This window comes from Pseudolysinimonas sp., assembly GCF_044239695.1.
Taxonomy (GTDB): domain Bacteria; phylum Actinomycetota; class Actinomycetes; order Actinomycetales; family Microbacteriaceae; genus Pseudolysinimonas_A.
In genome coordinates this window covers 1-50400 of the sequence record NZ_JBIIAW010000009.1, presented here as the reverse complement: position 1 = coordinate 50400, position 50400 = coordinate 1, and the positions used below count along the sequence as shown (strand labels likewise).

At 70.6% G+C, this 50400-nt stretch carries 54 protein-coding genes and 1 tRNA gene; 23 read left to right on the top strand and 32 right to left on the bottom strand.

Annotated elements, in window-relative coordinates; translation table 11 throughout:
• The coding region (locus tag ACILQS_RS02925; protein ID WP_395638601.1) for an NAD(P)H-hydrate epimerase at positions 1–602 on the top strand (602 nt) is incomplete at its 5' end.
• On the opposite strand, the gene ACILQS_RS02920 is transcribed toward ACILQS_RS02925, so the two are convergent.
• On the bottom strand, positions 589–1065 hold the full coding sequence (locus tag ACILQS_RS02920; protein WP_395638600.1) for a nitroreductase family deazaflavin-dependent oxidoreductase: 477 nt from the start codon (positions 1063–1065) through the stop codon (positions 589–591). The two genes, ACILQS_RS02925 and ACILQS_RS02920, sit on opposite strands and share 14 nt — an antisense overlap.
• Before the next feature lie 50 nt (positions 1066–1115).
• Here ACILQS_RS02920 and ACILQS_RS02915 point away from each other — a divergent pair, with 50 nt between their 5' ends.
• A complete protein-coding gene (locus tag ACILQS_RS02915; protein ID WP_395638599.1) occupies positions 1116–2132 on the top strand; it encodes an LLM class flavin-dependent oxidoreductase in 1017 nt (338 codons plus the stop codon).
• 10 nt (positions 2133–2142) lie between these two features.
• On the opposite strand, the gene ACILQS_RS02910 is transcribed toward ACILQS_RS02915, so the two are convergent.
• Together ACILQS_RS02910 and tmk are read right to left on the bottom strand one after the other, a co-directional pair.
• A complete protein-coding gene (locus ACILQS_RS02910; protein ID WP_395638598.1) occupies positions 2143–2709 on the bottom strand; it encodes a mismatch-specific DNA-glycosylase in 567 nt (188 codons plus the stop codon).
• A gap of 5 nt (positions 2710–2714) precedes the next feature.
• Positions 2715–3338, bottom strand: a complete 624-nt coding sequence (gene tmk, locus ACILQS_RS02905) for a dTMP kinase (RefSeq protein ID WP_395638597.1) — start codon at positions 3336–3338, stop codon at positions 2715–2717.
• A gap of 32 nt (positions 3339–3370) precedes the next feature.
• On the opposite strand from tmk, the gene ACILQS_RS02900 reads away from it, so the two are divergent.
• Positions 3371–4393 carry an ATP-dependent DNA ligase gene (locus ACILQS_RS02900; protein ID WP_395638596.1) on the top strand — a complete coding sequence of 341 codons (1023 nt, stop codon included), beginning with the start codon at positions 3371–3373 and terminating at the stop codon, positions 4391–4393.
• 40 nt (positions 4394–4433) lie between these two features.
• Here ACILQS_RS02900 and ligD read toward each other — a convergent pair whose 3' ends face one another.
• Complete coding sequence (gene ligD, locus ACILQS_RS02895; RefSeq protein ID WP_395638595.1) at positions 4434–5468, bottom strand: non-homologous end-joining DNA ligase; 1035 nt, start codon at positions 5466–5468, stop codon at positions 4434–4436.
• A gap of 112 nt (positions 5469–5580) precedes the next feature.
• On the opposite strand from ligD, the gene ACILQS_RS02890 reads away from it, so the two are divergent.
• The 4 genes from ACILQS_RS02890 to ACILQS_RS02875 are packed head-to-tail and all read left to right on the top strand — an operon-like array spanning position 5581 to position 7819.
• Positions 5581–5910, top strand: coding sequence for a PadR family transcriptional regulator (locus ACILQS_RS02890; protein WP_395638594.1), 330 nt, complete (start codon positions 5581–5583; stop codon positions 5908–5910).
• A 6-nt stretch (positions 5911–5916) separates the two neighbouring features.
• Complete coding sequence (locus tag ACILQS_RS02885) at positions 5917–6291, top strand: DUF1048 domain-containing protein (protein ID WP_395638593.1); 375 nt, start codon at positions 5917–5919, stop codon at positions 6289–6291.
• Entirely contained in the window at positions 6288–7049 is a 762-nt protein-coding gene (locus tag ACILQS_RS02880) for an ABC transporter ATP-binding protein (RefSeq protein WP_395638592.1), read from the top strand. The genes ACILQS_RS02885 and ACILQS_RS02880 overlap by 4 nt, the downstream gene beginning before the upstream one ends.
• A complete protein-coding gene (locus tag ACILQS_RS02875) occupies positions 7046–7819 on the top strand; it encodes an ABC transporter permease (protein ID WP_395638591.1) in 774 nt (257 codons plus the stop codon). Before ACILQS_RS02880 ends, ACILQS_RS02875 begins: the two co-directional genes overlap by 4 nt.
• A 6-nt stretch (positions 7820–7825) precedes the next feature.
• On the opposite strand, the gene ACILQS_RS02870 is transcribed toward ACILQS_RS02875, so the two are convergent.
• Entirely contained in the window at positions 7826–9562 is a 1737-nt protein-coding gene (locus ACILQS_RS02870) for an L-aspartate oxidase (RefSeq protein WP_395638590.1), read from the bottom strand.
• Between the two features lie 76 nt (positions 9563–9638).
• On the opposite strand from ACILQS_RS02870, the gene ACILQS_RS02865 reads away from it, so the two are divergent.
• The 6 genes from ACILQS_RS02865 to ACILQS_RS02840 all read left to right on the top strand — a co-directional run bounded on the left by ACILQS_RS02865 (position 9639) and on the right by ACILQS_RS02840 (position 15732).
• On the top strand, positions 9639–10568 hold the full coding sequence (locus ACILQS_RS02865; protein ID WP_395638589.1) for a LysR family transcriptional regulator: 930 nt from the start codon (positions 9639–9641) through the stop codon (positions 10566–10568).
• Positions 10569–10621: 53 nt separating this feature from the next.
• On the top strand, positions 10622–12412 hold the full coding sequence (locus tag ACILQS_RS02860; RefSeq protein WP_395638588.1) for a glycoside hydrolase family 15 protein: 1791 nt from the start codon (positions 10622–10624) through the stop codon (positions 12410–12412).
• Positions 12413–12485: 73 nt separating this feature from the next.
• Complete coding sequence (locus ACILQS_RS02855; protein WP_395638587.1) at positions 12486–13667, top strand: LLM class flavin-dependent oxidoreductase; 1182 nt, start codon at positions 12486–12488, stop codon at positions 13665–13667.
• Positions 13667–14113: a MarR family winged helix-turn-helix transcriptional regulator gene (locus ACILQS_RS02850; RefSeq protein WP_395638586.1), complete on the top strand. Its 447-nt coding sequence runs from the start codon at positions 13667–13669 to the stop codon at positions 14111–14113. Before ACILQS_RS02855 ends, ACILQS_RS02850 begins: the two co-directional genes overlap by 1 nt.
• Positions 14110–14784 carry a CE1759 family FMN reductase gene (locus ACILQS_RS02845; RefSeq protein WP_395638585.1) on the top strand — a complete coding sequence of 225 codons (675 nt, stop codon included), beginning with the start codon at positions 14110–14112 and terminating at the stop codon, positions 14782–14784. Before ACILQS_RS02850 ends, ACILQS_RS02845 begins: the two co-directional genes overlap by 4 nt.
• A gap of 21 nt (positions 14785–14805) precedes the next feature.
• A complete protein-coding gene (locus ACILQS_RS02840; protein ID WP_395638584.1) occupies positions 14806–15732 on the top strand; it encodes a 5'-3' exonuclease H3TH domain-containing protein in 927 nt (308 codons plus the stop codon).
• On the opposite strand, the gene ACILQS_RS02835 is transcribed toward ACILQS_RS02840, so the two are convergent.
• Genes ACILQS_RS02835 through rlmN form a run of 4 tightly spaced genes read right to left on the bottom strand, consistent with a single transcriptional unit; the run spans position 15733 to position 21082 of the window.
• Positions 15733–16866 carry an acetate/propionate family kinase gene (locus ACILQS_RS02835; RefSeq protein ID WP_395638583.1) on the bottom strand — a complete coding sequence of 378 codons (1134 nt, stop codon included), beginning with the start codon at positions 16864–16866 and terminating at the stop codon, positions 15733–15735.
• A complete protein-coding gene (pta, locus tag ACILQS_RS02830; protein WP_395638582.1) occupies positions 16863–18947 on the bottom strand; it encodes a phosphate acetyltransferase in 2085 nt (694 codons plus the stop codon). The genes ACILQS_RS02835 and pta overlap by 4 nt, the downstream gene beginning before the upstream one ends.
• 50 nt (positions 18948–18997) lie before the next feature.
• A complete protein-coding gene (locus ACILQS_RS02825; RefSeq protein ID WP_395638581.1) occupies positions 18998–19780 on the bottom strand; it encodes an SDR family oxidoreductase in 783 nt (260 codons plus the stop codon).
• 54 nt (positions 19781–19834) lie between these two features.
• Entirely contained in the window at positions 19835–21082 is a 1248-nt protein-coding gene (gene rlmN / locus ACILQS_RS02820) for a 23S rRNA (adenine(2503)-C(2))-methyltransferase RlmN (RefSeq protein WP_395638580.1), read from the bottom strand.
• An 84-nt stretch (positions 21083–21166) separates the two neighbouring features.
• On the opposite strand from rlmN, the gene ACILQS_RS02815 reads away from it, so the two are divergent.
• A complete protein-coding gene (locus tag ACILQS_RS02815; RefSeq protein ID WP_395638579.1) occupies positions 21167–22927 on the top strand; it encodes a sensor histidine kinase in 1761 nt (586 codons plus the stop codon).
• On the opposite strand, the gene ACILQS_RS02810 is transcribed toward ACILQS_RS02815, so the two are convergent.
• The 3 genes from ACILQS_RS02810 to ACILQS_RS02800 all read right to left on the bottom strand — a co-directional run bounded on the left by ACILQS_RS02810 (position 22914) and on the right by ACILQS_RS02800 (position 24170).
• Positions 22914–23297: an ACT domain-containing protein gene (locus tag ACILQS_RS02810; protein ID WP_395638578.1), complete on the bottom strand. Its 384-nt coding sequence runs from the start codon at positions 23295–23297 to the stop codon at positions 22914–22916. The genes ACILQS_RS02815 and ACILQS_RS02810 overlap by 14 nt on opposite strands.
• Positions 23298–23329: 32 nt before the next feature.
• The gene (locus ACILQS_RS02805) at positions 23330–23614 is read right to left on the bottom strand and encodes a YchJ family protein (protein WP_395638602.1); all 285 of its coding nucleotides are present in this window, start codon (positions 23612–23614) and stop codon (positions 23330–23332) included.
• A gap of 91 nt (positions 23615–23705) precedes the next feature.
• Positions 23706–24170 carry a DUF5997 family protein gene (locus ACILQS_RS02800; RefSeq protein ID WP_395638577.1) on the bottom strand — a complete coding sequence of 155 codons (465 nt, stop codon included), beginning with the start codon at positions 24168–24170 and terminating at the stop codon, positions 23706–23708.
• 65 nt (positions 24171–24235) lie between these two features.
• Here ACILQS_RS02800 and ACILQS_RS02795 point away from each other — a divergent pair, with 65 nt between their 5' ends.
• Both ACILQS_RS02795 and ACILQS_RS02790 read left to right on the top strand, forming a co-directional pair.
• Positions 24236–24778, top strand: coding sequence for a LysR substrate-binding domain-containing protein (locus ACILQS_RS02795; RefSeq protein ID WP_395638576.1), 543 nt, complete (start codon positions 24236–24238; stop codon positions 24776–24778).
• 35 nt (positions 24779–24813) lie between these two features.
• On the top strand, positions 24814–25023 hold the full coding sequence (locus ACILQS_RS02790) for a hypothetical protein (protein ID WP_395638575.1): 210 nt from the start codon (positions 24814–24816) through the stop codon (positions 25021–25023).
• Between the two features lie 2 nt (positions 25024–25025).
• Here ACILQS_RS02790 and ACILQS_RS02785 read toward each other — a convergent pair whose 3' ends face one another.
• Together ACILQS_RS02785 and heR are read right to left on the bottom strand one after the other, a co-directional pair.
• Positions 25026–25565, bottom strand: coding sequence for a YaeQ family protein (locus tag ACILQS_RS02785; RefSeq protein ID WP_395638574.1), 540 nt, complete (start codon positions 25563–25565; stop codon positions 25026–25028).
• Between the two features lie 40 nt (positions 25566–25605).
• Positions 25606–26409, bottom strand: a complete 804-nt coding sequence (gene heR, locus ACILQS_RS02780; RefSeq protein WP_395638573.1) for a heliorhodopsin HeR — start codon at positions 26407–26409, stop codon at positions 25606–25608.
• A gap of 221 nt (positions 26410–26630) precedes the next feature.
• Here heR and ACILQS_RS02775 point away from each other — a divergent pair, with 221 nt between their 5' ends.
• Together ACILQS_RS02775 and ACILQS_RS02770 are read left to right on the top strand one after the other, a co-directional pair.
• Positions 26631–26837: a helix-turn-helix domain-containing protein gene (locus ACILQS_RS02775; protein ID WP_395638572.1), complete on the top strand. Its 207-nt coding sequence runs from the start codon at positions 26631–26633 to the stop codon at positions 26835–26837.
• Positions 26838–26929: 92 nt separating this feature from the next.
• On the top strand, positions 26930–27817 hold the full coding sequence (locus ACILQS_RS02770) for an integrase core domain-containing protein (protein ID WP_395638571.1): 888 nt from the start codon (positions 26930–26932) through the stop codon (positions 27815–27817).
• 39 nt (positions 27818–27856) lie between these two features.
• Here ACILQS_RS02770 and ACILQS_RS02765 read toward each other — a convergent pair.
• A tRNA-Pro gene (locus tag ACILQS_RS02765) sits at positions 27857–27933 on the bottom strand.
• Positions 27934–28048: 115 nt separating this feature from the next.
• Between ACILQS_RS02765 and ACILQS_RS02760 the strand changes: the two genes are divergently transcribed.
• A complete protein-coding gene (locus tag ACILQS_RS02760) occupies positions 28049–29308 on the top strand; it encodes a DUF222 domain-containing protein (protein WP_395638570.1) in 1260 nt (419 codons plus the stop codon).
• Positions 29309–29311: 3 nt separating this feature from the next.
• On the opposite strand, the gene ACILQS_RS02755 is transcribed toward ACILQS_RS02760, so the two are convergent.
• Positions 29312–29794 (bottom strand): hypothetical protein, encoded by a 483-nt coding sequence (locus ACILQS_RS02755; RefSeq protein WP_395638569.1) that lies wholly within the window; start codon positions 29792–29794, stop codon positions 29312–29314.
• Between the two features lie 86 nt (positions 29795–29880).
• Between ACILQS_RS02755 and ACILQS_RS02750 the strand changes: the two genes are divergently transcribed.
• Positions 29881–32289: an ATP-binding cassette domain-containing protein gene (locus ACILQS_RS02750; protein WP_395638568.1), complete on the top strand. Its 2409-nt coding sequence runs from the start codon at positions 29881–29883 to the stop codon at positions 32287–32289.
• On the opposite strand, the gene ACILQS_RS02745 is transcribed toward ACILQS_RS02750, so the two are convergent.
• A complete protein-coding gene (locus ACILQS_RS02745) occupies positions 32286–32861 on the bottom strand; it encodes an MOSC domain-containing protein (RefSeq protein ID WP_395638567.1) in 576 nt (191 codons plus the stop codon). The genes ACILQS_RS02750 and ACILQS_RS02745 overlap by 4 nt on opposite strands.
• A gap of 23 nt (positions 32862–32884) precedes the next feature.
• Between ACILQS_RS02745 and ACILQS_RS02740 the strand changes: the two genes are divergently transcribed.
• Positions 32885–33991: a 5-methyltetrahydropteroyltriglutamate--homocysteine S-methyltransferase gene (locus ACILQS_RS02740; RefSeq protein WP_395638566.1), complete on the top strand. Its 1107-nt coding sequence runs from the start codon at positions 32885–32887 to the stop codon at positions 33989–33991.
• A gap of 449 nt (positions 33992–34440) precedes the next feature.
• On the opposite strand, the gene ACILQS_RS02735 is transcribed toward ACILQS_RS02740, so the two are convergent.
• A complete protein-coding gene (locus tag ACILQS_RS02735) occupies positions 34441–35235 on the bottom strand; it encodes an MBL fold metallo-hydrolase (protein ID WP_395638565.1) in 795 nt (264 codons plus the stop codon).
• A gap of 44 nt (positions 35236–35279) precedes the next feature.
• Between ACILQS_RS02735 and ACILQS_RS02730 the strand changes: the two genes are divergently transcribed.
• Positions 35280–35726: a winged helix-turn-helix transcriptional regulator gene (locus tag ACILQS_RS02730; protein ID WP_395638564.1), complete on the top strand. Its 447-nt coding sequence runs from the start codon at positions 35280–35282 to the stop codon at positions 35724–35726.
• A gap of 182 nt (positions 35727–35908) precedes the next feature.
• Here the strand turns inward: ACILQS_RS02730 and ACILQS_RS02725 are convergent, their stop codons facing one another.
• The 8 genes from ACILQS_RS02725 to ACILQS_RS02690 are packed head-to-tail and all read right to left on the bottom strand — an operon-like array spanning position 35909 to position 42891.
• Positions 35909–36442: a hypothetical protein gene (locus ACILQS_RS02725; protein WP_395638563.1), complete on the bottom strand. Its 534-nt coding sequence runs from the start codon at positions 36440–36442 to the stop codon at positions 35909–35911.
• A gap of 11 nt (positions 36443–36453) precedes the next feature.
• Positions 36454–37194 carry a class I SAM-dependent methyltransferase gene (locus tag ACILQS_RS02720; protein WP_395638562.1) on the bottom strand — a complete coding sequence of 247 codons (741 nt, stop codon included), beginning with the start codon at positions 37192–37194 and terminating at the stop codon, positions 36454–36456.
• A gap of 49 nt (positions 37195–37243) precedes the next feature.
• Positions 37244–38782, bottom strand: coding sequence for a ribosome biogenesis GTPase Der (gene der, locus ACILQS_RS02715; RefSeq protein ID WP_395638561.1), 1539 nt, complete (start codon positions 38780–38782; stop codon positions 37244–37246).
• On the bottom strand, positions 38779–39447 hold the full coding sequence (gene cmk, locus ACILQS_RS02710) for a (d)CMP kinase (protein ID WP_395638560.1): 669 nt from the start codon (positions 39445–39447) through the stop codon (positions 38779–38781). Before cmk ends, der begins: the two co-directional genes overlap by 4 nt.
• Complete coding sequence (locus tag ACILQS_RS02705) at positions 39444–40553, bottom strand: prephenate dehydrogenase (protein ID WP_395638559.1); 1110 nt, start codon at positions 40551–40553, stop codon at positions 39444–39446. The genes cmk and ACILQS_RS02705 overlap by 4 nt, the downstream gene beginning before the upstream one ends.
• A gap of 4 nt (positions 40554–40557) precedes the next feature.
• Positions 40558–41373, bottom strand: coding sequence for a pseudouridine synthase (locus ACILQS_RS02700; protein ID WP_395638558.1), 816 nt, complete (start codon positions 41371–41373; stop codon positions 40558–40560).
• Positions 41370–42044, bottom strand: coding sequence for an SMC-Scp complex subunit ScpB (gene scpB / locus ACILQS_RS02695; RefSeq protein WP_395638557.1), 675 nt, complete (start codon positions 42042–42044; stop codon positions 41370–41372). Before scpB ends, ACILQS_RS02700 begins: the two co-directional genes overlap by 4 nt.
• Entirely contained in the window at positions 42034–42891 is an 858-nt protein-coding gene (locus ACILQS_RS02690) for a segregation and condensation protein A (RefSeq protein WP_395638556.1), read from the bottom strand. The genes scpB and ACILQS_RS02690 overlap by 11 nt, the downstream gene beginning before the upstream one ends.
• Before the next feature lie 52 nt (positions 42892–42943).
• Here ACILQS_RS02690 and ACILQS_RS02685 point away from each other — a divergent pair, with 52 nt between their 5' ends.
• Complete coding sequence (locus ACILQS_RS02685) at positions 42944–43471, top strand: hypothetical protein (RefSeq protein ID WP_395638555.1); 528 nt, start codon at positions 42944–42946, stop codon at positions 43469–43471.
• A 15-nt stretch (positions 43472–43486) separates the two neighbouring features.
• On the opposite strand, the gene ACILQS_RS02680 is transcribed toward ACILQS_RS02685, so the two are convergent.
• The 6 genes from ACILQS_RS02680 to ACILQS_RS02655 all read right to left on the bottom strand — a co-directional run.
• On the bottom strand, positions 43487–44374 hold the full coding sequence (locus tag ACILQS_RS02680) for a ParA family protein (RefSeq protein ID WP_395638554.1): 888 nt from the start codon (positions 44372–44374) through the stop codon (positions 43487–43489).
• Positions 44375–44467: 93 nt separating this feature from the next.
• Entirely contained in the window at positions 44468–45406 is a 939-nt protein-coding gene (locus ACILQS_RS02675; protein WP_395638553.1) for a site-specific tyrosine recombinase XerD, read from the bottom strand.
• Positions 45393–45971, bottom strand: coding sequence for an NUDIX domain-containing protein (locus tag ACILQS_RS02670; protein WP_395638552.1), 579 nt, complete (start codon positions 45969–45971; stop codon positions 45393–45395). Before ACILQS_RS02670 ends, ACILQS_RS02675 begins: the two co-directional genes overlap by 14 nt.
• Before the next feature lie 2 nt (positions 45972–45973).
• Positions 45974–47737 (bottom strand): CTP synthase, encoded by a 1764-nt coding sequence (locus ACILQS_RS02665; RefSeq protein ID WP_395638551.1) that lies wholly within the window; start codon positions 47735–47737, stop codon positions 45974–45976.
• A 61-nt stretch (positions 47738–47798) separates the two neighbouring features.
• Positions 47799–49520: a DNA repair protein RecN gene (gene recN / locus ACILQS_RS02660; protein ID WP_395638550.1), complete on the bottom strand. Its 1722-nt coding sequence runs from the start codon at positions 49518–49520 to the stop codon at positions 47799–47801.
• On the bottom strand, positions 49517–50400 hold an 884-nt coding region (locus tag ACILQS_RS02655), incomplete at its 5' end, for an NAD kinase (RefSeq protein ID WP_395638549.1). The genes recN and ACILQS_RS02655, both read right to left, overlap by 4 nt.

Genomic DNA, 50400 nt, shown 5'->3' with positions numbered 1-50400 from the left:
TGCTCGACGCGGGCGAACCGCTCATGCGGCGAGCCGCCGCCGCGCTCGCCGCGGAACTCCGCGACCTCGCCCCGCGGCGCGCCCTCGCGCTCATCGGGTCGGGTGACAACGGCGGCGACGCGCTCTTCGCGCTCGCCGAACTCGCCGACGCCGGCATGCGCGTCGACCTCGTCGCGACGGGCTCGCGGTTCCACGCCGTCGCCGCGGCGACGGCTCTCGCCGCCGGAGCGACCTGGGCGGATGCGGCCGACGTGGCCTCCCTCGCCACCGACGCCGACGTCGTGCTCGACGGCATCCTCGGCACCGGGACCGGGGCCTCCCCCGCTCTCCGCGGCACCGCCCGCGACGCCGTCGCGGCCATCCTGCCGACCCTCGCCGGCCCGGGGCGTCCGCGGGTCGTCGCCGTCGACATCCCGAGCGGCATCTCCCCCGACGACGGCTCGGTGCCGGACGCGACCGTGCTGCCGGCCGACCTCTCCGTCACTTTCGGGGCGATCAAGGCCGGGCTGCTGCGCGACCCCGGGGCGCGCTACGCCGGGCGGGTGGTGCTCGTCGATCTGGGGCTCGGCCCCTTCCTGGGCGAGCCCGTCATCTCGGCGTGAGCCGGAAGACGCGGAGCGTTCGGCCCGCCGTCACCTCGTACTTGCGGTAGCCGGGCCAGTTGCGCTCGAGCTTCGGCCAGGTCGCCTCGCGCTCGACGTCGTCGAGCAGGGTCGCCCGCACGTCGACGCGCCGACCGTGCCGGGAGACCGCGACGTCGGGATGCGCGAGCAGGTTCGCCGTCCACGCCGGGTGGGCGTCCCGCGCGAAGTTGCTGCCGGTGACGAGCATCTCGGCGCCGTCCGGGCAGTACATCAGCACGATGTCGCGTTCGAGTCCCGACTTCGCCCCGATCGTGTGCAGCACGAGAGTCGGCACCCCGAGGCCGCTGAGCTGCACCCGTCCCCCGGTGAGGCGCTTCATGCCGCGTTCGAGCGGCGGCATGATCGTCGGCCCGACCCGGCGGAACAGGAGGGTGCGCGAGAACCAGGCGACCGGCGGGCGAAGGGGACGGGGAAGGGCCATAGCGACATCCTCCCGGGAATTCTGCGCCCCGCACACGCCTTGCATCTGATGTGAAGCGCATCGGGTTCCTCTCGTTCGGCCACTGGGCCCCCGGGCACGGCTCACTCGTGCCGACGGCGGCTGACGCGCTCCAGCAGACCCTCGACCTGGCGATCGCGGCGGAGGAGGTGGGTGCCGACGGCGCCTTCGTGCGCGTGCACCACTTCGCCCGGCAGCTCGCGTCGCCGTTCCCGCTGCTCGCCGCGATCGGTGCCCGCACCTCGACGATCGAGATCGGCACCGCCGTCATCGATATGCGCTACGAGAACCCGCTGTACATGGCCGAGGATGCCGCCGCCGCCGATCTGCTGAGCGGAGGCCGGTTGCAGCTCGGACTCAGCCGCGGCTCACCCGAGACCGCCCTGAACGGCTCGCAGTCGTTCGGCTACGTCCCCGACGAGGGTGAGACGGATGCCGACCTCGCCCGCCGCCACACCGAGGTGTTCCGCGCGGCGATCGCCGGAGCCGGGGTCGCGATGTCGAACCCGCAGATGACCGGCATGGAGCGACCGCTCGCGATCGAGCCGCGCTCCCCCGGCCTACCGGAGCGCATCTGGTGGGGTGCCGGCACGCGGGCCACCGCGGTCTGGGCGGCCGAGCAGGGCATGAACCTGATGTCGTCGACGCTGCTCACCGAGGAGACCGGTGCCTCGCTCGCCGATCTCCAGGCCGAGCAGATCCAGCTCTTCCGGGATGCCTGGGCGACGGCCGGACACGGCTTCGCGCCGCGCGTCTCGATCAGCCGCAGCATCCTGCCGATCATCGACGACGAGACCGAGCACTACTTCGGACTCCGCGCGCAGCGCGACGGCGAGGACCAGGTCGGGCACCTCGACGGCGGGCTCGCCCGCTTCGGCCGCTCGTACATCGGCGCGCCCGACAAGATCGCCGAGGAGCTCGCCGCGGATGCGGCCGTGCAAGCGGCGGACACGATCCTCGTGACGGTGCCCAACCAGCTAGGCGTCGCGTTCAACGCGCGCATCCTCGAGTCGATCGTGCGCGACATCAAGCCCGCGCTCGGCGACTGAGCCGTCTGCGTCACGCAAGCAGCCCGGCGGCGCGCGCCGGCTCGGCGTAGGCCGCCGCGAGGCTCGCCACGGTGTCGTGCGCGTTGAGCCCGCTCGGGTTCGGCACGACCCACAACCGGGCGCCCTCGAGCCCGCCGGGCTGCTCCCCCTGGGCGGCTTTCGGCCGGTCGAAGCCCTGACGGTACGCCGTGACTCCGACGATCGCGACCACCGGTGGACGCCACTGCCGCACCGTCTCCGCCAGCCGCACGGCCCCCGCGCGCAACTCGTCGCGGGAGAGTTCGTCGGCCCGGGCGGTCGCGCGGTTCACGAAGTTGGTGATGCCGATGCCGCGCGCGAGGAACTCGGCGCGGTCGGCATCCGTCATGCCCGTCGCGAAGTCGGGCAGCCGGTCGATGATCCCGGCGGCGAGGAGCGCCGGGTAGAACCGGTTGCCGGGATAGGCGAAATGGGTCTGCGTCGCGGCGGTCCAGAGTCCGGGGTTGATCCCGACGAAGAGCAGCCGCATCCCGTCGCCGACCAGATCGGGCACCGCGGCGTCGCGGAACGACTCGAGTTCGGCGCGAGTGAAACCCATGAGCCTCAGCGCAGCGGCGCGAGCGCGTCCCAGATCGCGTCGGCGACCTGCTCGCGCGAGGCATCCCCGGCGATCTCGACGAGCCGGCCGAGCGGCACGTCGCTCGCGAAGGCCTGAAGGTAGAGCGCGCGGGCCTTTTCCAGCGCGGCGGCCTGGTCGAACGGTCCGGTGTTGAACTCGCCGCGGGCCGCGAGCCGGGCGACGCACGCCTCGACGGAGGTGTCGACGAAGATCGTCGCGTCGGGCTCCATCGCGCGGGAGTTGAGGGTGCGCACCCACTCGAACGGCAGGCCCTGGGAGGTCTGGTAGGCGAGCGACGACGCGACATACCGGTCGCTGACGACCCAGGTGCCGGCCTCGAGCAACGCGCGGATCTCGACGGTGTGCTCGATGCGGTCCGCGGCGAACGTCAGCGCGACGGTCTCGGGCTCGAGGTGCGTCACGCCGTCCGTGAACGCGCGCGCGATCTTGCCGAGCACGCCGTCGGTCGGCTCCTTCGTGAGCTCGACCGGGATTCCGCGCTCGAGCAGTCGTGCGGCGAGGAGGGCGCCCTGCGTCGTGGTGCCGGCGCCGTCGAGGCCTTCGAGCACGATGAATCTGCCCGGTGTCGATTCACCGAGTCTGCTCACGTCCTCGATGCTACCGGCGGCAGAATCGGGACATGTCCGATCTGCCTGCGCCGATGCTCGCGAAGTCCGTCGAGAAGGTGCCCGAGGGCGACCTGCTCTACGAACCGAAGTGGGACGGCTTCCGCGGCCTCGTGTCGGTGACGACGGAGGGCGTGGAGATCGGCAGCCGAGGCGACAAGCCGCTCACCCGGTACTTTCCCGAACTCGTCGACGCCTTCTCCCGTCTGCTCCCGCCGTGCGTGCTCGACGGCGAGATCGTCGTCACCCTCGAGACCGACGGCGTGAGGCGCCTGCAGTGGGATGCCCTCACCCAGCGCATCCACCCCGCCGCCTCCCGGGTCGAGAAGCTCTCGGTCGAGACTCCGGCATCCTTCGTCGCGTTCGACGTGCTCGCGATCGGCGACCGCGACCCCTCGGAGCTCCCGCTCTCGCAGCGCCGCACGGAACTCGAGAAGCTCTTCGCCGGCGTCTCCGCTCCCCTGCACCTGACCCGCACGACCCGCGACGTCCACCTGGCGCGCCGCTGGCTCGACGAGTTCGAGGGAGCGGGCCTGGATGGCGTGGTCGCCAAGCCGCTCGGCGACCCGTACCAGCCGGGCAAGCGCGCGATGTTCAAGATCAAGCACAAGCGCACGGCGGATGTCGTCCTCCTCGGGTACCGCATCCACAGATCCGGCGCCGGGGTCGGGTCGCTGCTCGTCGGGCTTCACCATGACGGACACCTCCGCGCCGTCGGCGGGGTGTCGGCGTTCAGCAACGCCCGACGGCTCGAGCTCATCGACGAACTCGCTCCGCTCGTCGTCACGGGCGAGGACGGGGCCGCCGTCACCGGCGAGAAGGAGCGCAGCCGGTTCGCGTCGGCGAACAAGGACACCTCGTTCGTGCAGCTGCGGCCCGAACGCGTGCTCGAGGTGCGCTACGACCAGATGGAGGCCGGGCGCTTCCGGCACACCGTGCAGTTCGAGCGCTGGCGACCGGATCGCGACCCCGAGTCGTGCACCTACGACCAGCTCGAGGTGCCAAGGGTCTACGACCTCGACGACGTGCTGCAGTAGGTCTCGACACGCGGGCTGCGCCCCCTCCTCGATCACCGACTCAGAGCGGGTTGCCGTCGGCGTCCCAGTTCTCGGAGTTCTTCTTGCTCGGCTGCACGCGCGGCGGCTCGCCCGGCATCTTCGGGAAGTCGGGCGGGAACGGCATCTCGCCGAGACCGGCCTCGAGGTCGCGTCGCCACCACGCGAGGAGGGTGTCGATGCGTCCGGGCGCGGCGGCGAAGGTCGCCCAGGGATCACCCGTCGTGCGCAGCCGATCCGGCACGGTCAGCACCGTGAACGTCCGCGGGTCGACCGACGGCAGCTCCTCCCAGGTGATCGGCGTCGACACCGGGGCATGCGGGAGCGCGCGGGGGCTGTAGGCGGCTGCGATCGTGCGGTCGCGGTTGGCCTGGTTGAAGTCGACGAAGATCTTCTCGCCGCGCTCCTCCTTCCACCAGGACGTCGTGACCTTCTCGGGCATCCGGCGCTCGAGTTCGCGCGCGGCGGCGATGACGGCATGCCGCACGTCGAGGAACTCCCACTCCGGCACGATCGGGGAGTAGAGGTGGATGCCGCGGTTGCCCGAGGTCTTGATCCAGCCCTCGAGCCCGGCGTCGCGCAGGACGTTCCGCATCTCGAGCGCGGCGGGGACGGCATCCCGGAAGTCGGTGCCGGGCTGCGGGTCGAGGTCGATGCGCAACTGGTCGGGGTTGTCGGTGTTCGCGGTGCGGGACGGCCACGGGTGGAAGACGATCGTGTTCATCTGCACGGCCCAGACGACGCCGGCCGGTTCGTCGAGCACGACGAGCGGATGCGAGCGCGCGCTCGGGAAGACGACGGGCACCGAGCGCAGCCACTCGGGCGCACCCTTCGGCGGGTTCTTGGAGAAGAAGCTCTCACCGTCGACGCCCGCCGAGTAGCGCTCGAGGGCGACCGGGCGGTCGCCGTTGGCGGTGAGAAAGGCCTCGGCCACCGCGACGTGATAGTTCGCGAGGTCGAGTTTGGTGATGCCGACTTCAGGCCAGAGCACGCGGCTCGGGCTGGAGATCCGCACCTCGCGCTCGCCGACCTCGAGGATCGTCGCTTCGGCTGCCATTCCCCCATCCTGGGCGCCCGCGCATCGGAGTGGTATTCAGTGTTGCTCAGTACTGGTACTCAGTGTTACTTTATACCGGTACTCAGCATCACTCACTACCGAAAGGGGACTCGTGCCCAAGCAGATCACCGAGATGCTCAAGGGAACTCTCGAAGGCATGATCCTCGCGATCCTCGCCGGCCGCGCCGCCTACGGGTATGAGATCACCGCGTGGCTGCGGGACCGCGGATTCACCGACATCGCCGAGGGCACGGTCTACGCGCTCCTCGTGCGGATCGAACAGCGCGGGCTCGTCGACGTCGAGAAAGTGCCCTCCGAGAAGGGCCCCCCGCGCAAGGTCTACTCGCTCAACACCGAAGGTCGCCGGGCTCTCGACGAGTTCTGGGCGACCTGGGGCTTCCTCGCGGAACGCCTCGAAGAACTCCGTCACGAAGGGAACTGAAGACATATGGCCAAGAACATCCTCGAACTGATCATCGGATCGTTCGACGACAAGAAGCAATGGCGGGCGTACAAGGCACGCGTCAAGGCGCTCCCCGAGGAGTACCGCACCGCGGTCGACGCGATCGAGCGGTACCTCATGCACTCGGGCGACACCCCCGCCGAGTGGAGCCGCGCCGCGACGATGTTCGACGACCTGGCCGACCTGTTCGAGCGCGCCGCCGCCGACGGCACCCCGATCCGCGACATCGTCGGTGACGACCCGCTCGAGTTCGTCGAGGCGTTCGTCAGCACGTACTCCGACGGCGGCTGGATCGCCAAGGAACGCGAGCGCCTGCGCTCCTCGATCGCCCGCGCGTCCGGCGAGGAGCCCGCGTCGTGACCGCCGCCATCGAGGTCGTGGGCCTGACCAAGGCCTACGGCAAGCTCGAGGTGCTGAAGGGCGTCGACTTCCAGGTCGCCCCGGGCAGCATCTTCGCCCTGCTCGGGTCCAACGGCGCCGGCAAGACGACGGTGATCCGGATCCTCGCGACCCTGCTGCGCAGCGACGCGGGGACGGCGCGGATCGCCGGCCTCGACGTGCGGACGCAGGGGCAGGATGTCCGCGCCGCGATCAGCCTCACGGGGCAGTTCGCCGCGGTCGACGAAGTGCTGAGCGGGCGCGAGAACCTCATCCTGATCGCCCGCCTCCGTCATCTGAACGACACCGGCCGCATCGCCGACGACCTGCTCGCCCGCTTCTCGCTGACCGAGGCCGGCGGCCGGAAGGTCGCGACCTACTCGGGCGGCATGCGTCGACGGCTCGACATCGCGATGAGCCTGATCGGGAACCCCCCGGTGATCTTCCTCGACGAGCCCACGACCGGGCTCGACCCGGAGGCCCGCCTCGAGGTCTGGACCGCGGTCAAGGAACTCGCCGCCGGGGGAACCACCGTCCTGCTGACGACGCAGTACCTGGAGGAGGCCGAGCAGCTGGCCGACCGGATCGCGATCCTGCACGAGGGCCGGATCCTCGTGGACGGCACCCTGGCGGAGCTGAAGAGACTGCTGCCGCCGACCGAGAAGCAGTACATCGAGAAGCAGCCGAGCCTCGAGGACGTGTTCTTCGCGGTGACCGGACGAAAGGACACCGCGGCATGAGCACCCACGTCCTCCGCGACACCGCGACCCTCACCGGGCGTTCGCTGACGCACATCCTGCGCAGCCCCGACACGATCATCACGACCGCGGTCACCCCGATCGCACTGCTCCTGCTCTTCGTGTTCGTCTTCGGCGGCGCGATCGACATCGGCCAGGGCACCGGCGAGGGCTCCTACGTGAGCTATCTGCTGCCCGGCATCCTGCTCATCACGATCGCGTCGGGCATCGCGTACACCGCCTACCGCCTGTTCCTCGACCTGCAGGGCGGCATCTTCGAGCGCTTCCAGGCGATGCCGATCGCCCGAACGGCGACGCTCTGGGCGCATGTGCTCACCTCGGTCGTGGCGAACCTGGTGTCCGTCGCCATCGTCATCGGAGTGGCGCTGCTGCTCGGGTTCCGGTCGGGCGCCGGAGTGCTCGCCTGGCTCGCGGTCGCCGGCATCGTGACGCTGTTCACGCTCGCGCTGACCTGGCTCGCCGTGATCGCCGGGCTCTCGGCGAAGTCGGTCGAAGGGGCGAGCGCGTTCTCCTACCCGCTGATCTTCCTGCCGTTCCTCAGCTCGGCGTTCGTGCCGACGGAGTCGATGCCGGGCCCGGTGCGCTGGTTCGCCGAGAACCAGCCGGTGACGTCGATCGTCGACACCATCCGGGCGCTGCTCGCGCAGCAGCCGGTCGGCGGCGAGATCTGGATCGCGCTCGCCTGGTGCGTCGGCATCCTGCTGGTCGCGGTCGTCGCCGCGGCCCTGGTCTACCGTCGCAGGATCCGATAGCTCGGGCTACTCGAGCAGCTTGCCGGCGACCGAGAGCTCGTCGGCGGCGATCAGGGAGGCGATCTCGTCCGGAACGGGCGGGATCGCCTCCCTCGTCACGGTGTCGTCGATCGACCAGATGAGGTTGACCTGCAGCTCGGGGTCGAGGTCGGGGTAGTCGCTGCGGTTGTGCGCGCCCCGGGTCTCGCGACGCTCGAGGGCCGAACGCAGGGTCGCGCGGGCCGCCAGTGCCGACGCCGTGAGGTCGAAGGCGTGCGCGAGGTCGTGGAACCCGGCGACGTCCGGGTGCACGCCGATGTCGGCCATGCGCGCCTCGATCTCGTCGAGCTGCCGCAGCCCCTCCAGCAGACCCTCCTCGGAACGCACCACTCCGGCGTGCTCGGTCATCGTGTCGCGGATGGCGCGCTGGAGCGCCCGCACGTTCTCGGGCCCGTCGGCGGCGAGCAGCCCGTCGACCTCCGCCCGGGCCTCCGCGATCGCCGCCGCGGAGCGACGCTGCACAGTCAGACCCGCCGAGTACTCCGCGGCCGCCTGCCCGACGATCCGCCCGTAGACGAGCAACTCGATGAGCGAGTTGCCGCCGAGGCGGTTGGCGCCGTGCAATCCGCTCGCGGCCTCGCCGATGGCATAGAGGCCCTCGACGTCGGTGCGGTGGTCCTCGGGACGCACGCAGACCCCGCCCATCGAGTAGTGCGCGGTCGGCGCGATCTCGATCGGGTCGACGGTGATGTCGAGCATCTGCAGTTCGAGCATCGTCTGGTAGACCCGCGGCAGTCGCTGCATGATCGTCTCGCGCGGCAGGTGGGAGACATCCAGCCAGACGCCGCCGTTCGCGGTGCCGCGCCCCTCCTTGATCTCGGTGTAGGCCGCCAGCGCGACGCGGTCGCGCGTCGAGAGCTCCCTCCGCTCGGGGTCGTACTTCTCCATGAACCTCTCGCCGAAGGCGTTGCGCAGGATGCCGCCCTCGCCGCGCGCCGCCTCGGAGATGAGGGTGCCGGCGGCGTTCTGCGGCTCGAGGATGCCCGACGGGTGGAACTGCACGAGTTCGGCGTCCCGCAGTCGCGCGCCGGCGAGCACGGCGAGCCGGAACGCGTCGCCGGTGTTCTCGTCCCGCCGGGACGACGTGCGGCGCCAGATGCGGTTGTGTCCGCCGGCGGCGAGGATGACGGCATCCGCGTGCACGAGGTAGCGCGTGCCGTCCTCGAGATCGAAGCCGTAGGCACCGAAGATCGCGCCGTCGTCGACCAGCAGTCGGGTGACGTAGAGGGAGTCCAGGATGCGGATGCCGAGCTGGGCCGCGCGGTTCACGAGGGTGCGCTGGATCTCGAGCCCGGTGTAGTCACCCGCGAACGCCGTGCGCCGGTAGGTGTGCGCGCCGAAGAAGCGCTGCGAGATGCGCCCGTCGGCTTCGCGCGCGAACGGCATCCCGTAGCGCTCGAGGTCTTCGATCCCCCGCCGAGCCCCCTCGGTCACCACCTGCACGGTGTGCGGGTCCGAGAGGAAGTACCCCTCCTTGATCGTGTCCGCGGCGTGCTGCTGCCAGCTGTCCTCGGGGTCCATCGTCGACAGCGCCGCGTTGATGCCGCCGGCGGCCAGGGAGGTGTGGGCGTCGTTCTTCGAGCGCTTGCCGAGCACGATCACGTCGACGCCGGCCTCGGCCAGCTCGATCGCGGCCCGCAGGCCCGACCCTCCCGCGCCGATCACGAGCACGGAGGTGGCGAGGCGCTTCTCGGAGACGGTCATGCGACCACGCTACGGAGACCGGTTCCATTACTCCAATGCATCTATTCTCTCGCTGCCATGCGCTTAGGCTATGCGGATGAACCTCGAGCAACTGCGCGGCTTCGTCGAGATCACCCGCGTCGGGCGCTTCACTCTCGCCGCCGACCGCCTGCATCTCGCACAGCCGTCGCTGAGCCGACAGATCGCCGCGCTCGAACAGGATCTCGGCGCCGACCTCTTCACCCGTGGCCCGGGCGGCGCGACGCTGACCGCCGCCGGAGAGTGCCTGCTCCCCTGGGCCCGCCGGATGCTCAGCGACGCGGCCTCGGCGCGCCGCGAACTCGACGAACTCGCCGGGGTCGAACGGGGCCGGGTACGGCTCGGGGCGACACCCACCCTGTGCATCAGCCTCGTCGCCGAGACCCTCAGCGACTTCCACACCCGGCATCCCGCGATCGAGATCGGTCTCGTCGAACAGGGGTCGCGCCGCCTGCTCGACGATCTCGCCGCGGGCGAACTCGACATCGCCCTCGTGACCGCCTCCCGCCCCCCGGACGACGGCCGGTTCGTGCTCGAACCGCTCCTCACCGAGGAACTCGTGGTCATCGCCTCCGCCCGGTCCGCGCTGCTGAGTGACGAGCGGGCGATCGGATTGGCCGAGGTCGCCGAGCTGCCGCAGATCGTCTTCAGCTCGACCTACGACCTGCGCGCCGCGACCGACGCCGCCTTCGACGCGGCGGGCCTCGTGCCACGGGTCGTCGTCGAAGGCGCGGAGATGGATGCCGTGCTGCGCTTCGTCGAGCGCGGGCTCGGCGTGGCGATCGTGCCCGCGATCGTGCTGCTCGACCGACCCGGCCTCCGCGCCGTGCGACTTCAGACCCCGGCGCTCACCCGCACGATCAGCATCGCCCGCCGGACCGGCGTGACGCCGACAGCCGCCGGCGCGGCGATGCGACGGGCGATCATCACCACCGCGACCACGCTCGCCGCGCGCGCGGAGGCGACGATGCGGCTGGCGACCGGCTGAGCCCCGCACGCGGTTCGGATGACCTCCCCAGGCTGCGCGGGAAGAATGGGGACATGTCATTGGCGATCGAGGACTACGCGCTCATCGGCGACTGCCACTCGGCCGCTCTCGTCGGCTCGGACGGCAGCATCGACTGGCTCTGCCTGCCGCGCTTCGACTCGGCTTCCACCTTCGCCGCGCTGCTCGGCGACGAGGAACACGGACACTGGCGCCTCGCCCCCGTCGGCGCGGGGCGCTGCACCGACCGCCGCTACGACGGCGACACCTTCACGCTCGTGACCCGGTGGGTCACCGACGACGGCGAGATCGACGTCGTCGACCTGATGCCGATGGGCGGGCGGCGCGCCGACGTCATCCGCCGGGTCCGCGGCGTGCGAGGCACGGTGCGCGTCGAGCAGGTGCTGCGCATCCGGTTCGACTACGCCGACGCGATCCCCTGGATCCGGCAGTCGGTCGAGGAGGGCGGAGATGGCGAGCGGGAGCACGCGCTGATCGCCGTCGCCGGACCCGATTCGGTCGTCGTCCGCGGGCCGCGGCTGATCGCCGACGACTACGCCCACCGGGCCGAGTTCGACGTCGCCGAGGGCGAGACGGTCGACATCGTGATGACCTGGTATCCGTCGCACCGCACTCCCCCGCCGATGCCCGACGTCGACGAGCGCCTCGACGCGACGGCGACCTGGTGGTCGGACTGGACGAGCCGGCTCGACGACGACGGTCCCTACGCCGCCGCCGTGCGGCGATCGCTGCTCGTGCTGCGCGCCCTCACCCACGAGGACACGGCGGGGATCGTCGCCGCGGCGACCACGAGCCTGCCCGAGCAGTTCGGCGGCGGCCGCAACTGGGACTACCGCTACGTCTGGCTGCGGGATGCCGCACTCACCCTCCAGGCGCTCATGCTGCACGGCTTCGGAACCGAGGCCGAGGAGTGGCGGGGCTGGCTGCTGCGTGCGATCGCCGGAGACCCGGCCGATCTCCAGATCATGTACGGGCTGGCCGGCGAGCGACGACTCCCCGAATGGGAGGTCGCGTCGCTCCCCGGCTATCAGGGTGCTGCCCCCGTGCGCGTCGGCAACGGGGCGTATACGCAGTTCCAGGGGGATGTCTTCGGCGAGGTCATGCTCGCCCTTCAGCAGGCGCGGCGCATCGGCGTCGCCGAGAACGAGGTGTCGTGGCCGCTGCAACTCGCGCTGCTGAACAACCTCGAGTCGAACCTCGAGCGCGACGACCACGGGCTGTGGGAGATCCGCGGCGTGCCGCGGCGTTTCACCCAGTCCCGCGCGATGATCTGGGCGGCCTTCGACTGCGGCATCCGGGCGGTGCGCGAGCACGGGCTCCCCGGACCGGTCGAGCGCTGGGTGGAGCTGCGCGACGCCTTGCGGGTCGAGATCGAGTCCCAGGGGTTCGATGAGGCGCGGGGCACGTACGTGCAGTACTACGGCGGCACCGAGGTCGACGCCTCGCTGCTGACGCTCGCCCAGATCGGTTACTGCGCCCCCGACGACCCGCGGATGCTCGGCACCGTCGCCGCGCTCGAGACGGATCTGCTGCACGACGGACTCCTGCTGCGCTATCGAACGACCTCCGGGGTCGACGGGCTCGAGGGCGACGAGCATCCGTTCCTGGCCTGCTCCTTCTGGCTGGTGCAGCAGTACGCGATGTCGGGACGGCTCGCGGATGCCGAGGCTCTGATGGATCGCCTCGTCGGCTTCGCCAACGACGTCGGCCTGCTCTCCGAGGAGTACGACACCCGCGCCGAGCGGCATGCCGGCAACACCCCGCAGGCGTTCTCCCACCTCACCCTCGTGCGGGCGGCCGACGCGATCGCGCGCGCCCGGGAATAGTCCTCCCCCTGGCGCGTTACAGTTCCATGCAAACGCATATAACTGCCACGCACAGACAACCCAGGAGTGGACCATGCAATTCGGAGTGTTCTCGGTCGGCGACATCACGCGCGACCCGATCACGGGTGAGACGCCCAGCGAGGCGGAGCGCATCCAGGCGACCGTCGCGATCGCGAAGAAGACCGAGGAGGTCGGCCTCGACGTCTTCGCGACGGGCGAGCACCACAACCCGCCGTTCTACTCCTCCTCCCCCACGACGCTGCTCGCGCACATCGCGGCGCTGACCGAGCGGCTCGTGCTGACGACCTCGACGACGCTCATCACGACCAACGACCCGGTGCGTCTCGCCGAGGACTACGCGATGCTCCAGCACCTGTCGGGCGGTCGCATGGACCTCATGCTCGGCCGGGGCAACACCGCGCCGGTGTACCCGTGGTTCGGCCAGGACATCCGGCAGAGCCTGCCGATGGCGCTGGAGAACTACAACCTCCTGCACCGCCTGTGGCGCGAGGACGTCGTCGACTGGGAGGGCCGGTTCCGCACGCCCCTGCAGGGCTTCACCTCGACGCCGCGTCCGCTCGACGACGTGCCGCCGTTCGTCTGGCACGGCTCGATCCGCACGCCCGAGATCGCCGAGCAGGCCGCCTACTACGGTGACGGGTTCTTCGCGAACCACATCTTCTGGCCGAAGGAGCACTACGCCCGGCTGATCGACTTCTATCGTCAGCGCTACGAGTTCTACGGTCACGGCACCGCCAAGCAGGCGATCGTGGGCCTCGGCGGTCAGGCCTTCATCGCCAAGAAGTCGCAAGATGCCTGGAACGCGTTCCGGCCGTACTTCAACGAGGCGCCGGTGTACGGCAACGGTCCGCGCATGGAGGACTTCGCCGCGCAGACCCCGCTCTCCGTGGGGTCGCCGCAGGAGGTCATCGACAAGACCCTGACCTTCCGTGAGACCTTCGGCGACTACCAGCGCCAGCTGTTCCTCGTCGACCACGCGGGGCTCCCGCTGCCGATGGTTCTGGAGCAGCTCGAGCTGCTCGGCGGCGAGGTCGTGCCGGTGCTCCGCACGGAGCTGGGCGCTCTGCGCGACCCCGAGGTGCCCGACGCCCCGACGCACGCGAGCCTGGTCACCGCCAAGTACGGCGACGCGACCCCGCGCCAGCCTCGGCCGAACGCCAACCGCGGCGACAACGTCACCGGCGGCTCTCCCTACCAGGACACCGAGTCCGGCGGCGCGGAGGTCGCGGCCTGATGGCCGGCCGGGCCCGGCTCGCGAACGACGCGTGGGAGTCGCTGCTCACCGTGCACGCGACCTTCATGAAGTCGTTCGCGGCCGAGCCGATCTGGGGCGACGTGTCGCTGAAGGAGTACGACGTGCTCTACGCCCTCACGAAGTCCCACGATCCGGTGCGGCTCACCGACCTCCACAAGCGGGTGCTGCTGAGCCAGCCCGCCCTCTCGCGGATGGTCGACCGGCTCGTCGAGCGCGGGCTGGTCGAGCGCTGCGAGGACGCCGGCGACCGCCGCGTCGTGCGGTTGAAACTGACGGATGCCGGCCGCGCCTGCCAGCGAGAGGTCGGCCGGGCGCACGCCCGCGACGTAACCGCGGCGATGACCGCGCGGGTGAGCGACGCGGATCTGGAAGAACTGAGAAGGATCACCCAGGCTCTCCTGGGTTCGAAGGAGCAGGCATCATGAGCACCACCCTCGTCGTCGTCAGCGCCGGCACGGGCGACCCGTCGTCGACCCGACTGCTCGCCGACCGCACCGCCCAGCGCGTCGCGGCTCTCGCGTCCGAGCAGGGCGCATCGGTCGACATCCGCGTCGTCGACCTGCGCGAGATCGCCGCCGAGGTGACGACCGCGCTCGTGTCGCAGCACGTCGGCCCCGGTCTGCGCGCCGCGATGGATGCCGTCGCCGCCGCCGACGGCATCGTCGCGAGCACCCCGGTGTACGCGGCGGGCCCGAGCGGACTGTTCACGTCGTTCTTCCAGATCCTCGACACCGACTCCCTGATCGGCACGCCCGTCGTGCTCGCGGCGACCGCCGGCACCGCCCGGCACGCACTCGTCGCCGACGACCAGATGCGCGGGATGTTCGGCTACCTCCGCGCGATGACGGCACCGACGGCGCTGTTCGCGGCGCCCGAGGACTGGGCCGACAAGGCGCTCGGCGCACGCATCGACCGGGCGGCGCTCGAACTCGTCACCCTGATGAACGCGGGGGTGGCCGCGACGATCCGCTCGGGCAATGCGTCGAAGTACCAGACGCAGTTCGGCTCGACGAACGATCCCGGTATCGACTTCGACAGCGACCTGATGCGCCTCGCCGCCGGCGGCGGTCCGCGGAAGGGCCCTCGGCCGGTCTGACCCGTGTGACAGCATGGCGGCATGACCGACCGCCTCATGCTGCTCGACACGGCCGGGATCTACTTCCGGGCCTTCTACGGGGTGCCCGACACGGTGACCGCTCCCGACGGCACCGTCGTCAACGCCGTGCGCGGCACGCTCGACATCGTCGCGCGGCTGGTGTCGCAGTTCGAGCCGACCCACCTCGTCGCGTGCTGGGACGACGACTGGCGCCCGCAGTGGCGGGTCGATCTCATCCCCACCTACAAGACCCACCGGGTCGCCGCCGAAGTGGAGGTCGGGCCCGACGTCGAGGTCGTGCCCGACCCGCTGAGCGTTCAGGTGCCGCTCATCGCCGAAGCCCTCGGGCTGCTCGGCATCCCGATCGTCGGGGCCGCCGAGCATGAGGCCGACGACGTGATCGGCACGCTCGCCTCGACCGCGTCGATGCCGGTCGACGTCGTGACGGGCGACCGCGACCTCTTCCAGCTCGTCGACGACGCCCGGCACGTGCGGGTGATCTACACCGGCCGCGGGATGTCGAATCTCGAGATCCTGGACGGCGCGGCGATCGAGGCGAAGTACGCGATCACCCCCGCGCAGTACGCGGCCTTCGCGGCGATGCGCGGCGACCCCTCGGACGGACTCCCCGGCGTCGCGGGCGTCGGCGAGAAGACGGCGGCCGGGCTGCTGCGCGAGTTCGGCGACCTCGACGGGATCATCGCCGCCGCGGCCGAGCCCGCCACCGCCCTGTCGCCGAGCGTGCGCGCGAAGCTGCTCGCGGCATCCGACTACCTCGCGGTCGCCCCGGCCGTCGTCAACGTCGTGCGCGACCTCGCACTGCCCGAGGTCGACGCGACGATCCGGCCGCCCACCGGCGAGCAGGTCGATGTCGCGCGGGCGTTCGCCGAACTCTGGGGCCTCGACTCGGCGATGACGAGGATCCTGTCGGCGCTTCCGCGCGGATGATCAGAGCGTGGTGCCGCCCAGCACATCGACGGTCTCGAGAGCGATCTGCAGCTCCTCGTTCGTCGGAACGACCAGGACCGCGACGCGGGAGCCGTTCGGCGAGACGACCCGCGCCTCGCCGGACGACGCGGCGTTGAGCGCCGGGTCGACCGCGATGCCGAGGAAGCCGAGCCGATCCACCGAGCGCTCCCGCACGCGGGCGCTGTTCTCGCCCACCCCCGCCGTGAAGACGAGGGCGTCGATCCCGCCGAGCTCGGCCGCATAGGCGCCGATGTAGCGCTGCACCCGGCGCACGTACACCTCGAAGGCGAGCGCCGCGCCGGTGTCCCCGCCGTCGGCCGCCGCGATCAGGTCGCGCATGTCGCTGTGGCCGCCGAGACCCTTCAGGCCGCTCGACCGGTTGAGGAGATCATCCAGCTGCGCGGTGTCGAACCCACCGACGCGTTGGAGGTGCAGCAGCACGGCGGGATCGAGGTCGCCCGAGCGCGTGCCCATCACGAGACCTTCGAGCGGCGTCATGCCCATCGAGGTGTCGACGCTGCGCCCGCCGTCGACCGCCGCCGCCGACGCGCCGTTGCCCAAGTGCAGCACCACGAGTCGCAGGTCGCCGAGCAGGCGACCGAGCACCTCGGCCGCGCGCTGAGTGACGTAGCGGTACGACGTGCCGTGGAAACCGTAGCGCCGCACGCCGTGCTCGGCCGCCACCGCGGCGTCGATCGCGTAGGTGTAGGCCTCGGGCGCCAGGGTCGCATGGAAGGCCGTGTCGAAGACGGCGACGTGCGGCACGAACGGCAGCGCCGCCCGGGCGGCCCGGATGCCCTGCAGCCCCGGCGGGTTGTGCAGGGGGGCGAGCACGGCGAGGCGTTCGATCTCGGCTTCGACGGCGTCGTCGATGACCGTCGCCTCGACGAACACCGAACCGCCGTGCACGATCCGGTGGCCGACGGCGTCGATGCTCTCCGCATCCAGCGCGTCCAGCACCTCCACGAGGGCCGCCGCATGGTCGGGCACCGGCGAACCGGGCACGCCGATCCGCTCCACGGCCCCGGACAGTACCGAGGCCTCGGCTTCGACATCCAGCACCTCGTACTTGAGCGACGACGACCCGGCGTTGACGACGAGCACCCGGGTCATGAGGCGTCCTGCGCCTGGATCGCGGTGATCGCGATCGTGTTGACGATGTCGCGCACGAGCGCCCCGCGGGACAGGTCGTTGATCGGCTTCGCGAGACCCTGCAGCACGGGCCCGATCGCGACGGCGCCGGCCGACCGCTGCACGGCCTTGTAGGTGTTGTTCCCGGTGTTGAGGTCGGGGAAGACGAACACCGTCGCCCGCCCCGCGACGTCGGAGCCCGGCATCTTCGACTCCCCCACCGTCGGGTCGGCGGCGGCGTCGTACTGGATGGGACCTGCGACCGGGAGCTCGGGGGCGCGTTCCCTGACCAGGGCCGTCGCCGCCCGCACCCGGTCGACTTCGGCGCCCGACCCGGACTCGCCCGTCGAGTAGCTGAGCATCGCGACCCGCGGTTCGATGCCGAAGCGGCGCGCCGTCGCGGCGGAGGAGATCGCGATGTCGGCGAGCTGCTCGACCGTCGGCTCCGGGATGACGGCGCAGTCGCCGTAGACGAGCACGCGGTCGGCGAGAGCCATCAGGAAGACGCTCGACACCACCGAGACGCCGGGAGACGTCTTCACGATCTCGAACCCCGGACGGATCGTGTGGGCGGTCGTGTGCCGGGCGCCCGACACCATCCCGTCGGCGAGTCCGAGGTGCACCATGAGCGTGCCGAAGTACGACACGTCGGTGACGGTGTCGGCGGCGGCCTGCCGCGAGATGCCCTTGTGCTTGCGGGCTTCGGCGTAGACGTCGGTGAAGCGCACGTGGAGTTCGGGATCGGTCGTCGCGATCACCGCGGCCGCCGCGAGGTCGACGCCGAGCTGGGCGGCCCGCGCCCGCACGGTCGCCTCGTCACCGAGGATCGTGAGGTCGGCGATCCCGCGTTGCAGCACGATGCCGGCGGCCTGGAGGATGCGGTCGTCGTCGCCCTCGGGCAGCACGATGTGCTTGCGTTCCACCCGGGCGCGTTCGACGAGCAGGTGCTCGAAACGCAGCGGGGTCATCACCGAGAGACTGGGCAGGCTCAGCCGCCGCACCAGCTCGGCGCCGTCGACGTGCTGCTCGAAGAGCGCGAGGGCGGCGGCGTACTTCTGCGGACTGTCGGCGGCGAGCCGGCTGCGGGCGTGGGTGATGCGCACCGCCGTGTCGAAGGTGCCGAGGGCGTTCGACGCGACCGGCAGCGCGGCGCCGAGCGAGTCGATCAGCCGCTGCACCGCCGGAGCCAAGGGGAAGCCGCCGTTGAGGACGATCCCGCTGAGCGTCGGAAAGGTCGGCGACAGGTGCGCCATGACCGCGGCGAGAACGATCTCGGACCGGTCGCCGGGCACGACGACGACCGCGTCCTCGGTCAGCCGCGGCAGCACGTTGTCGAGCGACATCGCCGCAACGACGGTGTCGCGCACGGGTCGGTCGAGTCCCGCCTCGTCGCCCGTGATGAGGGTCGCTTCCGCGGCAGTCAGCACATGGCGCAGCAACGGAGCGGTGAGTTCGGCATCCTCGGGGATCGCCCACGCCGGGATCTGCGGGTGGTCGGCGCCGAGCGCCGCGACGATCGCCTCGAGGGCGGCGGGATCCGCGCGGCTGACGATCGTCGCCAGGTGCACCGCGTGCTCGACGTGCAGTTCGTCGATCGACACCCGGGCGAATCCGGCCAGCGCGCTCGGCGAGCGGGACTGCTCGTCCTCCCCGCGCCCGGCGAGCACGAGCAGCACCGGCGCGGCGAGATTCGCGGCGATCCGCGCATTCGTGCCCAACTCCGTCGGGGAGCCGACGTCGGTGTAGTCCGACCCGAGGACCACGACGGCGTCGCAGGCATCCTCCATCGTGGCGAAGCGGTCGACGATCCCCGCGAGCGCCGCCTCCGGGTTCTCGTGCAACTCGTCGTAGGTCGTGCCGACGCACTGCTCGTAGGCGAGTTCGGCGCTCGCGTGCTCGAGCAGCATTTCGAGCACGTAGTCGCGATCCGGGCCCGGCCGCGAGATCGGCCGGAACACCCCGACCCTGGCCACCGAACCCTTGAGGGTCTCCAGCAGTCCGACGGCGATGGTCGACTTGCCCGTGCCGCCCTCGGCGGAGGTCACATAGATGCGGGTTGCCACGGCTCCACGCTACGGGAGGGCGAACAGCGTGGCACCCGCCGTCGTAGGCCTCACCAGGTCGAGTCGCCGCGCATGACGGCATCCGACCCGCCGTCGATGAAGACCACCTGACCGCACAGGTGCGCGTTCTCCTCGCTCGTCAGCCAGGCGAGCAGGTATCCGACGTCCCGGGGCTCGAATATCCCGTTGAGCGGCATCGGCACCATCTGCAGCAACGCCGCACGGGCCTCCTCGCTGGCGGTGAGGCCCGCCGTCATCGGGGTCTCCACGACGCCCGGGGCGACGGCGTTGAGCGGGATGCCGGCGCCCGCCCAGTCCGGGGTCGCCGCGTTCCGGCGCACCCAGCGCGCGAGCGCACGCTTCGTCGTGCCGTAGATCAGGTTCGCGGCGTCGCCGCCCGCGGCTTCGAGCTCGGCGCCGCGCGCAAGCGCCGCGGTCTCGTCACCGGCGAGGAGGGCTTCGAGGAGCGCGTCGTCCGGCGGGAAGAGCGAAGCCATCGACGCGGTCGTGACCGCTCGGGGCGCCGAGGATCCGGACAGCAGCGGGCGCAGGCCGGTGAGGGTCGCGACGGTGCCGAAGTAGTTGATGGCGACGGTGAGCGCGATCGGCTTGGCGAGGCCGGCGTTCGCGATGATGGCGTCGATCCGACCGCCCGAGAGTTCGGTGACCTCCGCGACGAGCCGGCTGCGTCCGTCGGCGGTCGCGAGGTCGACGGTGACGTCGGCGTCGTGGAGGTCCACGCCGATGACGCGGTGGCCGCGCTCGGTGAGGAGCGCGGAGGTGGCCTGGCCGATGCCGCTCGCGGCGCCGGTGACGACATACGTACGAGTCATGGGGCCAGCCTCACCCCTCCCCGGCTTCATCGCGAGGGCCGAAGGTCCCTCCGCTCAGGCGGGCGCATCCTCATCGGCCGCGGCGAGCTGCCCGCAGGCGCCGTCGATCTCCTTGCCGCGGGTGTCGCGGATCGTCGTCGGCACACCCATCGCCTCGAGCCGCCGCACGAACTCCCGCTGCACCTCGGGTTCGCTCGCCGTCCAGATCGACCCCGGCGTCGGGTTGAGCGGGATCGGGTTGACGTGCACCCAGCCGCGGCCGCGGGCGTTGAGCTTCTCACCGAGCAGGTCGGCACGCCAGCCGTGGTCGTTCATGTCCTTGATGAGCGCGTACTCGATCGACACCCGGCGCTTGGTCGCGTCGAAGTAGGCGCGCGCCGCATCCAGCACCTCGTCGACCTTCCAGCGCGAGTTGACCGGGATGAGTTCGTCGCGCAGTTCGTCGTCGGGCGCGTGCAGCGAGAGCGCGAAGGTCACCGGGATGCCTTCGGCCGCCAGCTTCCCGATCGCCGGGGCGAGTCCGACCGTCGAGACGGTGATGCCGCGGGCACTCATCCCGAGGCCGTCCGGTGCCGGAGCGACCATCGTGCGCACGGCCTGCATCACGCGGGCATAGTTGGCCAGCGGCTCCCCCATGCCCATGAACACGATGTTGCTGACGCGCTCCTGCGAATGGTCGGTCTTCTTCTTGCCGCCGAGCTGGCCGTCGGCGATCACCCGGTTGGCGCGCACGATCTGATCGACGATCTCGGCCGTCGACAGGTTGCGGGTCAAGCCCGCCTGCCCGGTGGCGCAGAACGGGCAGTTCATGCCGCAGCCCGCCTGCGACGAGATGCACAGCGTGATGCGTCCCGGGTAGCGCATCAGCACCGATTCCACGAGTGCCCCGTCGTGCAGCTTCCAGAGGAACTTGATCGTGTCGCCCTTGTCGGTCTCCAGCCGGCGCAGTTCAGTGAGGAGGGGCGGCAGCAGCCCGGCGACGAGCTCCGCGCGGTTCGCGGCCGGGAGATCGGTCATCTCCGCGGGGTCGGAGGTCGAGTGGGTGAAGTAGTGCGTCGCGATCTGCTTGGCGCGGAACGCCGGCATCCCGAGTTCCACGAGCCGTGCGGCACGCTGCTCCGGGGTGAAGTCGGCGAGATGCTCGGGCGGCTTGCCGCGCTTCGGGCTCGCGAACTGCAGCAGCGGGCGGCCGTCGGTATCGAGCTTCTGCGTCCAGCCCTCGGCGGCGGGGCGCACCTGGCGCGGCGTCGTGGAGCGGATGCCGTCGCGCGCGGCCGTCGGATCGGTGCGCGGCGGAGTCATGCTCCCAGGGTACGTGGCCCCAGGGTGCGGGGCTCCCCGTTGTGGGGCTGACCGCGGTCCCGAGGGCCGCCTTAGGGTCGCAGTATGACCGGGGTCGACACGGGCGCCGGGACGGCGGTCCGCGGACGCGGCATCGTCGTGCGGCGCCTCGTGAACGCCCTGCTCGGGCTCACGCTCGGGATCGATGCGCTCTTCCTGCTCGGGCTCTGCTCCCCTGCGGCGAACTCGCCACTGGTCGGGATCGTGCTCTCGCTCGGCACGCAGTGGGTTCCGGTGACGGTCTTCTGGATCGTGGTCGCAGCCACCTCGTTCCGCCAACTCCCCGTGATCCTCGCCGCGGCCGGCGTGACCTTCTCGGCCATCGGCGACACCTACTATGCGCTCGCGATGGACGCGGACGGCTACCTCGCCTTCCCCTCGCCCGCGGATGTCGGCTATCTGCTGTTCTATCCCTTGATGGTCGCGGCGCTCGTCCTCCTCGCGCGGCGGCGCCTTCACGGCTCCGGCGGTCTGGTGCTCCTGGACACGGCGATCGCGACGGTCGGCGCGTCGGCCGTGCTGGCGCTCATCCTCGACCCCGCGCTCGTCGCCGCGATGTCGGGCGAAGACGAGCTCGCCAGCGCCATCGCCCTCGGCTACCCGGTCTTCGATCTGCTGATGCTCGCGGTGATCGCCGGGGTCGCGGCGGTGCCCACGGTCAGCATCGGTCGTCGCTGGTGGGCACTGGTGACCGGCCTCGGCATCTTCGCCGCCGCCGACGTCGTCTTCGCGGTGCTCGAGCGCGGAGGCGCCTACGGCGCGGGCACGCCGCTCGACGCGACCTGGGCCGTCGGCCTGGCCTTCATCACCTGGTGGGTCGCCGCGACGCCGCTCGGCACCGAGCCGCCGCGGATGCGTCACCGCCGCGTCGTCGTCCCGCTCCCCACGCTCGCGGTGGTCACCGGGGTGGTCGTGCTGATCATCGGAACGCAGGTACGACTCTCGGTGCTCGCGGTCGTGCTCGCCGCCGCGACGGTCGCGCTCGCGGCGGTGCCGACGATCTTCCGCCAGGCGATGCTCTCCCGCGTACTCGCCGTGCAGGACGAGGCGCTCCAGCGCATCACGGAGCTCGACCGGGCGAAGACCGACATGCTCGTCACGATGAATCACGGGTTCCGCACGCCGCTGACCTCGATCACCGGTCACGTCGAGCTGCTGCTCGACGACGAGACGCTGTCGCCGGCTGCCGCCGGAGCGCTGCGCACCATCGAGCGGAACGCCGCCCGCCTCCAACAGCTGATCGACGAGACGCTGACCGCCTCGCGGCTGGAGACCGGCCGGGAGCCGTTCGAGCAGACCGAGATCGGAGTCGCGGAGCTGGTGGGTCGAGCCATCGCGCGCGTCGAGCCTCTCGCCGACGCGCGCGGGGTCGTGCTCGAAGTCGTCCCGGGATCCCCCGACCTCGTGGTCGCGGCCGATTCCGAGCACCTCGAACGTGCTGTCGTGAACCTTCTCGACAACGCGATCAAGTTCACGGCGGCCGGCGGCCACGTCCGAGTCGACGTCGACGGCCCGACCCGCGGCGGCGAGGTGGAGATCCGGATCGCCGACGACGGCATGGGGATTCCCGCGGCCGATATCCCCCACCTGTTCACGCGGTTCTTCCGCGCCTCCAACGTGCAGAACGCCGCGATTCCCGGAGTCGGGCTGGGGCTCTCGATCACCCGGCAGATCGTGCGCGCGCACGGCGGCACCGTCGCGGTCGAGTCGGTCCTCGACCGGGGCACGACCGTTCGGGTGCGGCTGCGACTGTCGCGTCCGACCCGCACGGCGCGCAGAGCCCCGCACGCATCTACTGCTCGGTGAGGGCGCCGAGCACTTCGAGGGCGTCGTCCCGACGGTCGGCCGGCACGAGCAGGTGGTCGTGGTGGAACCCGGCGAGCACGTTGCAGCTGATGCCGGCATCCGCCAACGCGGTCGACACCGCGGCGGTCAGCCCGACGGCTGCGAGGTCGGAGTGCACGGTGAGGGTGATCCAGGCGGCGACGAAGTCGTACGCCAGGCCCGCGGCGTCGGCGTCTTCGCGGCGGAGCACGAGGGTCGTCCCCTCGTCTTCGCGGATGACGGCCTGAACGTCGAGATCCCGGCCATCCGACACCACCACGACGAATTCGCCGTCCCGCGGTTCCGGGCGCAGCGAGTGGATCAGCTCCTCGAGATCCGTCACGCCGCTCATCGTTTCGACTCTACGGGGTCGGGGTGTCCGGGTCAGCCGAGGACGTCGCCGTCGAGGTAACTCCAGCGCGCTCCGTCGCGGACGAACCGGCTCCGCTCGTGCAGCAGTCCGGCGCCCTCGGGCCCCCGGAAGGAGGCGCGGAACTCGACGACACCCTCGGCGTCCGAAGGTCCGCCCGCGACGGTGTCGACGATCTGCAGCCGCCGCCAGGTGACGTCGGCATCGAGGTCGAGGTGGGCGGGACGGGTCGACGGATGCCAGGTCGCGAGAAGGTACGGCGCGAGCCCGCGAGCGAAGGCCGCGAACCGCGACCGCATGAGATCTTCCGCCGATGCTGCCGGCGCTCCGTCGTGAAGCGGCCGGCAGCATTCGGCGTACGCGGCGCCCGAGCCGCACGGGCAGGGCGGGTCAGTCGTCATCCACCGCGTCGTCGTCGGACTGGGGTGCCCGCGCGGTCGGGATGTCGGGCCGCTCGCCGATCGCCGTGCCCGGGGTGCGCCCGGTGCCGGGGGCGAGCTTCTCCCGTTCGGCGACGAGCCACCCCGGGCGCTCCTCGAGCAGCGCCCGGATCTCGGCCGTCGTCATCGAATCGCTGACGCCGTTGCGGGCGAGCGCCGAGTTCGAGACCCCGAGACGACGGGAGACCTCGTTGCGGGGATGCGGTCCTTCGCGGCGCAGGGTGACCAGCCACTCCGGCGGCTCGGTCTGCAGAGCCTGCACGGCATCCCGCGAGATCTGCTCGGCACGGAACGACTCGGGCGTCGCCGGCAGGAACACCCCGAGCTTCTCGGCCGCGGTCTTCGGACTCAGCAGCTGCGGCTTCGGCGGCTTCGGCTGCTGGCGGGTGTCTTCGCGCGGCTCATCGGTGGTCATGCCTTCGAGCGTACGGGGCGTCGCGCGCCGACGACTCACGCATCGGGCGCGCGTAGCCTGGGGCCATGCCCGATCCGCTGCTCGTCGCGTTCGTCCCCGGCGTGACCCCGGGCAAGTGGGAACGCGTCTGGCGCGAGCGGCGCGTCGGCCGACTCGATATGACCCCGCTCCCGCAGGAGGCCGCGCTCGCGGCACTGCGCGACGGTCGCGTGCACATGGCGCTCGCCCGTGACACGGCGGCCGACGACGACCTCCACGCGATCCAGCTCTACCGCGAGAGCCCCGTCGTCGTCGCGCCGAAGGGCTCGCTCGTCGCCGCCCTCGACGCCGTCGACCTCGCCGATCTCGCCGACGAGAACGTGCTGACCGTCGACCTCCTGTCGGGGTCGGGTGAGGATGCCGTGGAGCTCGTCGCGGCGAACGTCGGCGTCGCGGTCATGCCGCAGTCGGTCGCCCGGGTGCTGTCGCGCAAGGATGTCGTCGCCCGACCGTTGCGCGACGCTCCCGACACCGGGATCTCGCTGGTCTGGCCGATCGAGAAGCCGCATCCGCTCTGCAATGTGTTCGTCGGGATCGTCCGCGGGCGCACGGCGAACAGCTCGCGCTGATCCCGCCGGCGGATTCCCCGCGCTACCGTGAGCCCATGAAGAGTCGCGTCGGGCGCACCGTCCTCACCATCGTCGGCACCGTCGCCGTGCTCATCGGGCTCGTGTGGGTGGGTCAGGGCGCGAACCTGATTCCCGGGAGCTTCATGACGGGTGACCGCAACTGGTTGGCGATCGGGCTGTTCGTCGCGGCCGCCGGGGTGTTCGCGATCGTGTTCGGGGTGCGGCGGCCGAAGAGCGACGGCTGACGTCAGCCCGCCGGCTGCGCGTGGACCGCCGATGAGAGGTTCACGCCGTTCAGCTCGAGGTAGAGCTGCTGCTCGGTGACGGTCAGCGTCATCGCGTTGCGTCGCTCGAGCGCGTCGACCGCGGCGTCGACGAAGCCGGGGTCGAAGCTGTGCAGCACGATCTCATCGGCCCGGTGGATCTTGGCACCCGCCCACGGCGCGGCCACCTTGGCCGGATCGCGGTGGGTGTAGACGACCGTCCGCTCCGCCGCTTTGCTGCCCGTGTGGAGGCGGGCGGCATCCGGAGCGCCGACCTCGATCCAGGTCAGCAGCTTGCCGGTCAGATCGCGCACGAGCACCGCCGGCTCGTCGGTCGCGGAGATGCCCTCGCTGAAGACGATCCCCTCCTGGTATTCGAGGCAGTAGGCGAGCAGACGTGTGACGAGGTAGGCCTCCGTCTCGGACGGATGGCGGGCCGCCCGCACCGTGAACTGCTCGTAGACGCCGCGATCCATGTCGGCCAGCTGGACCTCGAAGGAGTGCATCGTCGCGCCGGCTGCCATCCGACCAGCCTAGGCAGTCGTGGGAGCGACGCAGCTCCCACTAGCCGGTGATCGCGGGGATGATCGCGCCCGAGAAGACCTGCCAGGCGAGGGCGGTCTTGGCGACCAGGCTCAGGGTGATGTACGTGCGCTCTCCGTGCAGGTAGCTCTTCCACCTCCCGACCTGCTTGTACTGCAGCCACTGGTTGATGGCGAAGGTGTTGAAGAACAGGAAGAGCGAGATGACGATGCCGACGACGAAGGCCGGGGCGGCGACGTCACTCGCGCTGCCGGGGCGCAGGAAGTAGATCAGAACCAGGATCCACGGCACGATCCCCACCATCGAACCGAAGATGAACGGAAGCAGCTTTCCCGAGCCGGGCTGCTCGTACTTCTCTTGGAGCGCGCCGAACAGGATCATGGCCGCGTTGACGGCGAAGACGGCGAACAGCGCACCGATGTCGGTCACGCCGTTGATGGCCAGGATCAACCAGATCATGATCGAGGAGCTCAGCGAGTACTCGGCCCAGCGGAAGTAGTTGCGGTTCTGGAGCAGGCCGCTGCGGTACCGACCGAAGAACCAGGGGCTCGAGATGAGGAAGTGGAAGAACGCGCTCAGCGCGAGGAACACCACGACGCCGATGCCGATGTTCACCTCGAAGAGGGTCACCCGCTCCGGCGGCAGCGGCACCCCGGGAGGTCCGGCGAGGTAGTCGGCCGTCACCGCGAAGAGCACCTGAGTGCTCAGCATCGCCAGGATGATGGCGAAGCCGATCGCCTGCACGAGGTGCAGGCTGCCCGCGACGATGTTGTAGATCCGCAGCCGAGCGATCTGCTGATCCGGGGTGTACGCCTTCTTGGCCATGACTGCACTCCTTTGTGAGGTCGCCTGACGGTAGCACTCGGAACGGCTGCTCACACGCTCTGCACACTTTGGGCGCGGAGCCGGAAGCTACGAAAGCCCCGGCCTCCGCAAATCCGCTTAGTTCCGGGGCTTTCTCTGGTCGGGCTGACAGTGTCGTGGTTCAGGACATGGGCAAGGGATGTCTCAAGACATAGGCAACTGCGGGTGCGTCAGGCTCGCGGGTGTCTCGCGAACGTCTGATCGTCACTGCCGTCGCTATCCAGGGGTTGTCGCAGGCTGAAGCGGCCCGCGCCTACGGACTGTCCGAGAGCCGCGTCAGTCGGATCATGACGAGATGGCGGCGGGAGGGTGAAGCCGGCCTCGAGCCGCGCTCCCGACGCCCGAAAACGACCCCGACCGCGATCCCCGCAGCGCGACGGTCGAGCTGATCGTGAACCTACGGGCGAACCTGCAACATCGAGGGCTCGATCACGGGCCAGCGACGATCGTCTGGCACCTGCAGCACCATCACGACATCACCGTGTCACGCTCCACCGTTGCTCGCACGCTCACCCGAGCCGGGCTGGTGACCGCGGAGCCGAAGAAGCGACCCAAGTCCTCCTACGTCCGGTTCGAGGCGGCCATGCCGAACGAGTGCTGGCAATCCGACTTCACCCACTGGGCCCTCGCCGGCGGCGCCGGGGTCGAGATCCTCACTTTCCTCGACGACTGCACCCGACTCGCGATCTCGGTCACCGCGCACCCCCGAGTCACGACTCCGATCATCGTCGACGCCTTCCGCTCCGCGATCGCCACCCACGGGACACCGGCCTCCACCCTCACCGACAACGGCATGGTCTTCACCGTCCGCCACGCCGGCTGGGGACGCCAAGGCGGCCGCAACGCGTTCGAAGTCGAACTGCAGCGCCTCGGCATCCAACAGAAGAACGGCTCCCCCGGGCACCCCCAGACCCAAGGGAAAGTCGAACGGTTCCAGCAGACGATGAAGAAGTGGCTGCGCGCCCAACCAGCCCCAGACACCCTGACCGAGCTACAAGATCGGCTCGACGCCTTCGTCACCCACTACAACCAGCAACGCCCACACCGATCCCCGCCGCACCACACCACCCCGGCGACTCGCTACAGCACCTTGCCGAAAGCACACCCCGACCCCGACCGGGACACCCACTCCCACGATCGCATCCGACGCGACCGCGTCGACAAGAACGGCACCATCACCCTCCGAGTCGCCAGCCGCCTGCGACACATCCCCCTCGGCCGAGCACACGCCCGAACCCGCATCCTCGCCCTCGTCCACGACCTCGACGTCACCGTCATCAACGCCGCCACCGGCGAGCTCCTCCGCGAACTCACCATCGACCCCGAACGCGACTACCAACCCCTCAGAAACGCAAAGGACCGAACCTGAAATCAGGTTCGGTCCTTGCAGATGTCCTGAGACATCACATGGTCGGGCTGACAGGATTTGAACCTGCGACCCCCTGACCCCCAGTCAGGTGCGCTACCAAGCTGCGCCACAGCCCGTGGCTCGCACCGTGTCCCCGCGGGGAGTCCGGCACAGCCTCCTACTGTAGCCGACCATCCACAGGTGATTCGCCGCCCCGGGGGCGATGTCGGTGGTTGCTCCTTATCTGTCGCCATGACCACCTTCCGCCCCGAACCCGACCCGGGTGACGCGGCGGCGCGCGTCGAGGCGGAGGCTGCGGTCATCGAGGCGATCGTGCAGACAGATCGTCTGATCTCCACTCTCACGGCCGCCAAGTTGCGCCTCATCGAGTTCGCCCGGCAGACCCAGGTCGGCACGCTGTCGCACGCCCTGGCCGAACGCGAGTTCCGCGCCGAGATCGCGACCGCCCTGCGCATCTCCGAACGGGCCGCCGACATCCTCATCGACGAGGCCGGCGTGCTCGTGCAGTACCTCCCGGCGACCCACGCGGCCCTCGCCGACGGGCGCATCACGCCGCGGCAGGCGCGGGTGATCGTCGACGAGCTGGCCCGGGTCGATGAGGCGGAGCGGGGTGACCTCGAACGTCGCGCCCTCGAGGCAGCCGACCAGTCGTCCACCGCCTTCGCCCGCACCCTCCGCCGCATGCGCGAGACCCGGGATGCCGGCCGCGCCATCGAGCGCCACCAGAAGGCCCGCGCCGACCGCCACGTGTCGTGCGAGCCCGGAGCCGACGGCATGGCCTGGATCACCGCCTGCCTTCCCGCCGTCGACGCGCTCGCGATCGACAGCCGCCTCGACGACCTCGCGCGCGGACTCGCCTCCCGCCACGGCGACGATCGCACCGTCGCACAACTGCGAGCGGATGCCTTCGGCGACGTGCTCCTCGACCGCGACGGCCGCGCGTTCCGGCGGTTCGGCGACGCGCGACCCACTGTCGTCGTCACGGTGCCGATCAGCGTGCTGACCGGAGCCTCCGAGACCGGGGCGGAACTCACCGGCTACGGCCCGATCGACGCGCAGACCGCCCGCGACCTCGCCGCCGAGGCGCCGACCCTCCGCCGCATGTTCACCGACCCCCGCGACGACACGATGCTCGCGCTCGGCCGCACGAAGTACCGGGTGAGCGACGAGCTGCGACTGTTTCTGACCGTGCGCGACGAGCGCTGCCGGTTCCCGCACTGCGGGCGCCGAGCGGCCGCCGCCGACATCGACCACACGCGGGCCTGGGAGCACGGCGGCGCGACGGATCCCGGCAACCTCGCCCACCTCTGCCGCGGCCACCACCGCCTCAAGCATGGGTCGCGCTGGCGGATCGAGGCCACCCACCCCGACGGCACCCTCGACTGGGTCTCCCCCACCGGCCGACGGCATCGCACCCGGCCCGCCCGGGCGGTAGGCGCCAGCGAGATCCGAAACGACAGCGACATCCGAAGCGACAGCGACCCGCCGTAGCCTTCACGGTTGCGGCGCCACCGACTTCCACGCCGCCCAACTGTTCGGCAGATGACCGGCGGCGAGCACGAGAGCCGCGACCCCGACCGGGATCGACGCGAGCCAGCCCCCCGCACTGAGGAACGCGAGCACCGGGAACACCGCCATCGGGATCGGCAGCGCCCCGAGGGGGCGATGTCCGAGCGGGCAATGTCCGAGCGGGCGGAACAGGGATGCCGTCCGCCGCTCCGTCAGATAGCGCGCCCACAACGCCAGGTAGGCCGCAATGGCGAGCCCGAGGGGCACGAGCCACCAGCTCCACCCACCCGGCCCGCCGACGAGGAACGGGAGGACGAGGCATCCGGCCTGCCCGGCACGTTCCAGGATCGTCGCGAGCAGTCCGGCATCCGTCGGGCGCACGGCGTCCCGCGGCGGGAACGCGAGCAGGAGCAGATTGGGCAGCAGCACGAGCACCGAGACCACGGCGCCGGCGATCGAGAACGTCATGTCACCGATTGTGGCGCGCGTCGCACAGGCCGCCGTGCGGGCAGAATCGAGAAGCCGCGGTCGGAGGGTCCCGGTACCGTGGGCGCATGCCGACGAACGCCACCTCCGCCGACAGCCCGTCCGCCGACAACGCATCCGACGGCACCGCGCACCCCGCCGACGGACACGACCTGATCCGCGTGATCGGGGCGCGGGAGAACAACCTCAAGAACATCAGCGTCGAGATCCCGAAGCGCCGGCTGACGGTCTTCACCGGCGTCTCCGGCTCGGGCAAGTCGAGTCTCGTCTTCGGCACCATCGCCGCCGAATCCCAGCGGCTCATCAACGAGACCTACCCGGCCTTCGTGCAGGGGTTCATGCCGAGCCCCGGGCGACCGGATGTCGACGTGCTCGACGGCCTCACGACCGCGATCATCGTCGACCAGGAACGGATGGGCGCCAACGTGCGCTCGACCGTCGGCACGGCGACCGACGCCAACGCGATGCTCCGCATCCTGTTCAGCCGCATGGGCGAACCGCACATCGGATCCCCGCAGGCGTTCTCGTTCAACATCGCGAGCGTCACCGGCACCGGGTCGGCGAAAGTCGAGACGGATGCCGGGGCGACCATCGAACGCGCGTTCACCATCACCGGCGGCATGTGCCCGCGGTGCGAGGGCATGGGCAGCGTGAGCGACATCGACCTCAGCCAACTGTTCGACGAGACGAAGTCGCTCAAGGACGGCGCCCTCACGATCCCCGGCTACAACGTCGACGGCTGGGGCGTGCGCCTCTTCACCGAGTCCGGTCTCGTGCCGGCCGACATCCCGATCAAGGACTTCACCGCCGAGCAGCGCCACGACTTCCTCTACAAGGAGGCCACGAAGGTCAAGGTCGCCGGCATCAACATGACCTATCTCGGGCTGGTGCCGAACGTGCAGAAGTCGTTCCTGTCCAAGGACGTCGAGGCGATGCAGCCGCACATCCGCGCGTTCGTCGAACGCGCCGTCACGTTCACCGCCTGCCCCGAGTGCGAGGGCACCCGGCTGAGCGCCGCCGCCCGGTCGTCGAAGATCGCCGGCATCTCGATCGCCGACGCCTGCCGCATGCAGATCAGCGACCTCGCGGAGTGGGTCCGCGGCCTCGAAGCCACCCACATCGGTCCCCTCCTCGAGAACCTCCAGCAGACCCTCGACTCGTTCGTCGAGATCGGGCTCGGCTACCTCAGCCTCGACCGCCCGTCGGGCACCCTCTCCGGCGGCGAAGCCCAGCGCACCAAGATGATCCGCCACCTCGGCTCGAGCCTCACCGACGTCACCTACGTCTTCGACGAGCCCACCGTGGGGTTGCACCCGCACGACATCCAGCGCATGAACGAACTCCTCGTGCGGCTGCGCGACAAAGGCAACACCGTGCTCGTGGTCGAGCACAAGCCCGAGACGATCGCGATCGCCGACCACGTCGTCGACCTCGGCCCGCGGGCCGGCTCGAAGGGCGGTGAGATCCAGTTCGAAGGCACCGTCGACGCGTTGCGCGCGAGCGACACCCTCACCGGCCGGCACCTCGACGACCGCGCGCGGCTGAAGGACGCCGTGCGCCCCGCCACGGGCGTCATCGAGATCCGCCACGCCACCCGCAACAACCTGCAGGATGTCTCCGTCGACATCCCGCTCGGAATCCTCACGGTCGTCACCGGCGTCGCCGGATCGGGCAAGAGCTCCCTCATCCACGGATCGATCCCCGCCGGTGCGGACGTCGTGTCGGTCGACCAGGCGCCGATCAAGGGATCCCGCCGCAGCAACCCCGCCACCTACACCGGGATGCTCGACTCCATCCGCACCGCCTTCGCGAAGGCCAACGGCGTGAAGCCGGCGCTGTTCAGCGCGAACTCGGCGGGCGCCTGCCCGAACTGCAACGGCAACGGCGTCATCTTCAGCGACTTCGGCTCGATGGGCACGGCCTCGACCACCTGCGAGGTCTGCGAGGGCAAGCGGTTCCTGGCGTCGGTGCTCGACTACAAGCTCGGCGGCAAGGACATCAGCGAGGTGCTCGGCATGCCCGTCGACGACGCCGTCGCGTACTTCGCCGACGGTGCGTCGAAGGTGCCGGCCGCCCACGCGATCCTCGTACGGATGGCCGACGTCGGCCTCGGCTACCTCACCCTCGGTCAACCGCTCACCACCCTCTCCGGCGGCGAACGGCAGCGGCTGAAGCTCGCCATCCACATGGCCGACAAGGGCGGCGTGTACGTGCTCGACGAGCCGACCACCGGTCTGCATCTCGCCGACGTGCAACAGCTGCTCGGCCTGCTCGACCGCCTCGTCGACTCCGGCAAGTCGGTCATCGTCATCGAGCACCATCAAGCCGTGATGGCGCACGCCGACTGGATCGTCGACATCGGCCCGGGTGCGGGACACGACGGAGGGAAGGTCGTCTTCGAAGGCACCCCCGCCGACCTCGTCGCCGCGAAGACGACGCTCACCGGGCAGCACCTCGCGGCCTACGTGGGCGGCTAGGGTTCGTTCCGCCCCGCGGGACCGTCGTCCGACACCCCGCGGTAGATCTCGAGCACCGTCGGCGCACCCACCGGCGCCGGGATGACCTCGATCGCATCGCCGGATCGCAGCTTCCCCGGTGTCACGACACGGAAGTAGGTTCCCAGTCGTCGCGCGTCCGAGAATCGCCGCACCCAGCCGGAGGACTCCTCCCCCATCCAGCGGGCGAAAGTCATGCACGGGGTACGTGGCACCGTCGCCTCGAGCACCACGTTCCCGATCCGCCACCGTTCGCCCACTCGCACGGCGTTGACGTCGATCCCCTCGACGCGGAGGTTCTCCCCGAAGAGCCCCGGCGGGATGTCACGCCCGAGCTGCCCCGCCCACCACGCGGCGTCCTCGGCGGCGTAGACGTAGACCGCCTTGTCGTCGCCCCCGTGGTGCTTGCGATCGGCCTGCACGTCGGCGTAGAGACCGAGCTTCCCGACCTTGACCGGGCCGTCGACGGGCTGCTTGTCGATCGCCGTCGTGCCCACGGTTCCGGCGTCGTCGTGCAGCCGCGACACGACGCAGACGGCGAGAAGGCGACCCATGGCTCCACCCTAAGCTTCTGCTCATGCATCGTACGACGCCCCCGTTCCGCGCCGACCAGGTCGGGAGCTTCCTGCGGACCCCCGCGATCAAGGATGCCCGTGCCCAGCACGACGCCGGCACCCTCGACGCCGCCGGACTGCGCGCCGTCGAAGACGCCGAGATCATCGACCTGATCGGTGAGCAGGAGGCGGCCGGGCTGCAGCTGGTCACCGACGGCGAGTTCCGCCGGTCGTGGTGGCACTTCGACTTCATCGGCCTCCTCGACGGGGTGGAGATCGCCGAGATCGACCACGGCATCCAGTTCCAGGGGGTGCAGACCAAGCCGCGCAGACCCATCGTCACCGGCCCGATCGGGTTCCCGGCCGACCACCCGTTCCTCGACCATTTCCGGTTCGTCGCGGCGAACACGACCGTGACTCCGAAGATGACGATCCCGTCGCCGACCGTGCTGCACTGGCGCGCCGAATCGGCCGGCATCGACCCGAACTTCTACGGCGACCGCGACGCCATCCTCGACGACCTCGCCGCCGCCTACCGCGCCGCCGTGCAGGCCTTCTACGACGCCGGATGCCGCTACCTGCAGTTCGACGACACGACGTGGGCGTACCTCTGCTCCCCGGCCGAGATCGAGAAGGCCGCCGCCCGGGGCGTCGACGTCGCGGACATCGGCGAGAAGTACGTGAAGCTGATCAACGACTCGCTCCGCGACAAGCCGGCCGACATGATCATCACCACCCATGTCTGCCGCGGCAACTTCAAGTCGACCTGGATCTCGTCCGGCGGCTATGAACCCGTCGCCGAGCATCTGCTCGCCGGCTGCGACTTCGACGGCTACTTCCTCGAATACGACACCGAGCGTGCCGGCGGGTTCGAACCCCTCCGCTTTCTGCCGAAGGGCGACAAGATCGTCGTGCTCGGGCTCATCACCTCGAAGAACGGCGACCTCGAGGACCCCGACGACGTGCGGAAGCGCATCGCTGAAGCCTCCGAGTTCGTCCGGCTCGAGCAGCTCGCGCTGAGCCCGCAGTGCGGGTTCGCCTCGACCGAGGAGGGCAACGTCCTCACCGAGGCGCAGCAGTGGGCGAAGATGCGCGAGATCGTCGACCTCGCGTCCGATATCTGGGCATAGCTCGTACGGTCCGTGGCCGACCACCCTCCGATTCACCGAGATGCTGGCAAGGAAGGTGGTCGCCCCGTGCTGATGGACACGGGCGATCGCCGAGTCAACCGCGACAGCCCAGTCGAACTCGCCGCCCGCATCCGCGAGCGACGGCACCCGCTCTAACACTCACGCCCGCCTTTGCGCTCCGGTCGAAGTGGGACGGTGTTCCATTTCACGAACCACTCCGGAACGTCCGCCACGGCGCGCCCTCAGGGATGCGCCACGCCGTCGCCTTTGGCACCGCGTGCCGCTCGCCCGGAGGCCCCCTCGCCTTCACCGCAGGGAAGAACGGCCCGATCACCGCCGCCACCTCACCTCTCCCGCAGGCGGCGCGTCAAGCCTGGTTGTCGACGGCGACACGCCGAGGGGTTGTGCGCGCGGTGCGAGGAGGACTTCCAGGCCGTCCGCGCGACTCCCTACACCGCGGGGAAGATGTACCGGTTCTGGATGTCGAGCAGCGAGGTGCCGCCCGCCTCGGGGAAAGCGCTGATCAGGGCCTTCTTGAGCTGGTCGCCGTCCGTGGCGCTTGCGAGCGCCGGGGTGGCCACGTCTAGATAGGCGAGGACGAAGTCGTAGAGCTCGCTGCCGCCCGGCGCTCCGTGCCCCGGAAGGACGGTGCCGAAGCCCTGAGCCTTCAGGTACTGAACCTGGCTGCGCCACGAGTCGAGATGGTGCTCGGCGATGTAGAGGTGCAGGTTGTTGTAGACCAGATCCTGGGCGAAAACGATCCCTTCGTCGGGCAGGGAGATGACGAGGATGGTGCCAGCCTCGGTGTCCGAGATGGAGGTGAAGACGAACCGCACGCCGTCAATGACCTCCTCTCCCGGCTCGACGGTGATCGAGGGTGCCGCGAGAGTCTCGGGGACGGCGTCTCCCAGTGCCGCCTGCGCGCCAGCCAGGGCCCCGGGGCCTATTGCGTCGATCGACGCGCGGGTCTCTGCAAGCGCGTACGCGGGCGCCGAGAAGGATGCCGTCCCGAAGAAGTGATCGGGGTGATCGTGCGAAATGTAGACGCGCGTGACCGGCTTGCCGAGACTGCGGGCGAACTCCGCTGCCTCATCGGCGAAGGCTCGTCCGTACTGCGTATCCAGCACGAGCGTCTGCGTCGCGAGCGCCACGATGTGGGTGTTGGCTTCGAGACCGGCCTCGGGCGAGGTGTAGGTGTGGATGGTGACCTGGTCGCGGTGAGTACTGACGATTGTGCCGAGCATGACTTCCTCTTCCGATAGTTTGATTTTCGGACTCACAATCTAGCATGGTGAGTACGGAAACCAAACGCATGGAATATCATGGGTCGATGAAAGCCGCAGGATCGCAGCCGCGCGAGTGTTCGATCGCGTCCGCACTCGACGTGGTCGGCGAACGGTGGAGTCTTCTCGTGCTTCGGGAGATCCACTTCGGAGTCCATCGCTTCGACGAGATCCAACGCAACACGGGAGCCCCTCGCGACATCCTCAGCAGGCGGCTCACGACCCTGGTCGCGAAGGGGGTTCTCGAGAAGCGTCAGTACTCGGATCGACCACCGAGATTCGAATACCACTCGACCCCCGCAGGAACGGAACTGCGCCCCGTGCTGGCCCTTCTCGACGCCTGGGGGACGCGCTGGCTGCCAGACATGCCACACAGCCCGGAGCCGTCCGCACTCGCGGCCGAAGCCGACCGCGCACTCCCCGAAAGCGGGGTCACCAGGGCCGCGAGGTAGTCGATCCCGTTTCGGTCACAACGGACGCCGGGGTCAATCCCGTCGCGTGATGTCGCGGAACACGGTGACCGGCTCGTCGCTCACGAACGTACGTGCGGTCACCGTGTGGTCCGCCCCTCTCCACCTGGGCCGTCCGTACACCTGGGCCGTCCGTACACCTGGGACGTCCGGGGCTCGCAGGGCTAGGCCGGCTCGTCGTCGGCACCGCGGTGCGGGCGCGGGAACGTCTCGCGGAAGTGGTCGCTCGTGAGGATGTCGCCCACCCCGATGAGCAGCAGGCTGAACACGATCTGCTCGATGGTCATCCACAACGGGTAGAGCCCCGGCCACGCCGCGACGACGAGCGTCACGATCGGGAAGATGCGGCTGAACAACCGCAGCCGGGCATACGCCCAGTACCAGCCGAGCCATGCGCGCCACGCGAAGTAGAGCAGGGCCACGGTGATCGCGAGCACGGCGATCGTGCGAAACCAGACGGCCGGCGCCTCGGGATGCCCGGTCGCGGCGAACACGACGGCGACGACGAGCGCGATCACGCCGATGAGGGCTTCCGCCGCGAGGATCCAGAAGATGCCGGCGAAACCGCGACGGGTCCGATCGCGCGACGCGTCGTCGCGGCGCATCCGCAACCCCGCGAGCCGACGTCCTCCCCCGATCCGGTCGAGGCGGAGGAACAGCGGTTCGACGGGCTGCAGCAGCCGCGTCGCCGCGGTCACGAGAGCATCCATCAGGCGGCCGAGAGAAAACGGTGCACATGCAGACGATACGGCAGCCGAACCACGCCCGACGCATCGGCAACGCGGTCTCCCAGAACAGCGACCTCCTCGAGCATCCGCAGCCGGTCGTTCTCCGACGCCGTCATCACGAAGCCGTGGGTCGCGGCGAGATCGACCAGGGTGGCGACGTCGAGGGTCGACACCCAGTCGAACTCCGCCGAATCGTCGAGCACGAGCGGGTCGTGCACGAAAGGACCGCCGGCGGCGAACATCTGCTCATCGGCGCTCTGATGACCCAGGATGTCGGCCAGCTCGTCGACCCAGGGCACCCGGGCATCCCGGATGTTCCAGAACAGGCCGAGCACCCCTCCCGGGCGCAGCACCCGGGCGACTTCGACGCTCCCGCGGGACGGGTCGACCCAATGCCAGGACTGTCCGAACGTCACCGCGTCGAACGAGGCGTCGGGCAACGGAAGATGCTCGGCGGAGCCGGATACGGTGAGAACCCCCGAGTGTTTGCTGGCGAGGACGGCGAGCATCCCGGGGTCGGGGTCGACCGCCGTCACCTCCCGACCCGACGCAAGCACGGCGTCGGTGAGCTTCCCCGTGCCGGTGCCGACATCGGCCACCTGACGCGCCGCCTCGGGCAGCAGCCACTCCACAGCCTCGACCGGATAGCCCGGCCGCACGCGCTCGTACAGGTCGGCGATGCTCCCGAAGTTGCGGGAGCGCTCGGCAGTCCAGGCGTTCATGCCTCCAGCATCCGCCCCCAACCTCGGAGGTCGCAGGGTATGCCGGGCGTCAGCGCTTGCGCTTCTCCCGCACCCGCATGTTGACCACGACCGGGGTGCCCGCGAATCCGTAGACCTCGCGCAGCCGCCGCTGGATGAAGCGTCGGTAGCCCGGGTCGAGGAAGCCGGTCGTGAACAGCACGAACGTCGGCGGTCGGGTCGCGGCCTGCGTGCCGAAGAGGATGCGCGGCTGCTTCCCCCCGCGCACCGGGTGCGGGTGCTCGGCGGTGATCTCGGCGAGGAGCGCGTTGAACTTGCCGGTCGGGATCCGGGTGTCCCACGACTCGAGCGCCGTCTCGAGGGCGGGCACCAGCTTCTCGAGGTGGCGCCCGGTGCGGGCGGAGATGTTGACGCGCGGCGCCCAGGCGACGTGCGCGAGGTCCTGCTCGATCTCGCGCTCCAGGTAGCGGCGTCGCTCGTCGTCGAGGAGGTCCCACTTGTTGAACGCGAGCACGAGCGCGCGCCCCGACTCCAGCACGAGGTCGACGATCCGGAGGTCCTGGGTCGAGATCTCCTCCGTGATGTCGAACACGACGACGGCGACCTCCGCCTTCTCGAGCGCCGTCGCGGTGCGCAGCGACGCGTAGAAGTCGGCACCGTGCTGCAGGTGCACGCGCTTGCGGATGCCGGCGGTGTCGACGAAGGTCCAGATCCGCCCCGCGAGCTCGATGTTCTCGTCCACCGGGTCGCGGGTCGTCCCCGCCGTCGGGTCGACGACGACGCGCTCCTCGCCGGCGGCCTTGTTGAGCAGCGAGCTCTTGCCGACGTTCGGGCGACCGAGGATCGCGACGCGCCGCGGCCCGCCGATCTCCTGCTTCGCGACGGCCGAGACCTGCGGCAGCAGCTTCATGACCTCGTCGAGCACATCGGCGACGCCGCGGCCGTGGATCGCGGAGACCGGCCACGGCTCCCCGAGACCAAGGCTCCAGAGTTCCGCGGCCTGGGTGTCGCGCACGGCGTCGTCGGACTTGTTGGCGACGAGGATCACCGGGCGCTTCGAGGCCCGCAGCATGCGCACGACGTGCTCGTCGGTCGCGGTCGCCCCGACGTTGATGTCGACGACGAACAGCACGGCGTCGGCGAGGTCGACGGCGACCTCCGCCTGCGCGGCGACCGAGGCGTTGATGCCCTTGGCGTCGGGCTCCCACCCGCCGGTGTCGACGAGGGTGAACCGTCGCCCGAGCCACTCGGCCTTGTACGAGACGCGGTCGCGGGTCACGCCCGGCTTGTCTTCGACGACCGCTTCGCGGCGACCGAGGATGCGGTTGACGAGCGCCGACTTGCCGACGTTCGGCCGGCCCACGATCGCGAGCACCGGCAGCGCGGGCAGATAGGTGATGCCGTCCGGTCCGGCCTCGGCGATCTCGAGGATGTCGAGATCCTCGTCGTCGAGTTCGTAGTCGGCGAGCCCGGCCCGAAGCGAGGCGGCGCGCTGCTCGGCGAGGTCGTCGTCGAGGGCGTCGAGACGCTCGGAGAGCGCCGGGTCGAGTTCGGCGTCGAAGTCGTCGTCGTCGGCGTGGCCGTCGGTGTTGGGGGTCGGGTCGGTCATCGTGGTGCCTCCACCAGGTCGAGCACGGCGTTCACCGTCTGCTCGAAGTCCAGGTCGGTCGAGTCGAGGGTGGTCACTCCGGGTGCGGCGGTCAGGAAGTCGACGACGGCCGCATCCTTCTGGTCGCGTTCCCGCAGGTGCGCGGCGCTGGCCGCGTTCTCGGGGGTGAGTTCGCGCGAGCGGCGCGCGATCCGAACGTCTTCGTCGGCGGTGAGCAGGATGCGCACCGCGGCGTCGGGGGCGACGACCGTGGTGATGTCGCGGCCTTCGACGACGATGCCCGTCTCGCGGGTCGCGGCGATCATCGCGCGGAACATCTCGGTGAGACGCGTGCGCACCTCGGGGATGCGCGCGACATCGCTGACGACCGCCGTCACCCGCGGCTCGCGGATGGCCGCCGTGACGTCGGTGTCGCCGACCGACACGACCGTGCCGCCCGGGGTGGGGATCGTGCGATAGGCGAGATCGTCGACGAGCGCGATCACCGCGTCGGTGTCGGTGACATCGGTGCCGCGCTCGAGGGCGAGCCAGGTGAGGGCCCGGTACGCCGCCCCGGTGTCGAGGAAGTCGAACCCGAGCCGGGATGCCGCGGCCCGGCTGACGCTCGACTTGCCGCTGCCGGCGGGGCCGTCGACGGCGACGACGAGCGGGGTGGTGGCGGTCACGAGGTTCCTCCGGAGAGCTGCCAGCCGCGCGCCAGGAGCGCGTCGCCGAGGGTGGACGCGACCTCGGGCAGGACCGCGATCTCGGCGAAACCGATCGGCGCGCCCGGCGAGTGCTCGAGCCGGAGGTCCTCCATGTTGACCCCCTCCTCGCCGATCTCGGTCAGCAGGCGGGCGAGCTCCCCGGGCTCGTCGGCGACCTGCACCACGAGGCTCGCATAGCGCGCGTCGCTGCCGTGCTTGCCGGGGATGCGCGCCACGCCCTGGTTGCCACGCGTCAGCATGCCGGCGAGCCGCGTCGGGGCACCGGGGGCGTTCGGGGCGGCCAGCGCCTGGAGCACCCCGTCGAGTTCGTCGCGGAACGCTTCGAGCACCTCGGCGACCGGGCCGGCGTTGGCGCCGAGGATCTGGATCCACAGTTCCGGGTCGCTCGCCGCGATGCGGGTCGTGTCACGCAGACCCTGACCCGCGAGGGCCGGGACGGCGTCGCTGCCGCCGAGGAGCCGCGCGGCGAGGAGCGACGAGACGACCTGCGGGACGTGCGAGACGAGCGCGACCCCGCGGTCGTGCTCGTCGGGGCCGAGCCGCACCGGCGTCGAGCCGAGGTCGAGGGCGAGGTCTTCGAGGATCCGCTCCTGCGCGGCCGTCGAGAGAGCGTGCGGCGCGATCACCCAGGGGCGGCCGAGGAAGATGTCGGCGCGCGCGGAGATCGCCCCGCCGCGCTCGCGGCCCGCCATCGGGTGCGACCCGAGGTAGCGCGACGTGTCCGCCCCGCGCGCCAGCAGGTCGGCGAGGATGCCGGCCTTGACGCTCGCCACGTCGGTGACGAGCGCCTGCGGGTGCGCGTCGAGTTCGGCGGCGACGAGGTCGGCGGTCGAATCGGGCGACACCGCGACGATCACGAGCGCCGGAGCGTCGCCGTCGGCGGCCGGACGTCCCGCGCCGTAGTCGATCGCCAGCCGCAGGGCCGCGGGCGACCGGTTGGCGAGGATGACGTCGAGCCCGAGCGCGCGCAGGGCGAGACCGATGCTCGTGCCCAGCAGACCGGTGCCGACGATGCGCACGGAGCCGCCGTCGCCCAGGGAAGTGCTCAGGCGTGCAGCGGTCATCGGATCAATCCTGGGTATCGGCGGAGGGGTGGATGTCGGTGGACTCCCGGGGCGTGCGCGCAAGCGTCAGCAACTGACCCAGCTCCAGCTTACCGAGGTCGCGGGTGCGTCCCGACGCGAGGGTGCCGAGGTGGAGCGGACCGAACTGTCGGCGCACCAGTTCGATGACGGGGTGACCCACGGCATCCAGCATGCGGCGCACGATGCGGTTGCGTCCCGAGTGGAGGGTGATCTCGACGATGCTGCGGTCGGGCGTGCCGCGGCCCTGCGACGCCTCCCCCACCAGGCGGGCCTTGTCGGCGCGGATGGGGCCGTCCTCGAGGTCGAAACCCTCGCGCAGCTTCTTGAGCGCCGCCGGGTAGACGACCCCCTGCACGGTCGCGATGTAGGTCTTCTCGACCCCGAACGAGGGATGCGCGAGCACCTGGGCGAGGTCGCCGTCGTTGGTGAGGATGAGCAGCCCGCTCGTGTCGGCGTCGAGGCGGCCGACGTTGAACAGCCGCTCCTCGTAGTCGGCGGTGAACTCCCGCAGGTCGCGCTTGCCCCGGTCGTCGGCCATCGACGACACGACGCCGACCGGTTTGTTGAGCATCACGTAGCGCTTCGAGACATCCAGTTGGATGGCGACGCCGTCGACCGCGACCTGATCGACGGACGCATCGACCCGGCGGCCCGGCTCGGTGACGATCTCGCCGTTGACCGCGACCCGGCCCTCGGCGATGTACTGCTCGCAGACGCGTCGCGAGGCGACGCCGGCCGCGGCGAGCACCTTCTGCAGGCGCTCCCCTTCGCCGCGGGAGTCGCTGACGAGGTCGTTCACGTGAGGTCCTCAAAGCCGTCGCTGCCGTCGGCGAGCAGCGGCGAGATCTTCGGCAGCTCGTCGAGCGAGTTGATCCCGAGCGAGGTGAGCAGCAGCGGCGAAGTCTCGTAGTGGATCGCGCCGGTCTCGGAGTCGGTGTACGCCTCCTGGATGAGGCCGCGGCCGAGCAGGGTGCGCACGACCGAGTCGACGTTGACCGCGCGGATCGCCGCGACCGCGCCGCGGCTGATCGGCTGCTTGTAGGCGATCACCGCGAGCGTCTCGAGTGCCGCCTGGGAGAGCTTCGTCGGGTTCTGGGTGAGGACGAACTCCTTCACGACGTCGTCGTAGGCGGGCCGCACGTAGATCCGCCAGCCGCCGCCGACCTCGCGCAGCTCGAAGCCGCGCACCGGTCCCCCGTCGGCCCCGTCGTAGTCGGCGACGAGACGCTCGATCGACTGCCGGACGGCCGCGATCGGCGAGTTCAGCGCCGTCGCGAGGCTGACCAACGGGAGCGGCTCGTCGGCGACGATGAGCACCGCTTCGAGAGCGCGCTCCAGATCGACGGGAGGCCGCGCGGGCGCATCCTCGGTGACCTCGGCGTCGATGTCGGGGCTGGTAGTGGTGTCAGGGCTGGTGGTGGTGTCAGGGCTGGTGGTGATGTCGGGGCTGGTGGTGATGTCAGGCGTCATAGTCGGATCCCAGGCTGGCGAGAGAGTCGTCGGTCCAGTGCTGCGCCGACCAGGTGAGGGTGAGTTCGCCGAGCGGCTCGATCTGCTCGAACGAGATCGCCGCGTGCCGGTAGAGCTCCAGGACGGCGAGGAACCGGGCGATCACGACGCCGCGCTGATCGGCGCGGGTGTGGTCGACGCCGGCGATGAGCTCCCGGAAGGTGACCGGGCGCCCCTGGCGCAGCAGCGCGACGACGTGGGCGGCCTGTTCGCGGATGCTGACGAGCGGAGCATGCAGGTGGTCGAGACCGACCGTCGGGATCTCCCGCGGTGCGAAAGCGAGCGTGGCGAGCGCCGCGAAGTCGGCGGGGCTGAGGGTCCAGACGAGTTCGGGGGTCTGCTTGCGGAACTTCTCCTCGAGGCGCACCGACCGCACGTGGCGCGTCGACTCGGCCTCGATCCCGCGGGCGAACCAGGCGGCCGCCTCCTTGAACGCGCGGTACTGCAGCAGGCGGGCGAAGAGCAGGTCACGCGCTTCGAGGAGCGCGACGTCCTCGGCATCCACCAGTTCGCCCTGCGGCAGCAGGCCGGCGACCTTGAGATCGAGCAGGGTGGCGGCGACCAGGAGGAACTCGCTGGCCTGATCGAGCTCGTCTTCGGTGTCGATCCCGCGCAGGTACGAGATGAACTCGTCGGTGATGGTGCTCAGAGCGATCTCGGTGATGTCGAGTTCGTGCTTGGCGATGAGCGACAGCAGCAGGTCGAACGGTCCCTCGAAATTCGAGAGGGTCAGGCGGAAACCCGCCGGTGCGGTCGCACCGTCCGGCTCGGTCGCGGCGTCGTCCACCGTCCCCGTCGCAGCCCGCATGGAATCCGAGCTTAGTGAGCCCGCGTAAGGTCGAGAGCGGGAAGGAGCCCGAATGCCCCATCGCGCCAATGGCAGCTATGTCTCGAACGCCGACGCTCTCACTGCCTGGACCCCGGCCGCACGGGAGGCGCTGCTCACCACGGCGGCGACGTATCACGCGCTCCTCTCGGCCGACGACCTGGCCGCGCACGTCCAGGAGGAGTCGGGGATCGCCACCGACCAGGCCCCCGGGTTCTGGATCCGGAAGCTGCTGGAACGCGTCGCGGCCGAGGCGCAGCGCCGCGAGGAGCCGCCGCTGGCCGCCCTCTGCGTGCTCGACACCGATGACGACGACGCCGCGATGGAGCGGCTTCTCTGCTATCGCGCCTACGCCACCGACCTGCCGGCCGACGGCGGGGTTCCGGCCCGGGCGCCGCGCACCACCGTCACCGTCCGCCGCGAACCCCGTGCGCGCGCCGCGGCACCCCGGATCCGCGAAGCCGCGATCCCGGCGCTCCGCGAGGTGACCTGCACCAACTGCTTCATGATCGTCGCCGTGCGCGAGACGTGCTCGAGCTGCGGCGCACCGCTGAACGTCTAGACGGAGTTCGTCGCGCTACGCGACGGCGCCGCGGGTGATGAGTTCGCGCGCGAGCTGACGGTACGACTCGGTGACGGCGTGCTCCGGCGCGAACATCGTCACGGGCTCCGCTGCGACCGACGCGTCGGGCAGCTTGACGCTGCGCCCGATGACGGTCTCGAGCACCTGCGGACCGAACGCCTCGACGACGCGCTGCAACACCTCGCGGGAGTGCAGCGTGCGGGCGTCGTACATCGTCGCGAGAATGCCGTCGAGGCGGATGGCGGGGTTCAGCCGGTCGCGCACCTTCTCGATCGTCTCCACCAGGAGTGCGACGCCGCGCAGCGCGAAGTACTCGCACTCGAGCGGGATCAGCACCCCGTGCGCGGCGGTGAGGGCGTTGATCGTGAGCAGACCGAGCGAGGGCTGGCAGTCGATGAGGATGACGTCGTACTTGTCCGACACCTGGCGCAGCACCCGGGCGAGGATCTGTTCGCGGGCGACCTCGTTGACGAGGTGCACCTCGGCGGCCGAGAGGTCGATGTTCGCGGGGATCACGTCGAGTCCCGGCGTCGAGGTCTGCACGATCACATCGGACGCCGCGGTGTTCGACCCCAGCAGCAGTTCGTAGATCGTCGGCACGTCGTGGGTCGGCACGCCGAGTCCCGCGCTGAGCGCGCCTTGCGGGTCGAAGTCGACGGCGAGCACCCGCCGGCCGTACTCCGCGAGCGTCGCGCCCAGATTGATGGATGTCGTCGTCTTGCCGACGCCGCCCTTCTGGTTGCACAGGGCGATGATCCGGGCGGGTCCGTGACCCTTGAGCGGGATCGGATCCGGGAAGAAGCTCGCCGGGCGTCCCGTCGGTCCGAGTTGCGGAGCCTCGAGCCCCTGCAACTCGGTCAGATCCTCCCGGTGCCCCACCATGGCCCGAGTGTATGTCGGTGTCCGGGCGTGGCTCGGCAGGAACGCGCGCGCCGTAGACAGGTTCGGGTCTAGTTCAACCTGAGGGTGAAAGTCTCAGCGCGCGCGGGGATGCGCCGTCACGTACATGTCCCGCAGGGCGTCGGCCGTCACCCGCGTGTAGATCTGCGTCGTCGCGACACTCGCGTGCCCCAGCAGCTCCTGCACGACCCGCACATCCGCCCCGCCCTGCAGCAGGTGGGTGGCGAAGGAGTGCCGCAGACTGTGCGGCGAGATCCCGTGCTCGCCGAGTTCGTCGGCGAGATGCGCCCGTTCGGCCGCGGCGCGGATCACGAGCCAGGCGCTCTGCCGCGACATCCGGGCGCCGCGCATCCCGAGGAAGAGAGCAGGGGTCGCCCGCCCGCGCACCGACAGCAGCGGCCGGGACCGCACGAGGTAGGCATCGAGGGCCGAACGCGCGTAGCTGCCGACCGGCACGATACGTTGCTTCGATCCCTTGCCGAACAGGCGGACCAGGTCGGCGGTGCCGTCGACCCCGACCAGATCGTCGACGTTGAGCGCGACGGCCTCCGACACCCGGGCACCCGTCGCGTACAACAACTCCAGCAGCGCGCGGTCGCGGAGCGACCCGGGCTCATCCGCGTCGGTCGCTGCGAGCAGCGCTTCGACCTGCGCGATCGTCAGGGCCTTCGGCAGACGGTCGGCCTGCTTCGGCGCGACGAGATCGACCGCCGGATCGGTCGGGATGCGGCCCTCGTCGACCAGGAACCGGGTGAAGCCCCGCACGCTCGACAGCATGCGGGCCACCGAGGATGCCGCGAGCGGATCGGGGCCCTCACGAAGACTGCGGGCGAACCTCGTCACGTGTTCGGACGTCACCCCGGCCGGAACCTTCACTCCCTCGAGCTGCAACGCCTCGAGGAATCGGGTCAGATCACGCCGGTAGGCGGCGAGCGTGTGCGGGGAGCGGCCCCGCTCGATCGCGAGATGCCGCAGGTAGCGGTCGAGTTCGTCCGCGAGATCAGAGGCCGGCATGCACCATCAACGCGGCGGCGATCAGCGGGCCGTTGCGCAGCCTTCCGGCCGCGATCGCAGCGACCACGGCATCCACCGGTTCCCAGCGCAGGACGATCTCGGCTTCTTCGTCGGTGCGCTCGTGCACGTCGGGTGCCGGTGAGAGGTCGCGCGCCACGAACACGGTGATCAGCTCGTCGCTGCCCCCGGCGGACGGGTGGTACGCGACGAGCCGGCGCCAGTCGGCGGCGAGAAGGTCGGCCTCTTCGGCGAGTTCGCGCTTCGCGGCCTCGAGCGGGTTCTCGCCCGGCACGTCGAGCAGACCGGCCGGCAGCTCCCAGGAGCGCGTCGCGATCGGCTGCCGGTACTGGTTGATGAGCAGCAGTCGACCGTCGCCGTCGATCGCGGCGATCACCACCGCGCCGCTGTGCGACATGTACTCGCGCGTCATCGGCGACCCCCCGAAGGTCACCGTGTCGCGCACGATGTCCCACACGCGGCCGCTGAACGCCGTCTCGCGCGTGACGAGCGTCGCGGGGTCGGCGAGGTCTTCGAGCGGACCCGTGAGTACCGCGTCGCGATCCATTGTCAGACCGCGGTCGGCTGCGCGGCGGGTTCGGCCGGGTCGACCGGCACGATCGGCGCCTCCCCCGGGTCCGACACCTCGAACAACCGGCTCGCCTGCTGACGCTCGAGCGCGGCCCCGATCAGCCCGCGGAACAGCGGATGCGCGCGGTTCGGGCGCGAGCGGAGCTCGGGGTGCGCCTGGGTCGCGACGTAGAACGGGTGCACGTCGACGGGCAGTTCGATGTACTCGACGAGCGACCGGTCGGGCGAGATCCCCGAGAACAGGAGGCCGGCGTCGGCGATCTGCTGGCGGTAGGTGTTGTTGACCTCGTAGCGGTGGCGGTGCCGCTCGGAGGCCGTCGGGCTGCCGTACAGTCCCTCGACGATCGAGCCGGGCTCGAAACGCGCCTCGTAGAGGCCGAGCCGCATCGTGCCGCCGAGGTCGCCGCGGGCGATCAGGTCGACCTGTTCCGCCATCGTCGCGATGACCGGGAACTCGGTGTCGGGGTCGAACTCGCTCGACGAGGCGCCCGTCAGACCGACGACATCCCGGGCGTACTCGATGACCATGCACTGCAGGCCGAGGCAGATTCCGAGCGTCGGGATCTTGTTCTCGCGCGCGAACCGCAGCGCCCCGAGCTTGCCCTCGATGCCGCGCACGCCGAACCCGCCGGGCACGAGGATGCCGTCGACGTCACCCAGCTCGGCCGCCGCGCCCTCGGGCGTCTCGCAGAGGTCGGAAGCGACCCACTTGACGACGACCTTGCTCTCGTGCGCGAAGCCGCCCGCCTTGAGCGCCTCGGTCACCGACAGGTAGGCGTCGGGCAGGTCGATGTACTTGCCGACCAGCGCGATCGTCAGCTCGTGCTTCGGGTCGTGCACGGTCTTCAGCAGGTCCTGCCAGCCGTCCCAGTCCACCTTCCCGGCCGGGAGGTGGAGCTGCTCGATGATGTAGGAGTCGAGGCCCTGGTCGTGCAGCATCGTCGGGATGTCGTAGATGCTCGGCACGTCGACCGCGTTCACGACGGCGCGCTCGTCGACATCGCACATCAGGGCGATCTTGCGGAGGTTGCCCTCCGATACCGGGCGGTCGCTGCGCAGCACGAGCGCGTCGGGCTGGATGCCGATCGAGCGCAGTGCCGCGACGGAGTGCTGCGTGGGCTTGGTCTTCTGCTCCCCCGACGCCGCCATGAAGGGCACGAGGCTCACGTGCACGAAGAAGACGTTCTGCCGGCCGAGCTCGTGGCGCACCTGCCGGGCGGACTCGATGAACGGCTGGCTCTCGATGTCGCCGACCGTGCCGCCGATCTCGGTGATGATCACGTCCGGCGCCGCGGTTCCGTCGGTGGGCGGCTCGGCCTGGAGCCGCATCCGGCGCTTGATCTCGTCGGTGATGTGCGGGATCACCTGCACCGTGTCGCCGAGATACTCGCCGTGGCGCTCGCGTTCGATCACCCGCGAATAGATCTGGCCCGTCGTGACGTTGGCCGCCTGATCGAGGTTGATGTCGAGGAAACGCTCGTAGTGCCCGATGTCGAGGTCGGTCTCGGCGCCGTCGTCGGTCACGAAGACCTCGCCGTGCTGGAACGGGTTCATCGTGCCCGGATCGACGTTCAGGTACGGATCCAGCTTCTGCATCTTGACCCGGAGCCCGCGTGCCGTGAGCAGATTGCCCAGCGACGCGGCGGTGAGGCCCTTACCGAGGGAGGAGACGACACCCCCGGTCACGAAGATGTGTTTGGTACGAACCGGGCCTGCACTGTATCGCGCCGAATTGATCACCACGGGGTTTCAGCCTATGCCACCGCGGACCGGGTGCGCTGAGACACGCGCGTCGGCGTCACTCTCACACCCACTGGCCGTGTGCCTGCTCCAGAAGCTCGCGCGCGTGAGCCAGGGCATGCTCGGAGTCGGGCGATCCCGACAGCAGGCGCGCCATCTCGAGCGCGCGGTCGTCGGCGTGCACGAGCCGCACGTTGCTGGTCGTGACCGAGCCGTCGGTGCCCTTCTCGACGACGAGATGGTTCGTCGAGAACGCGGCCACCTGGGCGAGGTGGGTGACGACGATGACCTGCGCCGACTCCGCGAGCCGGGCCAACCGGCGCCCGATCTCGGTCGCGCTCGCACCGCCGACGCCCGCGTCGACCTCGTCGAAGACGAACGTCGGAACCGGGTCGGAGCCGGCGAGCACGACCTCGATCGCGAGCATGACGCGCGAGAGCTCGCCTCCCGACGCGCCCTTGCCGAGCGGCCTCGGTTCGGCACCGGGATGCGGCTGGAGCAGGATCGTGACCTGATCCTGTCCGGTGAGAGTCAGGTCGCGCTCCGTGACCTCGATCGTGAGCCGGGCATCGGGCATCGCGAGCTCCCGCAGCTCGGCGGAGACGGCGTCCTCCAGACGGGCCGCCGCGGCTCGGCGCAACTCGGTCAACCGCGCCGCCAGCTCGTGGACGCGCGCGAGGCCCTCGTCGACCTCGATCCCGAGCTGCTCGATGCGGTCGGCGTCGCTGTCGAGTTCGAGCAGTCGCGTGCTGCCCGACTCGAGATAGTCGACGACGTCGTCGAGGGTGGGTCCGTAGCGCCGGATCAGTCCGTTGAGGGTCGCGCGGCGCTCCTGGATGCCCTCGAGCTCGCGCGCCCCGTCGGCGTCGAGCGCGCCGAGGTAGCTGGAGAGCGATCCGGAGATCTCGGCGAGGGCGAAGGAGGCGGCGGCCAGCTGCTCGGCGATCGGCGCGAGGGCGGGATCGTGGCTCACGACGCGGTCGAGCGAGCGGCGGGCGGCGTCGACGAGGGCCGACGCGTCGCCGCCGTCGCCGACGGCACTGTCGCTCAACTGCGCGGAGACGGCCTCCCGAGCCTCGGTCGCCGCGATCCGGAGGTCTTCGAGGTTGGTGAGGCGTTCGGCCTGCTCGGCGAGCGCGGTGTCTTCGCCCCGCTGCGGCGCGGCCGCCTCGATCTCGGTCATCGCCAACCGCAGATCTTCGGCCTCGCGCACCCGTCGGTCGCGTTCGGCGATGAGCACGTCGAGTTCTCCGCGGTCGGTCTGCCAGCGCTGGAACGCGTCCTGGTAGTCGCCGAGCACGGCCGCGAAGGGCGCGCCGGCGAACCGGTCGAGGGCCTCGCGCTGGGCGACCGCGGACTTCAGACGGATCTGCTCGGACTGGCCGTGCACGACGACGAGTTGCGGCGCGAGCTCGGCGAGCACACCGACCGGTGCCGAGCGCCCTCCCACCGTCGCGCGGCTGCGGCCGTCGCTGCCGACCGATCGCCCGAGCACGAGATCCGCGCGACCGTCGGGACCGGGGTCGACGTCGCCGCCGGCATCCCGAACCCGGTCGGCCACGGGACCGTCGGCCGCGACCTGCCAGCGGCCCTCGACGGTGGCCTGCGCGCTGCCGGACCGCACGGCCCCGCTGTCGCCGCGCTCGCCCAGCAGCAGCCCGAGCGCCGTGACGACCATGGTCTTGCCCGCGCCGGTCTCGCCGGTCAGCGCCGTGAACCCGGGACCGAGCGGCAGGCGCGCCTCGCCGATCACGCCGAGATCGCGGATCGAGATCTCTTCGATCATGAACCTGCCTGCTTCCCCGCGGCTCGCCTTGCTGCGGTCGGCTCCTCCGACGTCGGGCCGCGCCAGCCCGCGACCGGCAGACCGAACTTGTTGACGAGTCGCTCGGCGAACGGGCGCGGGCTGAGGCGGGCCAGGCGCACCGGGATCGGCGAACGCCGCACCACCACGCGCGCCGCCGCCGGAAGGTCGAACGTGCGGCGCCCGTCCGCCCAGAGCACGCCCGTGCCGGGGGTGCGGCGCAACAGCTCCACCGCGAGAGCCGACTCGGGGCCGACGACGAGCGGCCGAGCGAAGAGGGCGTGCGCCGACAACGGCACCATGAGGAGCGCTTCGACGGACGGCCAGACGACGGGCCCGCCGGCCGAGAACGAGTAGGCGGTGGACCCGGTGGGTGTCGACATCACGACCCCATCGCACCCGAAGGTGGAGATCGGCCGCCCGTCGACCTCGATCGCGACCTCGAGGGATCGCTCGCGGCTCGCCTTCTCGACCGAGGCCTCGTTGAGCGCCCAGGTCTCGTAGACCACCTCGGCGTCGACCTTGACGCGCACCGAGAGCGTCATGCGCTCCTCGACGACGTCGTCCCGAGCGAGAACGCGCTCGACCGTCGCGCGCAGGTCTTCGCGCTCGGCCTCGGCGAGGAACCCGACGTGGCCGAGGTTCACCCCGAGCAGCGGGGCGTCGCAGCCCCGGGCGAGCTCGGCCGCGCGGAGGATCGTGCCGTCGCCGCCGAGGACGATGACGAGCTCGAGCTCGTGCTGCGCGACGTCGAGGCCGAGGACGGCCACCGTCTCGAGGTCGGGGGCGGCGTCGATCAGGTCGCGGTGCTCGTCGGGCGACAGCACGGGGGTGATGCCCGCGGCGAGAAGCTGCCGGCACA

What these genes read in the sequence shown, in the direction of transcription:
- ACILQS_RS02705 (WP_395638559.1), bottom strand. Translation starts at nt 40,553, where the DNA reads ATGACCGCTGCACGCCTGAGCACTTCCCTGGGCGACGGCGGCTCCGTG.
- ACILQS_RS02850 (WP_395638586.1), top strand. Translation starts at nt 13,667, where the DNA reads ATGGCCGGCCGGGCCCGGCTCGCGAACGACGCGTGGGAGTCGCTGCTC.
- ACILQS_RS02755 (WP_395638569.1), bottom strand. Translation starts at nt 29,794, where the DNA reads ATGACGTTCTCGATCGCCGGCGCCGTGGTCTCGGTGCTCGTGCTGCTG.
- ACILQS_RS02795 (WP_395638576.1), top strand. Translation starts at nt 24,236, where the DNA reads ATGCCCGATCCGCTGCTCGTCGCGTTCGTCCCCGGCGTGACCCCGGGC.
- ACILQS_RS02845 (WP_395638585.1), top strand. Translation starts at nt 14,110, where the DNA reads ATGAGCACCACCCTCGTCGTCGTCAGCGCCGGCACGGGCGACCCGTCG.
- ACILQS_RS02855 (WP_395638587.1), top strand. Translation starts at nt 12,486, where the DNA reads ATGCAATTCGGAGTGTTCTCGGTCGGCGACATCACGCGCGACCCGATC.
- ACILQS_RS02800 (WP_395638577.1), bottom strand. Translation starts at nt 24,170, where the DNA reads ATGACCACCGATGAGCCGCGCGAAGACACCCGCCAGCAGCCGAAGCCG.
- ACILQS_RS02750 (WP_395638568.1), top strand. Translation starts at nt 29,881, where the DNA reads ATGCCGACGAACGCCACCTCCGCCGACAGCCCGTCCGCCGACAACGCA.
- ACILQS_RS02790 (WP_395638575.1), top strand. Translation starts at nt 24,814, where the DNA reads ATGAAGAGTCGCGTCGGGCGCACCGTCCTCACCATCGTCGGCACCGTC.
- ACILQS_RS02745 (WP_395638567.1), bottom strand. Translation starts at nt 32,861, where the DNA reads ATGGGTCGCCTTCTCGCCGTCTGCGTCGTGTCGCGGCTGCACGACGAC.
- ACILQS_RS02730 (WP_395638564.1), top strand. Translation starts at nt 35,280, where the DNA reads ATGGTGAGTACGGAAACCAAACGCATGGAATATCATGGGTCGATGAAA.
- scpB (WP_395638557.1), bottom strand. Translation starts at nt 42,044, where the DNA reads ATGACGCCTGACATCACCACCAGCCCCGACATCACCACCAGCCCTGAC.
- heR (WP_395638573.1), bottom strand. Translation starts at nt 26,409, where the DNA reads ATGGCCAAGAAGGCGTACACCCCGGATCAGCAGATCGCTCGGCTGCGG.
- ACILQS_RS02720 (WP_395638562.1), bottom strand. Translation starts at nt 37,194, where the DNA reads ATGAACGCCTGGACTGCCGAGCGCTCCCGCAACTTCGGGAGCATCGCC.
- rlmN (WP_395638580.1), bottom strand. Translation starts at nt 21,082, where the DNA reads ATGACTCCGCCGCGCACCGATCCGACGGCCGCGCGCGACGGCATCCGC.
- ACILQS_RS02815 (WP_395638579.1), top strand. Translation starts at nt 21,167, where the DNA reads ATGACCGGGGTCGACACGGGCGCCGGGACGGCGGTCCGCGGACGCGGC.
- ACILQS_RS02760 (WP_395638570.1), top strand. Translation starts at nt 28,049, where the DNA reads ATGACCACCTTCCGCCCCGAACCCGACCCGGGTGACGCGGCGGCGCGC.
- ACILQS_RS02670 (WP_395638552.1), bottom strand. Translation starts at nt 45,971, where the DNA reads ATGGATCGCGACGCGGTACTCACGGGTCCGCTCGAAGACCTCGCCGAC.
- ACILQS_RS02680 (WP_395638554.1), bottom strand. Translation starts at nt 44,374, where the DNA reads ATGGTGGGGCACCGGGAGGATCTGACCGAGTTGCAGGGGCTCGAGGCT.
- ACILQS_RS02810 (WP_395638578.1), bottom strand. Translation starts at nt 23,297, where the DNA reads ATGAGCGGCGTGACGGATCTCGAGGAGCTGATCCACTCGCTGCGCCCG.
- ACILQS_RS02685 (WP_395638555.1), top strand. Translation starts at nt 42,944, where the DNA reads ATGCCCCATCGCGCCAATGGCAGCTATGTCTCGAACGCCGACGCTCTC.
- ACILQS_RS02885 (WP_395638593.1), top strand. Translation starts at nt 5,917, where the DNA reads ATGGCCAAGAACATCCTCGAACTGATCATCGGATCGTTCGACGACAAG.
- ACILQS_RS02690 (WP_395638556.1), bottom strand. Translation starts at nt 42,891, where the DNA reads ATGCGGGCTGCGACGGGGACGGTGGACGACGCCGCGACCGAGCCGGAC.
- ACILQS_RS02675 (WP_395638553.1), bottom strand. Translation starts at nt 45,406, where the DNA reads ATGCCGGCCTCTGATCTCGCGGACGAACTCGACCGCTACCTGCGGCAT.
- ACILQS_RS02875 (WP_395638591.1), top strand. Translation starts at nt 7,046, where the DNA reads ATGAGCACCCACGTCCTCCGCGACACCGCGACCCTCACCGGGCGTTCG.
- ligD (WP_395638595.1), bottom strand. Translation starts at nt 5,468, where the DNA reads ATGGCAGCCGAAGCGACGATCCTCGAGGTCGGCGAGCGCGAGGTGCGG.
- ACILQS_RS02735 (WP_395638565.1), bottom strand. Translation starts at nt 35,235, where the DNA reads ATGCTCGGCACAATCGTCAGTACTCACCGCGACCAGGTCACCATCCAC.
- ACILQS_RS02920 (WP_395638600.1), bottom strand. Translation starts at nt 1,065, where the DNA reads ATGGCCCTTCCCCGTCCCCTTCGCCCGCCGGTCGCCTGGTTCTCGCGC.
- ACILQS_RS02825 (WP_395638581.1), bottom strand. Translation starts at nt 19,780, where the DNA reads ATGACTCGTACGTATGTCGTCACCGGCGCCGCGAGCGGCATCGGCCAG.
- ACILQS_RS02805 (WP_395638602.1), bottom strand. Translation starts at nt 23,614, where the DNA reads ATGCGGTCGCGGTTCGCGGCCTTCGCTCGCGGGCTCGCGCCGTACCTT.
- ACILQS_RS02785 (WP_395638574.1), bottom strand. Translation starts at nt 25,565, where the DNA reads ATGGCAGCCGGCGCGACGATGCACTCCTTCGAGGTCCAGCTGGCCGAC.
- ACILQS_RS02865 (WP_395638589.1), top strand. Translation starts at nt 9,639, where the DNA reads ATGAACCTCGAGCAACTGCGCGGCTTCGTCGAGATCACCCGCGTCGGG.
- ACILQS_RS02740 (WP_395638566.1), top strand. Translation starts at nt 32,885, where the DNA reads ATGCATCGTACGACGCCCCCGTTCCGCGCCGACCAGGTCGGGAGCTTC.
- ACILQS_RS02840 (WP_395638584.1), top strand. Translation starts at nt 14,806, where the DNA reads ATGACCGACCGCCTCATGCTGCTCGACACGGCCGGGATCTACTTCCGG.
- ACILQS_RS02870 (WP_395638590.1), bottom strand. Translation starts at nt 9,562, where the DNA reads ATGACCGTCTCCGAGAAGCGCCTCGCCACCTCCGTGCTCGTGATCGGC.
- ACILQS_RS02900 (WP_395638596.1), top strand. Translation starts at nt 3,371, where the DNA reads ATGTCCGATCTGCCTGCGCCGATGCTCGCGAAGTCCGTCGAGAAGGTG.
- ACILQS_RS02860 (WP_395638588.1), top strand. Translation starts at nt 10,622, where the DNA reads ATGTCATTGGCGATCGAGGACTACGCGCTCATCGGCGACTGCCACTCG.
- recN (WP_395638550.1), bottom strand. Translation starts at nt 49,520, where the DNA reads ATGATCGAAGAGATCTCGATCCGCGATCTCGGCGTGATCGGCGAGGCG.
- ACILQS_RS02835 (WP_395638583.1), bottom strand. Translation starts at nt 16,866, where the DNA reads ATGACCCGGGTGCTCGTCGTCAACGCCGGGTCGTCGTCGCTCAAGTAC.
- der (WP_395638561.1), bottom strand. Translation starts at nt 38,782, where the DNA reads ATGACCGACCCGACCCCCAACACCGACGGCCACGCCGACGACGACGAC.
- ACILQS_RS02910 (WP_395638598.1), bottom strand. Translation starts at nt 2,709, where the DNA reads ATGGGTTTCACTCGCGCCGAACTCGAGTCGTTCCGCGACGCCGCGGTG.